Source organism: Vibrio sp. 10N.222.47.A9, assembly GCF_963872585.1.
GTDB classification, from domain to species: domain Bacteria; phylum Pseudomonadota; class Gammaproteobacteria; order Enterobacterales; family Vibrionaceae; genus Vibrio; species Vibrio splendidus.
In genome coordinates this window covers 1-47,019 of the sequence record NZ_CAWNBB010000058.1, presented here as the reverse complement: position 1 = coordinate 47,019, position 47,019 = coordinate 1, and the positions used below count along the sequence as shown (strand labels likewise).

General features: G+C 45.3%; 33 protein-coding genes and 2 pseudogenes. 15 read left to right on the top strand and 20 right to left on the bottom strand.

Annotated features, from left to right (window positions below):
* Positions 1-73: 73 nt before the first annotated feature.
* Genes AACT19_RS19620 through AACT19_RS19605 form a run of 4 tightly spaced genes read right to left on the bottom strand, consistent with a single transcriptional unit; the run spans position 74 to position 4,761 of the window.
* Complete coding sequence (locus tag AACT19_RS19620; RefSeq protein WP_017097879.1) at positions 74-694, bottom strand: imm11 family protein; 621 nt, start codon at positions 692-694, stop codon at positions 74-76.
* The gene (locus AACT19_RS19615) at positions 691-1,434 is read right to left on the bottom strand and encodes an AHH domain-containing protein (protein ID WP_076648322.1); all 744 of its coding nucleotides are present in this window, start codon (positions 1,432-1,434) and stop codon (positions 691-693) included. The genes AACT19_RS19620 and AACT19_RS19615 overlap by 4 nt, the downstream gene beginning before the upstream one ends.
* A gap of 12 nt (positions 1,435-1,446) precedes the next feature.
* Entirely contained in the window at positions 1,447-4,269 is a 2,823-nt protein-coding gene (locus tag AACT19_RS19610; RefSeq protein WP_076648319.1) for a PAAR-like domain-containing protein, read from the bottom strand.
* 27 nt (positions 4,270-4,296) lie between these two features.
* Entirely contained in the window at positions 4,297-4,761 is a 465-nt protein-coding gene (locus tag AACT19_RS19605; protein WP_017097876.1) for a hypothetical protein, read from the bottom strand.
* Positions 4,762-5,341: 580 nt separating this feature from the next.
* On the opposite strand from AACT19_RS19605, the pseudogene AACT19_RS19600 reads away from it, so the two are divergent.
* Together AACT19_RS19600 and AACT19_RS19595 are read left to right on the top strand one after the other, a co-directional pair.
* Positions 5,342-6,858, top strand: a pseudogene (locus AACT19_RS19600) (ISNCY family transposase).
* Positions 6,859-7,261: 403 nt separating this feature from the next.
* Complete coding sequence (locus AACT19_RS19595; protein ID WP_076648313.1) at positions 7,262-7,945, top strand: IS6 family transposase; 684 nt, start codon at positions 7,262-7,264, stop codon at positions 7,943-7,945.
* A gap of 72 nt (positions 7,946-8,017) precedes the next feature.
* Here the strand turns inward: AACT19_RS19595 and AACT19_RS19590 are convergent, their stop codons facing one another.
* The 12 genes from AACT19_RS19590 to AACT19_RS19535 all read right to left on the bottom strand — a co-directional run bounded on the left by AACT19_RS19590 (position 8,018) and on the right by AACT19_RS19535 (position 30,198).
* Positions 8,018-9,460 carry a sensor histidine kinase gene (locus AACT19_RS19590; protein ID WP_076648310.1) on the bottom strand — a complete coding sequence of 481 codons (1,443 nt, stop codon included), beginning with the start codon at positions 9,458-9,460 and terminating at the stop codon, positions 8,018-8,020.
* Position 9,461: 1 nt separating this feature from the next.
* Entirely contained in the window at positions 9,462-10,118 is a 657-nt protein-coding gene (locus tag AACT19_RS19585; RefSeq protein WP_076648307.1) for a response regulator transcription factor, read from the bottom strand.
* 328 nt (positions 10,119-10,446) lie between these two features.
* Positions 10,447-11,208, bottom strand: a complete 762-nt coding sequence (locus AACT19_RS19580) for a 4'-phosphopantetheinyl transferase family protein (RefSeq protein WP_076648304.1) — start codon at positions 11,206-11,208, stop codon at positions 10,447-10,449.
* A gap of 2 nt (positions 11,209-11,210) precedes the next feature.
* A complete protein-coding gene (locus tag AACT19_RS19575; RefSeq protein ID WP_076648301.1) occupies positions 11,211-12,215 on the bottom strand; it encodes an HlyD family secretion protein in 1,005 nt (334 codons plus the stop codon).
* A 15-nt stretch (positions 12,216-12,230) separates the two neighbouring features.
* A complete protein-coding gene (locus AACT19_RS19570; RefSeq protein ID WP_242658967.1) occupies positions 12,231-13,184 on the bottom strand; it encodes an MDR family NADP-dependent oxidoreductase in 954 nt (317 codons plus the stop codon).
* 69 nt (positions 13,185-13,253) lie between these two features.
* On the bottom strand, positions 13,254-13,871 hold the full coding sequence (locus tag AACT19_RS19565; RefSeq protein ID WP_076648298.1) for a hypothetical protein: 618 nt from the start codon (positions 13,869-13,871) through the stop codon (positions 13,254-13,256).
* A gap of 1 nt (position 13,872) precedes the next feature.
* Positions 13,873-15,456, bottom strand: coding sequence for an MDR family MFS transporter (locus AACT19_RS19560; protein WP_076648294.1), 1,584 nt, complete (start codon positions 15,454-15,456; stop codon positions 13,873-13,875).
* Positions 15,453-19,538 (bottom strand): non-ribosomal peptide synthetase, encoded by a 4,086-nt coding sequence (locus AACT19_RS19555; protein ID WP_076648331.1) that lies wholly within the window; start codon positions 19,536-19,538, stop codon positions 15,453-15,455. The genes AACT19_RS19560 and AACT19_RS19555 overlap by 4 nt, the downstream gene beginning before the upstream one ends.
* Positions 19,539-19,630: 92 nt before the next feature.
* Entirely contained in the window at positions 19,631-25,159 is a 5,529-nt protein-coding gene (locus AACT19_RS19550; RefSeq protein WP_076648291.1) for a type I polyketide synthase, read from the bottom strand.
* 139 nt (positions 25,160-25,298) lie between these two features.
* A complete protein-coding gene (locus AACT19_RS19545) occupies positions 25,299-25,574 on the bottom strand; it encodes a phosphopantetheine-binding protein (protein ID WP_076648288.1) in 276 nt (91 codons plus the stop codon).
* Between the two features lie 18 nt (positions 25,575-25,592).
* A complete protein-coding gene (locus tag AACT19_RS19540) occupies positions 25,593-27,080 on the bottom strand; it encodes a non-ribosomal peptide synthetase (RefSeq protein WP_076648328.1) in 1,488 nt (495 codons plus the stop codon).
* A gap of 67 nt (positions 27,081-27,147) precedes the next feature.
* On the bottom strand, positions 27,148-30,198 hold the full coding sequence (locus tag AACT19_RS19535) for a non-ribosomal peptide synthetase (RefSeq protein WP_076648285.1): 3,051 nt from the start codon (positions 30,196-30,198) through the stop codon (positions 27,148-27,150).
* A 627-nt stretch (positions 30,199-30,825) separates the two neighbouring features.
* On the opposite strand from AACT19_RS19535, the gene AACT19_RS19530 reads away from it, so the two are divergent.
* Together AACT19_RS19530 and AACT19_RS19525 are read left to right on the top strand one after the other, a co-directional pair.
* Positions 30,826-31,044 (top strand): hypothetical protein, encoded by a 219-nt coding sequence (locus AACT19_RS19530; protein ID WP_076648282.1) that lies wholly within the window; start codon positions 30,826-30,828, stop codon positions 31,042-31,044.
* Positions 31,045-31,081: 37 nt separating this feature from the next.
* Positions 31,082-31,600, top strand: a complete 519-nt coding sequence (locus tag AACT19_RS19525) for a DUF6622 family protein (RefSeq protein ID WP_076648279.1) — start codon at positions 31,082-31,084, stop codon at positions 31,598-31,600.
* A gap of 249 nt (positions 31,601-31,849) precedes the next feature.
* On the opposite strand, the gene AACT19_RS19520 is transcribed toward AACT19_RS19525, so the two are convergent.
* Positions 31,850-32,479, bottom strand: coding sequence for an IS6 family transposase (locus tag AACT19_RS19520; RefSeq protein WP_076648276.1), 630 nt, complete (start codon positions 32,477-32,479; stop codon positions 31,850-31,852).
* 247 nt (positions 32,480-32,726) lie between these two features.
* Here AACT19_RS19520 and AACT19_RS19515 point away from each other — a divergent pair.
* Positions 32,727-32,904 (top strand): annotated as a pseudogene (locus tag AACT19_RS19515) (helix-turn-helix domain-containing protein).
* A gap of 96 nt (positions 32,905-33,000) precedes the next feature.
* On the top strand, positions 33,001-33,069 hold the full coding sequence (locus AACT19_RS25530; RefSeq protein ID WP_241814490.1) for a DUF4113 domain-containing protein: 69 nt from the start codon (positions 33,001-33,003) through the stop codon (positions 33,067-33,069).
* 168 nt (positions 33,070-33,237) lie between these two features.
* Here AACT19_RS25530 and AACT19_RS19510 read toward each other — a convergent pair whose 3' ends face one another.
* Together AACT19_RS19510 and AACT19_RS19505 are read right to left on the bottom strand one after the other, a co-directional pair.
* Positions 33,238-34,257 carry a ParB family protein gene (locus tag AACT19_RS19510; RefSeq protein ID WP_016786994.1) on the bottom strand — a complete coding sequence of 340 codons (1,020 nt, stop codon included), beginning with the start codon at positions 34,255-34,257 and terminating at the stop codon, positions 33,238-33,240.
* 1 nt (position 34,258) lies between these two features.
* The gene (locus AACT19_RS19505) at positions 34,259-35,509 is read right to left on the bottom strand and encodes a ParA family protein (RefSeq protein ID WP_016786995.1); all 1,251 of its coding nucleotides are present in this window, start codon (positions 35,507-35,509) and stop codon (positions 34,259-34,261) included.
* Positions 35,510-35,988: 479 nt separating this feature from the next.
* Here AACT19_RS19505 and AACT19_RS19500 point away from each other — a divergent pair, with 479 nt between their 5' ends.
* From AACT19_RS19500 to AACT19_RS19460, 9 genes are all read left to right on the top strand, one after another.
* Complete coding sequence (locus tag AACT19_RS19500) at positions 35,989-36,891, top strand: RepB family plasmid replication initiator protein (protein WP_076648273.1); 903 nt, start codon at positions 35,989-35,991, stop codon at positions 36,889-36,891.
* A 908-nt stretch (positions 36,892-37,799) separates the two neighbouring features.
* The gene (locus AACT19_RS19495; protein WP_076648270.1) at positions 37,800-38,231 is read left to right on the top strand and encodes a hypothetical protein; all 432 of its coding nucleotides are present in this window, start codon (positions 37,800-37,802) and stop codon (positions 38,229-38,231) included.
* 51 nt (positions 38,232-38,282) lie between these two features.
* Positions 38,283-38,768 (top strand): RadC family protein, encoded by a 486-nt coding sequence (radC, locus tag AACT19_RS19490; RefSeq protein ID WP_076648267.1) that lies wholly within the window; start codon positions 38,283-38,285, stop codon positions 38,766-38,768.
* A 103-nt stretch (positions 38,769-38,871) separates the two neighbouring features.
* The gene (locus AACT19_RS19485) at positions 38,872-39,189 is read left to right on the top strand and encodes a DUF1640 domain-containing protein (RefSeq protein ID WP_076648264.1); all 318 of its coding nucleotides are present in this window, start codon (positions 38,872-38,874) and stop codon (positions 39,187-39,189) included.
* Positions 39,190-39,901: 712 nt separating this feature from the next.
* On the top strand, positions 39,902-40,285 hold the full coding sequence (locus AACT19_RS19480) for a hypothetical protein (protein ID WP_076648261.1): 384 nt from the start codon (positions 39,902-39,904) through the stop codon (positions 40,283-40,285).
* 40 nt (positions 40,286-40,325) lie between these two features.
* Positions 40,326-40,712 (top strand): DUF7659 family protein, encoded by a 387-nt coding sequence (locus tag AACT19_RS19475; protein ID WP_076648258.1) that lies wholly within the window; start codon positions 40,326-40,328, stop codon positions 40,710-40,712.
* 76 nt (positions 40,713-40,788) lie between these two features.
* On the top strand, positions 40,789-41,124 hold the full coding sequence (locus tag AACT19_RS19470; protein ID WP_076648255.1) for a type I restriction endonuclease subunit M: 336 nt from the start codon (positions 40,789-40,791) through the stop codon (positions 41,122-41,124).
* A gap of 55 nt (positions 41,125-41,179) precedes the next feature.
* Positions 41,180-41,623, top strand: coding sequence for a lytic transglycosylase domain-containing protein (locus tag AACT19_RS19465; RefSeq protein ID WP_076648325.1), 444 nt, complete (start codon positions 41,180-41,182; stop codon positions 41,621-41,623).
* Between the two features lie 590 nt (positions 41,624-42,213).
* Entirely contained in the window at positions 42,214-42,573 is a 360-nt protein-coding gene (locus AACT19_RS19460; protein WP_016790675.1) for a hypothetical protein, read from the top strand.
* Between the two features lie 18 nt (positions 42,574-42,591).
* Here AACT19_RS19460 and traI read toward each other — a convergent pair.
* A partial coding sequence (traI, locus tag AACT19_RS19455; protein ID WP_076648252.1) for a conjugative transfer relaxase/helicase TraI occupies positions 42,592-47,019 on the bottom strand: 4,428 nt, incomplete at its 5' end.

Here is a 47,019-nt window from a genome sequence, read left to right as displayed (position 1 = left end):
TTAAAACTTTGCGACAGAACCTTTTAAGCTATAAATGCAGATTTCCCCAATGCCTTCAGCAGCCACTGGTCCATTAAGACTCTACAAACTGGAGGCCCATTACCCAATCAGAGACTTTTACAAAGTTAAGCGTATCCACGTTTTGTTTCTTGAACGCTTTTACTACTTTCTCATGAACAATAATATGAGGGTAATCGCTGAATTTTGGCATAAAGACCAAGCGTTCTTTCTCTGGCATCGCAGACAACTTGTTATCATCCAAATAGTACTGCTCAATTGTGTGTCTAGTATCTTCCGGGTCATAATCATCAATCTGACACTTTTCTAGATTCAAAACATCCATTTTCTCAAATACATTAAACACCCAATAGCCCTCATGATATTTGTCATGATCATCTACGATCACGCTGGGGTAAACCTGACAACATGCATTGTCTATATTACCAAGAGATTGTTTAATTTCATCAGAAAATACTGGGTAGGTTGAGTCTAAGTGAGCCTTTTTAATTGGCCTAGAAACCCCTCGAACCAAATCTTCATCACGATAGCAGTTTTCAAAAAGCATTGGCTCATCACCACTTAGCTTGGTGTATTCGTAATCCCTCATGGCTGAATGTTTTTGAGGCTTTAGGTACAAAGTATTTTCATCATAATTTTCGAAAACAATATAGTATTGGTCGTTGTATTGGCTCATTGTCCTACCTTGGGTATCCATCTGGTGTTTTGGTACGTGATCGTTTTGGTGTTCCATGGGGAACTACTGGTTTGATAGCGCTTGTCTTTGCCATCTCTTTCGCCCAGTTGATAGTGAAGCCGGTCACTGTTGCAATAGTTATCAGGATTGGTTTGTGCGTTGATAATATCGAATTGGCAGGCGCAGCCGGGTCCTCCTGGAATAAAGTATTGGGAAATTTTGGTCAACGGTAATGAAAAAAATTGCCCTCTTTCAATTTTGTTGATTTTCTTTAGCACTTTACGACTAATCGGGTCGAGCAGCTTATGTATCTCTGACTCGGTTTCTGTTTTCTTAGTCTTTCCATAGCAGTCTTTAATCTTTTTTCTTATCTCTGGATCTCTCAACTCTCCAGAAACGTAACGATGATAAGGTTCTTCCCTAGGTCGGCTAAAGATATGATCGCCGCGGTGTAATTGGCAATGGAGTTGACATGCACCCGGCAAAGTAGCAGGAAAGCCGACCAAATTCGATAACTGGTTGATGTCGTAGCCTTTGTTGACTAGGTTTTCACCCAGCTCACTGTGTTTTACTGCTTCTGCCGAAATAATATGATGGGTATCCATATGGATACCATTATTATAAGGGTGCTCAGATAATTTTTTTACGTTGTTTACCCAGCGCTTACGATAGCCTTTTTTCTCAATCATACCATTGACGAAATCCGATTCTGCCGCCTCTTGACTCATCAGTGTGCCCATAGATAACTTATCCTATACATATTCGATTTCACCCCGGTACAACCGAGGCGTTTTATGTTCTTCACTCTTACACAGTCGACATTTACCCTTTCTAGGCTCATGTTTCTCTTCCACTTGAGCGGTACTATTAACCCGTTTGTCTGCTATGGCGGACTTACGGCGCAATGCCAAATGGCCCGCTAACTTGTCGTAATCTGGCAAGATGTCGACTAAACCATCGACGGTGCTGGTAAAGGTTTCTAGTGCTTGTGCGGCATGAGAGGCTGCACCAACCTTTTTAACGCCCATGGTAAACTTCGCTGTAACCGTCGCAATTCTGGCGGCTGCCCCTGCTGGCCCAGTTAGCAAACCAATCACTATGGTTAACACCACTTCAATGGCAATATACGCAGCTGCTTTACCCACGTGGTAGAAATAGAAGTTAGGTGGGACAGCTTCAATAATCAGGTTCAAGTATGTAAAGAAAGGCAAGATGCTGTTGTCATCATTAATCAACGCCAAGGCCTTAGGGAAAAACTCACTCTCCTTGATTTCCATTGCCCATTCAGGGTCAAACTCCATCACAACAGTGTCAACGAACTTTTCTACGCCTTTAACATCGTTGTTGGTAAAGAGCGTAGGCAAATTCCAAATCGCTTCTCTGTGTCTTGCAATACACTTAATCTTGCGCGCCATATCGTCTGAGCCTTCATTCCACCAAAGCTGCACATCATCAATGGCCTCATCAATGTTCTCGTACGCATCCACACTGGCCGCAATAAGCAAGTTAGGCGCCATACTGGAAATATAAGCCGCCTGTTTTACCCAGCTTGGTAAATCACTTTGAGCTAACTGAACTTCTGTTCCTTTCATCGCATCGGCGGTGTACTTTTCCAATGCATTGTATTTTTGATTGGCGTAAATATAGAGCTTATCAAAACCATCGGTGGTGGCATCTGCTAAGGTATGGCCCATCTCGCCCCAGACTTCGGGAGAGAAAAGTTCCACCACATCAGCCCCCCAAGCTTTAGTCCCTTCAAGCACACCATCACCTAAACAGAGTACGCCTTCTTCATTCCATTGTTTCTGGAAACCTGTCATATCTTTCGCGACAGTGTTTAAAAGGCCGTCCAAATAAGTCTCGATAGCTTCCTGTTGTTTTACAATCTTATCTTCAATACCTGATTCACCTTCATACTCGATAGTGACAGAATCTGTGTTGGGCTTGAGATCATCGACCACCACCACACCTCCCTCTGTCTTCTGGGTCTCCAACGCCAAATCCATAGTTTCTGAGGCCGTACTTCTTTGCGGTAATGGATTGAGATCCAATTTGTCTTTATGGGGAACCGAACCATTGGCTATCACTTTGAGGTTTTTAGCGTAAACAGGCGTTCCCCACAGGTCATCGTGAACGGCACGGATCTTAATCCACTTCTGCTCCTCTAAATCTATTTTCGGTATCGCATTCACGACTACTTCGATAGTCCCTGCTTCGGCAGAATAAACATGATCAGGCGCTTGAATGACTGAGACATCCGACACATCACTTATAAGTTGGTTAGCTTTCTTCTCCATACGCTTGAAAGCTTGGCTGAGGTTATCGGATAGCTTTTTAGCATAGGTATCAATGGAGCTTACATGCTTCTCATAGATATCAGACGACAAGTAAACGTAATTCAACCGACTGGCTTCGGACTTCAGGGATTCAACACGCCCCTTTATATTACTAAGTAGATCTTCAAGTTCAGAGTTGAGTGTATTCTTAGCCTTATCCCAAGGGTAGTTATTGATGAAAACCTGCGGGTTACCTTTGCCACGAGCACGCATGTAAGCCAGCATACGGTCTGCGGTTTCATGCTTGGGTAACCGAAATAGAACAGAGAGTATTTCTCCTTCATCTATCACCATCGGTAGGCCGTTCGCCAGTACACTGTCAAAGCTGGCATTGGAGAGACTATCAATCCCCGCGATTAGCGATTCTGCCAATATACCGAATTGAAAACTAGGGTGTCTAAACTCGAAGTGGGCTTTCGTTTCTGCTTTCACAATATCTGCAAAATACCGGTCAGCGGTGAGGCTAGGCCCCATGGTTCCCCAGCCTTCTACTGGCGGGGCAATACGATTCGGGTGCCAGAAGGTTTGCTGTCCCTGAGCAGACCTATCAAAGAAGTCATCATCATTGTAATCGGGTAGGTAGTGTGGGTTGGTTATACGAACCGGGGTAGCAATAAACTCATCCGTACTTTCTTTAACCAGAATCTTGATTTGACCCGGCTTTAAGCCTGATACTTTGCTTTTGCCAGAGTTATCAAAGTGACCAGGAGACAGAGCACCACCAGATACATCGGTAATGTCAAAATCTGCGTTCTTGAGAAGTACACCATCCGGGTATCGAGCCTTGACGTAGACAGTATAAGTGCCTTCTTCATCTTCAGTGACCGTGACGGCAGGGTTTTGAACCCCACCTAGGCACATGGTGTTGGCCTTGTTCATTGTCATTTGGTCTGACAACCTAGCCACGCCTTTCCCTTCGATGATGACACTCGGTGATGAGGAAATGAACTCGGCCTCGGCCTCTATCGTACCCGATGCTACGCCTTTCTTGTCCCCGCCCGCATCGCCTGTGCTCTTGGCAAACTTACTGCCCTTTAAAGCAATACTGTTTCCGCCATCTGCTGTGACTGTCGTAGTGCCTTCCACTAAATCTGCCGACTTCGCGTTATTTCCATAAGGGATTGGTACAACAGGTTTACCGACTGTAGTAAGGCACACATCAGGCAGGGTGGCATTCGCCTCTCCTCCCGAGCCTTTATGGACAACACTGAGTCCATTTGCACTTATTGTAACTGCCATTAATATGTCCTACTTAGATTAAGTGGATTAGTTGAGTTTTACCTTAGCGCCCTGGATCTTATGAATTTTTTCAGCGCTACTACTAAGATGCTTGGCTGTTGTAGTGATACGGCCATCCGTTCCACTATATTTGGTTTGTGTCGTCCCAGAGCCAATAAGCACTTCTTCCTCTGCATCAAGGGTTATCCTCTTTGCTTTAACAACAAGCTCTTGCTCTTCAAGCAAAGAAATATAAATATCAACCAATGTTGGAATGGTAAGATCTTCGGATAGAAAAGAGATTCGGCAATCGAGCTTATTATCGATGGCCATAAAAATTTCTGACTGAGTAAAAGCACGGCCTATTGACGCCCAGAGAGGTTGAGAAAATGGGTTATGCTCAAAATCTACTTTGACTCGATTCTTTTCTGGATGAACTTCCACTACCCAACCAATTCGAGAGCAGGGTTTTGAAGTAGGCTTGAGAATATCTCTTGGTGGCTCTTGATTCATGATGGGCCCAGTGATTATTTAGAGCCTATTATTTTATCTCTGGGCGATTTGAATAGGTAATGTGGAAATGAATGGTCACTACGATTGAATAATCGACTTTAAAGGCATGAAGGCCAATCAATGTAACTAGACTAGCAAATCAATTGGCTTTATCGCATGTGTTTTTCACTTTTCTATAGGTTTATCTCGCACTCAAATTTGTGATTAAAGTCACGCACATCACTATCATTTTAAAGTGGAGATTATTACATCACTTGAGTAATGATAGAAACGATATACCAAGCCAAAAAGCAACACGATGATGTCTTTTGTGTCGTATAACTTTGACAACTGCTAATGTCAGATAACTTTTATTAGGGGAAACACACATTAACAAGGTGTGGATGAGTAAAAGATCTACCTTATAATGGGGCATAAACGTGTTGGCGAAGAACGCCTAATATTGTGATCACCAAGCGATTCTGTCGTATCGTAACTACCAAGCGACTTTGTCATTCGCTTAATTACCGAGGGAAATTGACGGTCTCTATTTTTACGTAATCCTTTGACTAGTGCTACGAATTAGTCAGGGGTGTATAGGATGATCGTTATGAATACTCAATCTCAGCTTACCGTGGATATCATCGCAAAAGTTGCTCTCGGTAAAATCTCAATTACTAATGCCTCTAAGCTCCTCAATAAGTCTCGCAGAACCATTGAACGTTATCTCAGGCGATATCGCTCTGATGGTATCCGATTTGTGGTTCATGGCAACACAGGAAGGGCACCCGCTAATAAAATCCCCATTACCTTAAAGCAACAAGTTCAAGCTCTTATAAAGGCCAAGTATTACGACTTTAACATGCTTCATCTCGCCGATATGTTAGAGGTATTTGAAGGCATCAAAGTAAAACGGGAGACGCTTCGTACCTGGGCACATGAAATCCATCATGTAAAACGAGCCAAACATCGACGTTCTAAGGTAAGAAGACGACGTGAGCGTATGGAAGCCGAAGGCTTAATGCTGCAAATGGACGGCAGTCCGCACCTTTGGTTCGGTGATAAAAAATCCTGTCTTATCGCCATGATTGATGATGCAACCAGTGAGGTTCATGCGGAGTTTTTCCCTTCAGAAACCACCGAAGGGTGCCTCAAAGTAATGAAAACTTATATCGAGAAAAAAGGGCTTTTTAAGACTCTTTATGTCGATAGAGCGGGCATCTTCGGTGGGCCAAAACGTTGCCACTTCTCCCAGATGCAACGAGCCTGTGAAGAGCTGGGTATAGAAATTATTTTTGCCAATTCGCCTCAAGGCAAGGGTCGCATCGAACGTGCCTTTGATACGTTCCAAGATCGTCTAGTCCCTGAGTTAAGACTGGCTGGGGTTACTGATATGATCAGTGCAAATAACTACCTACAAAATACCTTCATCCCGGAGTATTGGGCAACGACCCTCACAGTCAACGCCAAATTAATGCGCTCTGAGCATACACCCGTTCCGAAGTACCTCAACATTGACGCGATATGTATTCAAAAAGAATATCGAAAAATCCGTCGAGATCATACCTTCAGTTACGCCAACGCAATGTATCAAATCACCTCCCCATTACGGCACTCTATCGTGAGTCAACAAGTCGAACTACGTAAGCAACTTGATGGTGGTTTACGGCTTATTTTGCCGACCGAGAGTTATCGATTAAAGAGCTTACTGAGCCTAGCTCTAGGAAAGAATACGGAGAAGAGGTTCAGAAAAAGATCGAGGCTATAGAGCTTGCCAATGAGTTAGGGAATGTTAGAGAAGCGGCTCGACAAAGCGGTTGTTCTGTCAAAAGCATTCACAACAACCGTCAATTACTTGAAGCCCATGGCCCACTTGCTTTGAAACGTCTGTATGGTCAATCACACAACAATAATCGCATCGATGAAAAGACTCGAAATATCGTCATCTCATTAACACTCAAATCGCCTCACCTAACCTCTATTAGGATAAGTGGTGAGATGAGAAAGCGTTTTAACATCTCGATTAGTCACTCAACAGTAAGGAACATCTGGCTTGAAGAAAAGCTGAATACAAGAGAGTTACGGGAGGCACGTGCCGAGGAATCAATTATCGAATAGAAACTAATCTGCAATAGTGGACTACTATGAATAAAGCAACGACAGAATCCTTCGGTATTTAGACCGTCAACCTCCCTCGGTAATCACAAAGTGCCCCGGGTGAAAATTCAACCTGAGAGGCTTTTGTCTAGTAGACGAAACAAACGTGCCTGCGATAGTCGCGTTGGCATACCTCTGGACATAAATGTGGTCAGTGACCTTACTAAATTAGCAGTTGACGGATAATCTGAGGTATTGCAAACCCTCTTATCTATTGGCCAAAGCAACTCACCCACTACAATCAAGACTCCTTCTGATCTTGATGATTATGTTCGAAGACCGACTAACTGAATACGGTTCTGTCGCAAACTTTGAAGCTTTAGGTTAAAATTTACTCAATACCCACTCAGCACTCTGAATTGTAATGTTTAAAGGCTGTCACTTTCCATCCGAAGTCATTCTCGAAACCGTTCGTTATTATCTCGCCTATAAGCTGAGTTATCGTGAAATCGAAGAGATACAATTAGAGCGTGGAGTCGTAGTAGACCACACTACTATTAATCGTTGGGTTATCAAATTTACACCAGTATTGGAGCATAGAGCCAGGCGTAGAAAGAAGCCGGTGTCTGACTCGTGGCGTATGGATGAAACCTACATCAAAGTAAAGGGTAAATGGGTCTACTATTACCGAGCCGTCGATAAATTTGGAAATGTGATTGATTATTATATTAGCCCTAACCGTGATGAGGCAGCTGCTAAAGCCTTTCTGAATGAGGCCATTTCACAAAATGGTTTACCAAGTAAAGTCGTCATAGATGGAAGTAAGAGTAACTACGCGGCCATTGATTCAATGAATGTTCAGCTTTGGTTGACGGGTTATTTCATGCTCTCATTGGTAGAGATTTTAGACATTAAATATCTGAACAATATCGTTGAGCAGAGTCACCGTTGGGTGAAGCAGAAAACGCGTCAAGCTCTAGGTTGGAAGTCAACGGAAGGAGCTTTGGCCAGTTTGCATGGGCGTGAAGTATGGACGATGTTGAAACAAGATCAGATAGATGTTGAAGGCCATACAGCCTTTGAGTTATTTCACGCCCTCGCAGCATAATTGTATCTGCCGGATGGGACTATCACGCCTCTAGCTAGATTTGCGACAGAACCTACACATCCCAATTTGAAGCTAAATTAAACGGAACTTTGGTAAAGTGATGATAAACGCCAGACCCGGTTCTTGAGATCTCACATCTATTTTCCCCTGATGGAGAGCGATGACGTGCTCAACAATCGCCATCCCTAGCCCTACCCCTTGGACTTTGTTCTGAGTTTCCCTACCACGGAAAAAACGTTCAAAGATCCGGTCAATATCAACCTGGCTCATTCCCCGACCGCTATCGGCAATCACAACCAGAACATGCTCTTCATTCTCAATCACTTCAGCCCAAACTCGAGTTCCCTCTCCAGAGTAGCGAATCGCGTTATCCATCAGATTTCGAAACAGACAGTTAAGGAAAATCTCATTGCCCTGAATGGAGTAGGTTTGCTCATCGGCTTCTAATGTAATTTTTTGTTGTTGCTTTAATGCAAGGGGCACCAGATCAGCAATTACACTGCGTAGTATCTGAGCAACATCGACTGTTTGGCTTAAATCTACAACCAGCTCGCTCTCTACTTTTGCCAATGTCAATAACTGCTCAATGGTTCGCTCAGAACGTGTGATGCTCTTTTCAATCTGTTTGAGGTCATGGTCTTTTTCCTCAGCATTTTGCGTTTCAAGTGCATTCTGCGCATTAAGCTTGATCACGGTCAGAGGTGTTCGCAGTTCATGGGCAGCGTCTTGATTAAATCGTTTTTCTCTTTGCCAAGTGGCATCGACTTGATCAAACAGGTAGTTCAAGCGTTTTACTAAACTATCCAACTCCGTTGGGACATCAGTAATATTAAGTGGTGAGAGGTTATAAATCGACTTCTCTGATACTTCCTTTTCTAAGCGGCTTATTGGTGCAAACAAATGATAGGTAAACAGCCCCAATAACAGGCATAGGAATGGTGTTGCCACCAGCATAGGGACAATAGCTGGAATCGCAATTTTGTTTTCGACTTCACTGCGCAGGTACTTGTTTTCACCCAGCCAGAGCCACATTGGCTCACCCGTTTTCGGCTGCGTTAATAGCATGGTTACGCCACGCCACATGTTGGATTGCTCCTGATCATGAATATCGTTCAGGCCAGGATGACGCATCATTTTTAAATCCACAGGTGGCGCATTCGGAGAGCTTGCCAATACAGCGCCCTTTGAATCGATCAATAAGTAGGCAAAATCATCTTCAAACAGCTTGGCTCGTGACCATTTTTCTAGGTTGTCTTTGGGAGACGTTTTACTGGTGATGTTAGCGAAAACGGTTTCTGGGTCTGAGTTTCGGTCTTCGCCAATCACAAAGGAATCATCGATCAATAACAACATCCTCAAGAAACTCTCACTGAAATACTGAAGCCGTGCATCATCAACGTTCGTAATAGCTTGACGAGTATCAAGATAGACCCAGATGGTAGAAGCAGTAATAACTGCGAGGCAAAGTAGCACGCTCGCCAATGCGACACGACGTTTAACAGAATTCAGTCTCATACTAGTGTTGGATGATGTATCCGACTCCTCGAATGTTTTCTATGGTGCCTTTCGGCATTTTTTTGCGCAGATTATGGATGTGTACTTCAATCGAATTGAGCCCAGCACTTTCATCCCAACCGTGCATGTTTTGCAATATCTGAGTTTTGCTTAGCACCCGACCAACATTCATCACCAGATAGAGGAGAATTTTAAATTCATTCGGCGTCAGATTAATGCACTCACCGGCAACCGCGACTTTATGCGAATTGACCGACACAGAGACATCACCCACCACGATGGTGTCATCTGTCATACCCGCCGATCGGCGAATCAACGCGCCCATACGCGCCAGCAGCTCTTCCAGTTGGAACGGCTTAACCAGATAATCGTCTGCGCCATAATTGAGCCCATAAACACGGTCATTGAGTTCGTCACGAGCGCTGAGAATCAAAACGGGCGTCTTGTCTCCTTTACTCCTGAGCTCTTTGAGTACTTTCAAACCACTAATACCCGGTAATGAAATATCAAGAATGACCAGCAGGAAACTGTCAGTTTGAAGTGCACTAAGGGCACTTTCACCCGACGTTACCCAGTCTGTGGTATAGTGATGTCTGACCAGGGAAGCAGTAATCGCATTGCCAAGCATAGGGTCATCTTCAACTAATAATACGCGCATGTTATCTATCTCTGTTCTATATCGAGACCTATTCATCAGTAATAAAAGGAAGGTCACAAGTGATGGTTTTATTTACTGAGTCTCACAGCTTTCAATCCATCTGTGTCGGCCTTTTGAGCTTTGGAGAGCACAGAAGCCAAACATGGAATTCATTCAAATTAACAAGCCAGACTTAAGAAACATGTAATAAACGGTTAAACATTTCATTTTTTGGCCTTACCAGCGCTAGCTTGGCATTCGAAAGGCTCGGATTATATTAATCTTGTTGAACATGCTAAGTACATCAGTTTATACAGATAGTTCCATTTTGTTTCGCCGCAGAGATCGACTAATGAAAGAGAAAGGTGATGACGTAGTCCGACTGCAAGGTGTAATGGCACTCCACTTCTCGAAAACCCGTCTTAGCCACCAGCGACGGCGATAAGTCCAGCCATATGCTCTGTTTGTATGGGGCAACACATTTAACCTGAGCACACTCAAAGCCGAAATACTCACCGATATAGGGATAAAACGCTTTGAACAGACTCTCTTTGGCAGAGAAGATGATTGTAGTGATGATATCGTTACTAAATGGAAGTGATGCCAGACGCTGCCACTCCCATACAGAACAAACGGAGCTGGATATCTCACGCACCACATTGGTCTCTAACACTTTCTCGATATCCATTCCGATGTAGCGCTTGATGTTCTGAATAGCAGGAAGCACCGCACATACAGCGATATCATTGCAGTGGGTGATGGTACCTAAAATTCCGTCTGGCCATGTTGGACAGCGATTTACCCCAACTCCGACCTGTACCTCGCCAGCAACCAGTTCACCGCAAGCAGATATCGCCTGTCTGGCCGCATAACGACCCGCCAGAAACTCGGCTCGTCTAGAGCTTACCGCGTTGCCAAGTCCATCAGGACATCGAATCCTTAACTGCTTGAACAAGGTGTCGTGATAGAGGCTTTGGTTAAACAGACACACAAAGACACTCGTGCCATTGATGAGAAACCTTTGCTCCTTGCTGATAAATCGACTGCTTGTTTGTTCAGATAAATCACACGCTCCCACTATAGCGTCAATGTCAGGAAATAATGTCGCCATAATTACTGCCTCGTATCCACAGTAACAACCGCAGATAACCCATTGTCGACCTGGACCGAATCATTGAACACAATCTTAACCGGTACACGTTGCACCACTTTAGTAAAGTTGCCCGTCGCATTATCTGGCGGCAGCAAAGCAAAGGTGGCGCCTGTAGCTGGTGATACGCTGTCGATTCGTGCCGAGAAGGTTTTCCCTGGATAGGCATCAATTGTGACATCAACAGGCTGTCCTTTGTGCATGCGAGACTTTTGCGTTTCTTTAAAGTTCGCCAGAATCCACGGGGTACAATCAGAGACTATGCTAACCACAGATTGCCCCGGTTGCACCATCATACCGACTTGCAGGTTACGATTGCTGATTACGCCATCTATTGGAGCCACAATTCGGGTGTACCCCAATTCAAGCTTTGCCTGCGACAAACTGGCTGTGGCTTGCTTAACCATAGCGTCGGCCTGTTCTATTTCACTTTCCAGTACAGATAGCTTGTCTTGCTGGGTTTTCAGGCTGGCCTTAGCCTCAAGATACGCCGCTTCATCAACTTTATAGGCAGACGCGCCATTGTCACGTTCACCTTTAGACACATAGTTTTGTTTCTCTAAGACCTGCAAACGCTTGTATTGCTGAAGTGAGTATTGATATTTGGCTTTCGCCGACGCCACCTTGCTCTGGTACTCTTCGATAGCACTTTTCTGCATCTTGTACGCCGCGTCCGCGTTCGACTGTTCCGCCTGACTTTGCGCCAAGGTTGCTTCAGCGAGCTGCTCTTTAATTACGAATTCACGGTCGTCCAGATGAGCCAGTAAATCGCCTTTTTTGACCTTCTGATTGTCCTTAATATTAATTTTTACCACTTCCGCATTGATGCGCGAACTGACGTTAGTAATGTCCGTTTGAACGTAAGCATTCTCGGTGGTCTGGAAAAAGCGCCCGTAGTAATACCAATAGGCACCGCCAGCCAGGACCAACAACATCAGTGGAATCAAAATCTTTATTATCTTTTTCATAGCACGGCCAACCAATCAAAAAAGGCGAAAAGCATTAAACTCGAACCAGTTGTTTACCGAAGTGCTTCCCTTCCAATAGATCGACAAAGGCCTGCGGTCTGCGGTCTGCGGTGCGTTTTCCAATCCTTCGGTCACCAGAAATAATCGATTTTCCGGCGCACTCGGCAGTGAGGAGTAGAAGCGCGATAGCGTCGAGGCATCCACATCTTTGCCTTTGTTGTATAACGCTGCATTGCCACAGATTGGCACTCTGGCGCCTTCGTTTAAATGGCGTGCAACTAAAGAAGAAATACGTCCGCCGACATTTTCAAAGTAGATGCCCACGCCGTTCGGACAGGCGGCTTCAATCTCCTCGCCCAGATTGTCAGACTTATAATTGACGCAGGCATCGAAACCCAGTTCATCGACCACATAATGACATTTTTCTTCACTGCCTGCGATACCGACTACTCGGCAACCCGCCATTTTGCCAAGTTGACCGGCAACCGAACCTACCGCACCTGACACCACCATGGTTTCACCCGCTTTAGGTTTGGCAATTTTATTCAATCCAAGGTACGCCGCTCGACCGGGAGTTCCAGCTACACTGAGAAAGATCGTTGGCGACAGTTCCGTATCCGGCAATCGATAGGTCATGAAATCTGCATCGTTACCGACACAATATTTTTGCCAACCTGAAAAAGTGAACACCCTATCGCCTACCTGATATTTAGGGCTGTTACTTTCGACGACCTTGCCAATGGTTTCTCCCTGAATCACCTCACCTAGTTTGATCGGCTCTACATACGCAGTGTTTTCATTGAGGCGAGGTCGCGTATATGGGTCCATCGAAAACCAAGTGTTTTCAATTAAAAACTCACTCGGCGTTAACTCACCAATTGGCTGGTTGGCGATACGAAAATTGCCCGTTGTCGTAGCACCCTGTGGGTGATTATTAAGCACAATTGATGGGTTAACTATTTGATTCATAAAGCACCTCATTGAGTTTATAGTGTTGTAATTTGATACCAAATAAATTGATGCCAAGTTGCTGGAAATTTATGCGTTTTCTTCCGATGACCAACGAAAGCCGGGCCAGTAAAAACTGAAAGCAATCATTGCTAGCGTCAGTGGCCAAGCTCCAATGAAAACAAAGTAGTCAGCGTAATCCGGCATATCACTGGAGAACTTAATCACGAGTAACGCTTTCACTGCGTAAGCGAGAATCCAAACCAGAGAAATCTCCCGCCATACTTGGGCGTATTTTGGCGATCCATAGACAGGCAACTGCATCAAACGAGGGATCGCATTTTCCGCCTGAGTACGAACCACTGGTCGGCCAATCATGGAGTAGAAGCCGAACACGACAATGACGGACAGTGATCCTCCTACCGAAAGAAAGACACTTTCTTGGTCAATTCCAAACAGGGTGTAACCATGCAGGTAAAGGTAATGAATGGTGCCCGAAACCAAAATCAAAGCGATGATGGACAGAGAACCATTCCGTTTGCTGAACAACTCCAGTAATGCGGAGTAACACGCGGTGACAATCAACGCCGCTCCTGCTCCTACTCCCCAGAATGTCAGGTTGTAGATCAGAATGGGCACTATGATGGTCATTCTTGCTTCTGAAGACAGCAGATAGCTCCAGATACTCATTGATGTTTTATCACTCATGCTATTTTCTCTTTTTTAGTTGAAGCTGGAAATCACGGTTTGAACACAATACCATGATGGCCGTGGAGAGCATCATGATCCCCATGACCATAAACAGGTCGTTAAAGGCCATGATTTGCGATTGAATTGCCATCCTTTCGCCAAGAATGCTCACCGCAGTTTGTTGAACATGGGTGCTATCTGACGGCAATCCCTGATTAACCAGTAAATTCTTTACCTTACCCAGATAGTGATAAAATTGCTGACTACCTGTCAGTAAGGTGGATTTGATGGAGTCGAGGTGAAAATCGATCCGAGTAGTGAAATAGGTCGACAGTACCGCGATACCCATTGAGCCACCCAGACTGCGAAATACATTGATTAACACTGCCGATGAGGCCGCATCCTCCGCTTTAATGTTCTGGGTCGCCAGCATGGAGAGTGGCACCATGATAAACGGCTGGCCTAACGCACGAACCAACATCGAGGCAATCATCTGCGGGCCAGCAAAGTCAGCATTCATGTGGCAATCCATAAACGCACTGATGGCTAAACCAACGAAACCGATGAAGATAAGATACTTAGGGTTATAGCGGCGGATGAGAAATGGAATCATCGGCAAAATCACCAACTGCGGCAGTCCCATCCAGATAACAACCTGACCAATTTCTGTCGCGTTGTAATCATGAATCATCGTCAGATAATACGGCACTAGAAACAATGTGCCGTAGATAGCCGAGCCCAACATGGCAAAGATGAGCAAAGCATAGGAATACTGATATTCCTTAAACAGGCGAATGTTAATCAGCGGGTTACGATGTACGATCTGGTCATAGATAAAAATGACAAAGCTGATGGCAGAGAGCACCGCCAGTACGCAAATCATACGCGAATCGAACCAATTTTCATCACCGCCTTTTTCCAGAATGACTTCCAGCGTACCGAGAAACATCATCACCGACACAACGCCAACAAAGTCACCCTGACGAATGATTTGCCAGTTAATGATGGGATGCTTCATTGAACGTTGAATCAGTGCCCATGCCACGACTGACGGTAAAACATTGACGTAAAAGATCGCATGCCATGAAAAGTGTTCAGTGAGCCAACCGCCGATCGCCGGACCTATCGCTGGGGCGAATGTGGCAATAATACTGAATAACGACATTCCCATTGGGCGCTTTTCTAGCGGCAGGATTTCAATGATCAAACGGAAAGACAGCGGGATCAATGCGCCACCACAGAAGCCCTGCAAAGCGCGGAAGACAATCATCGAATCCAGATTCCACGCCATCGAACAAAGCAAAGATGAGCCGAGAAAACCGCCGATACACCATAAAGCGTAACGGCCTGTTCCCAGCGCGTTTGATAGCCAGCCACAAAGTGGGATCGCAACAATCTCAGCCGTAAAGTACGACGTCATCAGCCAAGAGGCGTCATCCAGGGACGCAGACAGCGCCCCCTGAATGACTTTCATCGAGGAGTTAGTGATCTGGATGTCCAGAATTGCCATAAAGCCACCGATGAGGCCGCCGATGATGGCCCACCATTCCTTCTTTGAAACGACGACTTCGTTTTTTGGTTTTGAAGGTGCGATCGTACTCAAAGCAGCCCTTCCTGTAGACGACTCGCCAAGTCACCAATGTGAGGCGCGTTCATCATGGAGATGTGATCGCCCTTCGCAGGTAATACGGTCAGCGGCTGTTGGCTGTATGCCTGCCAACCCAGCCCAGATTCTTTCAATTGCGTACGGCCAGTTAAGATCTCTTCTGCTTCCGCCACGACAACAGGACCAGAATATCGCTGTCCCTGATATTCATCTGTCGCATTCATGTGAGCCTGAAGAATGGAGAGAAAATGCTGGAAGTCCTCAGCGCTGATGTTATCCGGAACCAAATTCGCTTTACGAAAGCCCGCCAGGAATACCTGTGTTCTATCCGCTTGTGACATCTTGGCCAGTTGCGAGCCCGAGGTATCAAAAGACGTTCCGGTAAACAGCTCTACCTTGTGAGCAAAGTAAGCAAGACGCTCATGCTCAGTCATACTGGCGCTGTTATCGACGTTCACTTGAGGGGCAGGTTGATCAAAAATCAAAACCTTCGGCTGATTTCCGGTCAAGGCCTGAACCTGACACGCCATCTCAAAAGCGATGGTGCCTCCCAGTGACCAACCACCGATGGTCAACTCTGGACGCTCTGCTAATTCCCCGAGCTGCTTCACGTAGTGCTCAGCTAAAGCCGACACTTGGCGGTTGTACTCAGCTAGCCCCTGAAAATCAGCCACCTGAACACCGTAGACTGGATACTTTTTGCTCAGCCCCTTCACTAATTCGTCGTAACAAAGCACATTGCCACCCGCAGGGTGAATCAGCAGTAAGGTCGGCTTCTGCTGTGGGTTACCTTGATTGAGCATCACAATCGAAGAACCGTATTCAGCGTTATCGGATACCTGTTCAATCAGTTTGCCAAGTCGAGCGACACTGCTGTTTTTCAGTATCTGGCCTAGGGTCAATGTAATAGAGAACGCTTTATTCACTTCAATCAGCAGTTTCAGTGCACTGATAGAGTTTCCCCCAAGATTGAAAAACTCGTCATCAATACCGACCTGTTGAGTGTTCAAGGCTTGTTGAAACAGCGTCAGCAAACGAGCTTGCATCTGATTGTTCGGAAGGGCAGAAGCCGATGTCTGTGCATTCCGATTAGCCGCAGATAACGCCTGATAATTGACTTTTCCACTTGCGGTGATTGGCATAGCGTCGAGCCACACCCACACTTCTGGTTGCATGTAAGCGGGTAATTGCTGTCTCAGCTCCGCCTTAATCCCTTCTTGCTCGCCAGCTTCACCAGCAACGACATAAGCGACCAAACGGCTAGAGTCAGCGGTTTGTTGCTGAACTACTGCAGAGCGCTCAACATTAGCAATCTGACCTAAAGCCTGCTCAATCTCGGCCAGCTCAACTCGATAGCCACGTACTTTGACCTGACGATCCAAGCGACCAAGATATTCAAGGGTGCCATCCGCTAACAGGCGGCCTTTGTCACCAGTACGGTACAGACGCTCACCCGGTAAGTACGGGTGGGGAAGAAAGTGACGCTGTGTTTGCTCATCGAGGCCAAGGTACCCTGAAGCCAGCTGTGCTCCACCGATACAAATTTCACCGGGTACGCCCGCAGGAAGCAGTTGTTGGTGAGCATCGAGAACCAATACATGACTTCCGTCGAGGGCCTGACCAATAGGCGCAACCTGATAACCCAAATCCGCAATATTTTCGGGAATCGTCAATGTCGTCACGCCCACCGTGCACTCAGTTGGGCCATAGTGATTAACGATCTGGCAGCTTGGTCTAAGCGCTTTGACTTTCTCAATAAGAGAAACAGGTAAACACTCACCGCCAAGTACCAGTGTGCGCTCTGGAAGCAGATGCTGCGCATTCGGGGTATTCAACAGCGCAGACAAATGTGTCGGCGTGATCTTCATACAATCAAGAGGCTTATCTTTTAGATAATTGGCGAGTTGTTCAGGGCTTTCCAGCAGGCCATTGGTCACTATCTCCAACTCGCCTTGCCCGACCAACGCTGGGAATAGCATGGTATGAGCCAGATCTGTTGAGAAGGACGACATTAAGCCATAGCGTGCTCTGTGAGTTTGTTTGAGTACTGGAGCAATCGCTCGGCAATAATGGCTGAGTTGAGAATGGTGAACACACACACCCTTTGGTGCCCCTGTACTGCCTGAGGTATAAATGATGTACGCTGGTCCATCGCCAAAATCATCTGGCGGATTAGTGCGTGTTGGTGAGGTGTTACTCGTTTCTGTGTTTAGAATGTCTACCCAATTTAGTGAAGATTGTGTAGCCAGTGCTTTTAAAGCAATGGGTACTTCACCTACGAGTAAAACACGCTTAACTTTAGCATCGTTTAAGATGAAGCCGATTTTAGATTCCGGCAGATTGATGTCGATAGGAAGGTAGCAACCACCCGCTTTCAGGATGGCTAATATCGCTACCACACTATGCTCACTTTTTTCCATCAGTATCGCGACGGGCTCACCGTGACTCATACCTTGCGAGGCCAGTTGTGCTGCCAGCTGATTGGCACGCTCATTGAGATCGGCATAACTCAGTGTACAGCCTTTACAACGCACTGCCACGTCTTCAGGGCAAGCTAGCGCCTGTTGCTCAAATTGGTGATGAACCGGCAACGTTTGACTTACCTCTGTCGGTAAACACGTTTTAAGCAGAGACTGGCGCTCATCTTCAATCACCAATGACAAGGCTTGAGTCGACTGCTGTGGGTGCTCAACCAATGCCGTCAATATGGTGTGTAAATCACGCAGCATTCGCTGCACGGTGGCGCGTTCAAACAGCGCTGTACTGTAGTTGAATGTGCACAACAAACCGTCGCCGTCTTCCTCAATCCATAGATTGAGATCCAACTTAGACACACCGTAATCCACTTTGAGTGGCGAATAGCTAAACAAGGTATTGGTTCGCGAGTGCGGATAAACCTGATAAGTCAGCACAGCCTGATAAAGCGGGTTAACACGTGCATCTCGCGAATAGTCGACAACATCGAGAATGCGATTAAACGGCACGTTCTGATAGGCAATCGCCTCTTTGCTCTCGGTTTTCGCTGCTTCTATCACAGCCGAAAGAGGCAAATCATCATTGAGATTAAAGCGCAATGGTAGCGTGTTCATGAACAGCCCCATCATTTCCTGAGTCTGGGAGTCACTACGATTGGCAAAAGGCACACCAATTACAATATCGTTCTGACTGCTGTATTTATGTAGGAGTAACTGGTAGGCTGCCAGCATCAGGTGAAAGGTAGTTGCCCCCTGTTTTGCTGCGCAAGACTGAAGTCGATGACAGAAGTCAGCATCAAGTGGATGGCTGACATAACTTCCCTCAAAATTGAGCGTATCCGGGCGAGGGTGATCGATTGCCAGTTCCAGCATACCTTGAACGCCACTGAGCTTATCGCGCCAGTAATTCAGCCCCTGTTCGTACTCACCGTCTTCAAGCCAGCGGCTTTCCTTTAAGGCGTAATCGGTAAATTGCGCTGCATGATCTATCGTCTGGCCAAAATAGGTGCTAATGAATTCTTTGAGGCACAAGCTGGTAGTCCAACCATCTGAAATAATATGATGGAAGGTCAGCATGATGATGTATTCACCCGGCTGAGTTTTTGCCATTCGCCAGCGAAACAGTGGTCCGTTAGTCAGGTCAAAATTCTTTCTGCCTTCTTCACGAGCGACTCGCATGACCCACTGATTTTTATCCGCTTCTGGCATGGCAGTTATATCATCAAAACCAAAATCAAAACTGGGCTGGTTGTCAATGCACTGGCAAGGCTCGCCATCGACCACTCGGATCGTGGTGCGGAATATGTCGTGATTATTGACCACTTTCGTCAGAGCGCGTTCGACTCTGTCTGGCTCGAACTCGTGATCAATGTGACAGGTGATCGCCAATGGGGTGTTATAGGCTTTATTGTCTTCGAGGAACTGCTCCAGTGTCCAAATGCTCTTTTGCGCATTGGTGAGAGGGAATATTCTGCGTTTTGGTTCCGTTGTTGAAGAGCGGCTCTCTTCCATGAGCTGCGCCTTTTTCTGTTTTTTCTCTCTGGCGAGCCTTTTCAGCTCTTCGAGTCCCATTGAGTTCAAAATCTGATTCGTTTTAGTTGTCATAGCCATGCCCTTTTACCATTTGGAAGATTTGGCCGCCGTTGCGGCAGCCTGTAGGTGATGAACTTCCCGGGCTAATGCCCGGGAGATGAGCGCTATTCACTCTGAAGAACAGATTCAAACGCTTCGATGATCTGGCCGGACAGCCCTCTTACGGTTTGATCCTGATAGAAGAGATCCACTCGAATATCGACTTCAAACTTGGCAGACACTTTTGACACAATTTGCACCGCCAACAGTGAGTTACCGCCAAGCTCGACGAAATTGTCATCAACACCAATACCTGAAATGCCTAGAATCGACTGCCAGACTGCAATGATCTCTTTTTCGATATCGTTTTCAGGTGCCACATACTCAACAGAGAGTTCTGGACGGGCGTGCCCTTGGCTGACTTCCGCTTCCAGCTCTGCCAGCTGTTCATCTTCCTGTTCAGGAATCGCTTCATAGATAAGCTGACCCAGATCACTGGTCACCACGACGAGTTGCTCAAACTCTAGGTGTGCAAGCTGTCGCTTCAGTGCATCCAGACCTTCGTAGAACAGAATGTCCTTGTCGGAGACATCGACGGTAACCTGAGCTACAGCAGACGCTGGCGCAGAAGCAGCAACCTGATTCTCAGCTTTCATACGTACTAGCGTGTAGTTCTCCAAAACCATCAACGGCTTGCTATCAGCGGATAGGAAGACCACATCCAAGATGATGGTGCTGTCTTCCGCCTGGTAAGGCTGTTTGAGTTTGATGTGCGCGTAGCAATCTCCGTCAAGCGGCGCTAGATAGCTGATCTTGCCGTAGCTGATTGGCAGGTAGTTGTCTGTCGTGATCAGGTTGATACAGCGAATGGATACCGAATCAATCAGTGCTGGGTGATACGGATACTGTTCAAAATCACTCTGGAACTGAGCATCGAGATCTTTATGAATCAGCCACTCATCCTCACCTTGCCATGCACACTTAGGACCATTCCAACGCTCACTGAGCGACAGGAAGGTTTCACCCGTTACGGCATTGGCGTAATCTTTGCCGGTTAAGTCATCAGGCAGTTTGTTAATGCAGCGAGACTGAATCGCTTCAAGTGAATCTACAGCCGCAAGGCTCTCCTTACTCTCAACACCACGGCCAAGGTTGCCCAGCGCATGTTCGTCCCATTCGATGTCACGGATGCCACGGCTGCGAAGGCTGAAGCTGTAGCCAGCGCCTTCACTGCGTACATACAGACGCATTTCACGTGGCCATGCGTTGTGGTAAATGGCCGGCTTGGTCAACAGCAAGTTCTTAACCTGAAGCGCTTCCTGAGGCTTGAAGTGATTCATCAGAGTATGCAGCATCGACAGTATGGTGGTACCAACCAAGGTCGGTTGATTCGACAAGCTATGCTCGTTGAGTACCCAGTCACTCTGCACATCCAGATTGACTCGATATTCTTCTTCCATACCTTTACGGTCGAGCAGCGTAAGCAGTCCTGTTTGTTCAAGGGGCGCTTCGTTGGCTTTGTTTTTCTCATCCAACTCACGAGCCCACTGAACTGCCATGCCGACATCACCCCATTTGCCCCAGTTGATTGCAATAGTGCGACCGTTTCGATTCTGATTGCGGTAGCTGGCAAACACATCCATAAAGGCATTACCGGAACAGTAATCAATTCGAGCTTCATCACCGACAATCGAGCTGATGGAAGAGAACAGCACCATGAAATCAGGCTGGCTGTCTCTAGTCAGATCATCGAGAATCAGGCTGCCGAGGATTTTCGGCTCCAGAACGCTGGCACAATCTTCATCTGACTTAAGCGGAATGATGCCACCACCCGCAATACCAGCCGTGTGGAAAATGCCATCAAAGCGATCATAGCGTTCAAACACTTCCGATATAGCCACATAATCACAGATGTCCACATTGACTAAATCAATGGTGTTACCTTGCTCCTCAAGACGCAGGATGCCCGCCAGTTTTTCACTCATTGGGTTATCGACTGGGTGATTCTGAATCCAGTCATTCCATTGCTCGCGTTCAGGCAGACGACTGCGATAAATCAGAACAAGCGTCGCATTACTCATTTCCGAGATGTGACCGGCTACCAGCATGCCAAGGCCACCCAATCCACCAGTGATGAGGTAAACGCCATCATCTTTGAATTGCGCCGGTAAACCTGGTTCTTGCTGTTTTAAGTTAACCGCCTGATAATCTTCCTCCCAGCGGCACCCCCCTCGATACGCCACCAGTTGGCCGTCTGTGCTAATACTACTCTCTGCAATCAGGCAGCATGCTGCTTGCTCTGCCGTCCAGTGGCCGGATTCATTCGCTAAGTCCGCAGGCCAGTCGATATCGACTAAATGACACTGAACATCAGGGTACTCGTGATAGAATACACGCGCAGGCCCGACTAACAGTGCTTTCTCCGGTGCGCAAACTCGCTCCCCAGAGACACTGAAGATATTATTAGTCACCAACAACAGATGAAGATTATCCAACAAGTTCTCATTCACCAGCGCCTGTTGCAGATACAACGGACTGTAGAAGGAGTCCAACTGGTGTTCACGGCACAGTTCAAGGTCGATATCACCTTGCTCAGGAGAGAGGTTCCACAGATCAACAATACGAACCGGATTCATCTCTTGAGCTTTGATTGCCTTAAGCACTCGGATGTAATCTTCACGAGAGGCAGGGTCAATGACAAAACTCTTCGCGCTGTCACTGGTGACGACATTCTCCTGATAGCAGACGCCTTTGAACACAGTCACCACTTGTTGGCCTGATGCCAGAAGCTGAGCATGCAACCGATCAGCGATACCATACTCGTCAGCTAAAACCACCCAACAATCATTTTCATCTTGAGTTTGTTTGCTCGGCATGAAGTCAGCAGGAATGGTTCGCTTCCACGCTGGCATATAGAACCAGTCACCAACATCGGTTTTCTTGCGTTTTAAACTGGCTTCCGCACTGCTGCTTGATAGGCTTTCAGCATTACCTGTTTTCAGCTCAGGCAGTTTGAATTCATTTCGCTCGAACGGGTAGCCCGGCAAAGGCAGGCGACGTCGGCGCTCATCACCATAGTAAGATGACCAGTCAATCTCGACGCCGTGCGCCCATAAAGCACCAAGCATTGAGATGAAATACTCACCGGAAATCTCTACTTCTTTGGCCGTAGGTAAAGAGGAGAAGATATCGGCATTCGAACCATCTTCTTCACGGAAGTGTTGCTTAGCCGCAGACTCCAGAGAACGGCCCGGCCCCACTTCTAAAGCCACAAAACCATCCTGATGATCGGCCATCAAGGTTTTGAATGCATGCGAGAACAGCACAGGATTTCTGACGTGGCACACCCAGTAGTCGCTATCTTGTGCTAACTCATCGCTGATCCATTCACCATTTACCGAAGAGACGAACGGAATCTGCGGCGCATTCAGTTCAATACCATCGATCACGTCTTTGAACGCTGGCAACATAGGATCCATCATGCTTGAGTGGAAACCGTGAGACGTATCCAAGTGCTTGCAGAAGATGCCTTCTTCTTCCAGCTCATATTGGAATGCTTTTATCGCTTCAAGCTCACCCGCCACCACACAGAGCTCTGGGTAATTGACCGCCGCGATATCCAGTTCACTGTTTGATAAGCGCTCAGTAAGTTCAGCTTCTTCCATCAGAACCGCTAGCATTGCGCCCGCTGGCAGAGCCTGAACCAGCTTGCCACGAATCGCAACAGCTTTGAGCGCATCTCCCAGCGAGAACACGCCCGATAAGCAAGCCGCCACGTACTCACCGACACTGTGACCAATCATCACATCTGGCTGAATGCCCCATGACATCCAAAGCTGAGCAAGGCTGTACTCAACAACGAACAACGCAGGCTGAGTGAATTGAGTTTCGTTGATACGAGCCGCGGTTTGATCATCTTGTGGGAAGATAATCTCACGCAGATCCTGTTCTAGAATTGGCATCAGAAACTCGCAGCACTGATCCATCTCCTGCTTAAACACCGGATACGTCTGGTAGAGATCGCGAGACATATTCGGATATTGGTTGCCCTGCCCCGGGAACATAAACACCATTGGTCGCTTTGATTTGCTTCCAGACACAATCTGAGAAGGCTTAGCCAGCGCTTCAATGATGGCTTGACGATCATTGCCAATCACCGAGGTGAAAAATTCAAACTGTTTGCGGCCCACCTGCATGGTGTACGCCACGTCCGCAACATCTGCATCTGGGTTATCGGTCAGGTAACTCGCCAGACGCTGTTTCATCTCATTCAATGTTTTACAAGTGCGGGCTGAGAACGGAATCATGAGTGGTGAGTTGTGTGCATCACCCGGTTGAGTCTCTGGCGCCGTTTCGAGAATCACACAAGCATTGGTACCTCCGACACCAAAGGCGTTAACCAACGCATTGTTTGGCTTGTCCTGCTGTTTAAACGCTGTCAGCTCGGTGTTCATCACAAACGGGCTAGTTTCAAACTCAATGTTTGGATTTGGCTCAGCATAATGCAGCGAAGCTGGAAGCTGTCCAGATTCCAATGCCATTGAGGCTTTAATCAGACTGGCAACACCCGAGGCAGCATCAGTATGGCCGATGTTAGTTTTAACCGAACCTAAACGGCAGAACTGCTCTTTATCCGTGAAGTGGCGGAAGGTTTGCGACAATGACGAAAATTCAATTGGGTCGCCCAACGCTGTCGCTGTGCCATGCGCTTCAACAAAGCGGATGTTTTCGACATCAATATCAGCGTTGGAAATCGCCTGCTTTGCGACTTCAACCTGCCCTTCAATACCCGGAGCCGTGAATCCAGCTTTGAGGCTGCCATCATTGTTGATTGCCCCACCTTTGATCACTGCGTAGATGTGGTCGCCATCTTTGACTGCGTCTTTAACACGTTTGAGCAGCACAGCACCAACACCGCGGCTAAACACCGTGCCATTAGCACGAGAATCAAACGCGTAACAGCGTCCATTCGCTGACTCCATACCGCCTTGCATGTATTTGTAGCCGCGGCGCTCCGGTGTATCGATGGATACACCACCAGCAACTACGAGGTCACTTTCACGGCTTAACAAGCTGTTAATTCCCATCACCACGGCCACCATTGCAGTTGAACAGGCCGTCTGCACATTCACACTTGGCCCTTTTAAGTCCAGCTTGTAGGAGACTCGCGTTGTGACATAGTCTTTATCGTTATTGGTCACAACGGATGCGCCACTGGCAAACTGGCTGACACCCGGATGGGAATGGACTTTGTTCAAATGCCACGCTGTGCCTGTACCGCCAAAAACACCCACTTTGCCCGGATAACTCGAAGGCACGTACCCCGCATCTTCAAAAGCATGCCAACTGCTTTCTAGAAACGCACGGTGTTGAGGATCCATGATTTCCGCGTCACGAGGAGTAATATCAAAGAAGTGCGCATCGAAATGTTGCGCGTTGCCGAGAATACCTCGGCGAGGAATGTAGTTGGGTGAGGCAATCAATTCTTCATCGACACCCGACTCGCGAAGCTCTTGTTCGCTAAATGTTGTGATGGTTTCCAGCCCTTCAGTGAGGTTCGTCCAGAACGTCGTGATGTCTTCTGCACCAGGGAATCGGCCTGACATGCCAATAATAGCTATATCTTTATCGCGCAGTGTTGCTTGGTCTTTCATATGCTACCTCACGGGTTGTATGTCGTATTTATTTGTACTTATTTCGGGAAAAACGGCCTCTCTCCTTTGAAAAGAAAGGAGTGTTTCAATCAGCGAATAAAATGAATTTGTCTTCTAGGTAAAACTATTTAGCGAAGTTTTAATTCGACTTTTCTAATAACACCTGAGGGTATTTTTTAGATATATTCTTACTTAGCGAATCCACTGTAGGACATTGAAATAGCTCGATAATATTAATCGGAATTCCAAGCTGTTTTTTTATTTCCCTGTGTACTTTACTCATTAATAATGAGTTGCCTCCTGCATCAAAGAAGTTCTCATTTCGGGCAATTTTTTTAACCTCTAAAACCGATTGCCAGATTGAGAGAACACGGTTTTCAATTTCAGGTGTCATATTTGGTTTGTTATTCGACATAGTGCTAGAACCTTCTTGTTAGTGAGCGTTTAAAGCTGACTTGCTGACTTTCCCATTAGGGAGCGTGGGTAGGCTATCAACGGAGTAATATCGGGAGGGTTGCATGTAGTAAGGCAATACTTTTGCCAGTTGTTCTTTGATCACTTGCACATCAACGTTGGACTGCTGAGATGGCACATAGAAAGCGGTCAGATAAGACGCCTTACTATCATCGCTGCTATCCACAATCACTGCAGCGTGAGAAATGCTGGGCATCGCTTGTAGCTGAGCTTCAATTTCGGCCAGCTCAATTCGGTGACCGCGCAGTTTGATTTGTGAATCGGTTCGGCCATGGAACAGTAACGCACCATCTTCTCTGATACTCACCAAATCGCCTGTGCGATACATTTTTTCTCCACTCAGGGGATGATCTACAAAGCACTCTTGAGTAAGGTCGGGACGTTTTAGGTAACCTTTCGCCAGAATATCTCCGGCTAAATACAGTTCACCGCACAGCCCTTGCTTTACAGGCTGTAGGGCTTCATCAAGGACAAGCACTTCTGCGTGCGGAATCGGACGGCCAATCGGCACAACTTTTTCTACGCACTGTGGCTGACAGTACCAGTGACAGGCAAAAATGGTGGCCTCTGTCGGCCCGTAGAGGTTGTGGATATGACCCGGATACTGCACAGACAAGTCATCCACCAAGCGTTGCGGCAGCGCTTCTCCACCAGAGAATATATGCTCTAGAGAGGTACATTGTTTCAGTACATCCGCATCAACAATGATACGTAGTGCGGTTGGCACAAACTGGGCAACAGTGATCTGATGCTGCTCAACGAAGTCAGCCAACAGCACGGGGTCATACTTAGCATCTTCAGCAATCAGTGCGCAGCTTGCTCCAGTCATCAGAGGCCAGAACATTTCCCAGACTGAAATATCAAAGCTGAATGTAGTCTGATTCAGTACCCGGCTGTTTGTCGTCAGTTGAAAAGCATCTTGCATCCAGTTGAGGTAATTCACCACCGTATGATGCGTGATCATCACGCCCTTAGGCTTACCGGTTGAGCCCGAAGTGTACATGATGTAACACAAGCTCTGTTCGTCTATCTGTGGTAAGTCTGGGGTTGTCGCGCTGGAAAAGTCGATGCTACTCACATCCAACGTTGGAAGATCATTGCTAAGCCAATCCATGCCATTCAAATTGTCAGTGATCACCAGTTTGGCTTCCGAGTGCTCTGCCATATAAGTAAGGCGATCGCTGGGGTAATAAGGATCGAGCGGCAAGTAACAAGACCCTGATTTCAATATACCCAATATGGTCGCAACGAGGTTATTACAGCGATTCATGTAGATGCCGACGACATCGCCTGATTTAATGCCAGAACGGATTAATGACTGAGCAATATTATTGGCACGCAATTCCAGTTGACGGTATGTGATGTTTTCGCTGTCACTTCGCAGAGCGATATTATCCGGTGTTTTGGTACACTGATGAGTAAACTGACGGTGGATCAATTTTGACATTGTATTCATCTCCCCATATTCAATCGTTATTCATCTCCGGCTCCCTGCGAGCCGGAGATACTCTGCATTATAGAGATAATGTGTCTGAAATCAGAGCCAAGTATTGTTCTACCAGCAAGGTGATCTGCTGCTTGGTAAACGCCGTACTTTCATAGTCAAAATTGAGGGTCAACTGCTCGCTGTCGTCGACAGTTAAGGTCAAGTCACATCGAGCAGATTGCTCAGCGATGTGTTGAACTTTCATGTGACAGCCTTGCACCTCTGTAGCTTCCGGCATCGTAGAAAGATAATTAAACGTGACAGGGAAACGCAGTTTCTCGAGCCAGCCTTTACTTCGCATTTCATCAGCAAGTTCTAGATAGGATACGGACTGATTTTCTATCAATGAGTAGATCGCTTTGCTGCTGGCTTCAATCAAGCCCACAACGCTATCTACTTGATCAACCTGCTCATGGTAGGTGACCATGTTGACGAAACAGCCGAGCTGACCATCGTGCTGACAAAGGGCTCGATTGGAGACAGGCAAGCCAATCGTTATGTTGTGATAACGAGTTTCGTGGTTTAACACTAGATTAAACAGCGTGAGTAACACGACATAAGTCGTTGTATTGTGTGCGTGGGCAAAGTCTTTTATCGCTTGGCTGAGAGGCTGGGAAAGTTCCACAGCGTAGCCTTGTGGTGATGGGTAATCCGCTTTTGGGTACAACGAACTGTCTGCACCTTTTGTCAGATAGCGATTCAATGTCGACAACCAAAATTGCATCTGGCTTTCTTCATCCACCATCGCACCGCGATGCTGTTTCAAGCTCAAGTAGTGTTGGTGATGCTGCGCAAAACCAAAATCTCCTGCCATATAAGCGCGGTAAGCCTGAACAAATTGCTCAAAGAATATGCCAATGGAATCATGGTCAAACACAGCGTGGTGGACACGTACAACGACCACATGTTCATCGTCATTTTTGCTCAATAATGCCAGGCGAATCGGTGGTTCTCTGTCAATATAGATATCCGGCATGTCTGCGATATCCAGCAAATCACAATACGACATTTCACTGAGTTTGCCCGACACATGCTCAATCTTGCGGTGCGGAATCTCTACTTTTCTCGCATCATAGCCACCTTCTTTAGCGGTAAAGTTATCGAGATCGAATTGAGTAGTCAGGATTGGGTTGCTGGCCAACACCCGATTGAGGCACCATTCCACACTCTCCGAACTTGCCTTTCCTTCAAGGTAAATACAAAACGCAGGCTGGTAGGCTCTCGGGTTAGCGCTTGTTTGTTCTAACGTCAGGAAGTAAGCCTGTTGCGATGTGAGCGGTTCGAATTGCGCTTCTTGATTCTTCTTATTTGGAGTGGATGTCGCGTCATCCAAGTCATCCGCTAAGTAATAAGGTACGACTGCAGCCAATTTACGCGGCGTCGCATTGCTGAAAAAGAGCTTGAAATCTATCTCGCTGTAGAGGCGGCGTCGAATCAGGGTTCTGGCACGCATCGCCTGCAAGGAGTTCCCGCCTAAGTCAAAGAAGTCATCATCAACGCCTAGGCCACTAAAACCGAGCACTTCTTGCCAGATGTCCACAAGGTCCTGTTCAAGGTCATTAGTGGGTACGCTGCAATCATAATTCAGTTTTGGCCTTACTGGCGCTGGCTCGGGCAGACGAGCGCTATCGAGTTTTCCATTCGGTAGTTTTGGAAAACTTTCAAGGTAAACAAATTGAGCGGGCATCATCGCGCTCGGGCAGCGCTCGCTAAGGAAAGCACGTAGATCCCAAGCACTTGGTTTTTTGTCCGTCAGCAAGTAAGCCACCAGCCCACCATTGACCATTTTCACCGCAGCGTCGGCTACTTCACTATACTGACGAAGATTGGCTTCTATTTCGCCTAACTCAACTCGCACACCGTGAATTTTCACCTGACGATCTTTGCGACCAAGGCACACCATGTCTCCGTTTGCGTTGAACTGACCTAAATCTCCGGTGCGATGTGCGCTATGGCCGCGATGAGAGAAGAAACGCTCTGCGCTCAATTCAGGTCGATGACTGTATCCGCGAGCCACGCCCGGGCCGCATATGCAGATTTCACCCACACTGCCGTCTGTCACTAATGCGCCCTTTTCATCGAGCAGAAACAACTCACTTCCCGACAACGCTTTGCCTATAGTCACGGGCTGGTCTTGCTCTAACTCAGTAAACGCACAGTTTGCTACTGTTTCAGTCGGGCCATATAGGTTAAACAAACGCACATTCTCGATGCTGTCGAACGTACGTTGCTTAATGTCTTCACCGATAGGTTCTCCGGATAGAAAAACGGTTTCAGGCAGTGACAGCTCGCTATCGACTAAGCAGCGGTAATTCAGTAACTCATTCCATATTGTAGGGACACAGTAGATCGCCGTGTTAGTTCGGTTCTGAAACCAATCAAAGAGTCGTTGCGGGTTATTCAAAGTACCTTCAGAAAGAATATGAAGGGTGTCGCCACGTAGCAATGGAGCAAACAATTGAGTCACCGCAGCCGCAAAGCTTAGAGAGGAGGTGAGCGGAAGAGTTGTCTGAGTTTCAGGCCATAAATCGTGATTAAACCAATCGAGATAATACGCCATGCTACCATGTTCAACTTCTACCCCTTTTGGCACACCCGTCGAGCCTGATGTGTAAAGGGTATAAGCCAAATCAGAATGGCTTACCTTCGGCAATGATTGGCAGTGTAGAGTGCCAGCTAGATCAAGCGCTGCAACATTAAGTTTCTCTGTATCGCACTCAGCCATGCTCGGTTTTTTGCTCAGTAGCTCATCGGTGATGATGACGAATGCATCGGAATCATCCAAGATTTGCTGAATGCGTTTTGTCGGCTGGAACGAAGAGAGAGGCACATAACTGAACCCAGCTTTCATCACCCCCAGTATCACCACAGGCAACATCAGGCTAGGCTCAAGATAAACCGCCACTTTGCCTTTATCGCCATCAGGATATTGATTAACTAAGTAGCTCGCTAATTGGTTTGATTGCAGCTCAAGATCAGAATAGGTCAGCGACTTGTCTTTGTAGATAACCGCTATCGCCTCGGGGGAAATCGACGATTGCATTGAAATAGTTTCAAATACAGGATTGTTATTTTCCACAATATTTACCTCGCTGGTTAAGGTATTCCTGAAGTCGAGTGAGAATATTTTCTTACTGACCAGTTTCTACACATGAAGCTAGACATGAAAACTTAGGATTTAATTAAGGAAACTAATTTAGGGAGGGATTAGGCTTTGATGTGATGGACGCACCTCCCTTCTAGCAGGTTCTGTCGCAAATATAGTTAGAGGCGTGACAGACCCATATTGTTATGGCTGAAAATTCGATTGCGGCACTCCAAAAACGAATAGAAAAGCTTGATAGTATCAAGCAACTGAATAAATACTTAAAATCCTTGTCCTTTCGCCCTTCATATCAATGATATTAGAGTGTATAGGTAGATAGAAAAACTTAATTCCCATACCAATCAAATGACTCACATTCTTACAATCCTATGTCGGAAATTTTGGCGGTTCCGGCGTAGACCCCCTATATGAAATGATTTAGCAAAATTTTGGCGGGTTCCGGCTTACAACCCCATTTCGGGGGTTGGGCAAAAACAGCCCAATGAATCAGAACAATTGTATTGGAAAAACTCTAAAGTCATGACTAACTTTGCTTGACCACTTAAAGTCTAATATGTAGACTTATTTCCCTATTAAGGTCTATTTTTAGGACTTGCAAATATGACACTTAATGAGTTTACTAAGAAGAAACACATTAAAATAAGCGATGTTGTCGCAATGAGTGGCTTTGGCCGTAGCACCTTGTTTAACTGGTGGAGCGATCCTAAAACACGCACTAGAGCTATAGTGGTAATTTTAGGTTGTGTTGAAGCAAAAAAATACACACTTTTCCTAAATAATGCCGAAGTTAGAGAGCTTATTATTTCGTTAGATATGTAGTTTAAGTAAAGATTTCGCCTGTAAAAGAGATTAAAAGATGTTTATTGAAATAGTTAGGAATACACCTGTTTGGGTATGGTTTCTTTTTGCCTATTTAGTCCGTCGCGGGATTACATCATTAAGACCAAGGGAAGTGTCTGTTGGAAGATTATTGATTATACCTATGCTTTTCTTTATATGGGGTATTTATGGCATCACAACAACTGTACCGTTGACTAGCTTAACCTTAACCATAGTTGTCGCTTCTCTTGTGGTAGGAGTATTAGGTCTTCTATTAGTTAATAGAGTCTTCATTAGTCAGGCTAAATATAACCCCAATACGATGATGTTAACACTACCGGGACAACCCATTTCTCTATTACTGATACTCTTTGCTTTTATTTCACATTATGTATTTTCTGCTTTTATTGCAGTTGATCCCCAAATCGTGAGCTCTGCTTCTTTTATCACAGTTTTCTGTGTTTTATCAGGAGTTAGCATCGGTTCTTTTTGGGGCAATACGTTAGGAAACCTTAATGTTGTAGTAAAAACGAGAAAATCAACTACTGCAGTTTAAGATGTATCGCCGATTCATTCGTATTAGCGATACATAGTTGTTCTTATGGCAATATAAGAACTCTCGCCTGTGACAGCGTAGCTGCTTAGGGCAGGAAGAGGTCAGAGAAGTATCTTCGAAAAACTAATAGACGAGCTAAAACGGTTCTGTCGCAAATCTAATTAGAGGCGTGGCAGACCAACCCTACAGATACAATTATACTGCGAGTGCGTAGAATCGCTCAAAGGCCGTCTGCCCTTCAATATCTATCTACTCTTGTTTTAACATCGTCCACACTTCTCGACCATGCAAACTGGCCAAGGCTCCTTCCGTTGACTTCCAACCCAGCGCTTGACGTGTTTTTTGCTTCAACCAACGGTGACTCTGCTCAACGATATTGTTCAGATATTTAATGTCCAAAATCTCTACCAAGGAGAGCATAAAATACCCCGTCAACCAGAGCTGTACATTCATCGAATCAATGGCCGCATAGTTACTCTTACTTCCGTCTATGACGACTTTCCTTGGTAAACCATTTTGTGCAATCGCCTTATTCAGAAAGGCTTTAGCGGCAGCTTCATCACGGTTAGGGCTAAGATAATAATCGATTACTTTCCCAAATTTATCGACGGCTCGGTAGTAGTAGACCCACTGGCCTTTTACTTTGATGTAGGTTTCATCCATTCGCCACGAGTCAGACACGGGCTTCTTTCTACACCTCGCTTTGTGCTCTAATATTGGCGTAAATTTGATAACCCAACGATTAATCGTGGCGTGATCTACAACGACACCGCGCTCTAATTGAATCTCTTCAATTTCACGATAACTGAGTTTATAGGCGAGGTAATAACGTACGGTTTCGAGAATAACTTCAGAGGGGAAGTGGCAACCTTTAAACATTAAGAATCAGTCTCATGGATAGAAATTAAGCAAATCTTAACTTAAAGGCTCAAAGTTTGCGACAGAACCACATAAACCGTTTTAGCTAAACTCTACATGAACCAGATCCTTAAGCGACTCCAAGTCACAGCATGAATAACATCAATTTTCGTTGCTGGCAGATTTTAAGGTGGTTTCATGATAAATTTGGCAGAATTATTACGTCTCTTAACGATCCCCAGCCTTTATGAATGACTAACTAACACCCATCAACAAAGACCACTTAAAAAATCTTATTCGAGCAGAATTGGAACCGACATGGTTTGATAACTCATACTCGCGGTAATCAGTCAAAGTCAGCAAGGATTTTAGGTATCAATAGAGGTAGTTTCAGCAAAAAATTAGACCTGGCCACAACTCGTAAATTTGGGTTGTATGTCCCCTGAAAATCCAGCACTGATGCAAGCTTTGGATGCTGTCAGTACTAAATTTGGCCGTGATGCCGTTTTCTAGCCGCTCAAGGTACAACACAATATTGGCAGATGAGTCGTCAATTTTTATCGCCTCAATATACGACAAAACTTAAAGATCTCCCTCAGATCATGTGTTGAATCGACCTTCTTGCAAAAATATATGATGAGGAAAACAACCCCATTGTTTTTGGTTAAATAATTTTGGATATGGCTTTAGAAACAGTAAGTTAAATAAACAACGGCCTTTGGCACAAAAATTAAAAAAAACCATGACAGGTGCCATGGTTTAGGTAGGGAATTTAATCGCTATGATTTAAGTTTTTCACGTATGAAATTCTCAATTTCATCAACAACGGATTTCTCAATCCGACTAAACTCAAAGGTGTGCTTACGACCATTCGGAGAAACTTTCAATATTGCTGACTTAAAGCGATCTGAGTAAGATGCAAGTTCAATGGTTTCTGCTTTTTTAACTGGAGTTTTGCTGCTCGTTTTTTTGCTCAGTGCTTGAATAATATCAAGTACCCTTTTTTGAGCTTCGCCAATTGATTCGATCTCTAAAGCTTGTTGATAGCCAGCGTTATCTTTTACTTGCTTCACAAAGACATGCATATCCAACTGCGTTTTATCAATAGCCTTTTCAACCTTAGCTAATTCAGGATAAATGCTATTTGAAACCCCCTCGTAATCTGGGATCGCTTCTAATAAAAGAGAGTTCAGCTTGTACGCCTGCATTGCCTTTCTAACAGTCTCACGCCCTATCCCAATAAGTTTAGCCAGTTCATCAATTGTTAAGCTCTCAGCCTCCTTGTCTAGCTCCAATGCTTCTTTAATATAAGATGCCCCTTTTTCTCTGAGTGAATGAGGCTTCTTACTATCTGCATCGCTAATCAAACGACGAATGTCGTTGTTGCTAGCACTACCAGCTGGAAGAACCCAAATTGGGTAATCATTATTGGTTTCGATAGCACAAAAACGACGAACACTACCCTCAATGACCAAAATTTCTTTATTATCATCTGACCATATACCAATACAATCAGTATCAATACCGTTGGCCTTGATCGATGCTAGTGTTTCCGCTACTGATGTAACATTCAAGGCCCTTTGGTTGCGAGGGTTTAAAGGATGAATATCGGTCTTAAATTGTACGTCTGTCGCGTGAATAATTCGGTGTGATGCTGAAACAACACCACCCTCAAAGTTATAGTTTTTTGTCTTGTTTACGTTTTGTGTCGATAATTTATTGCCTTGCGAAACATGACCTAAACTAGACTTACCCAATAATTGTTTTTTGCTGACCTTTCGATCCCAGCTGTTAGTCATACTATTTCCCTTTTACTGAGATTGAGGTTATTTCGCGAATGAATTGTTTATAAACAGAGTTAATTGATGTCATTGCTTCATCATGTTTTTTAGGCGCTACGCGTTTCTCTGATTTAGCCACATCTAAGGCGGTTCGGTTAAGCTCTGCTGCAGTAGCAATTAGCTCAGAATGCACAATATAGGTCGATAGTAAACGGTCCTGAACTGTACGACTTAATTTGTCGATTACGTCTAACTCGGACGGACTTTTTTCATCATGGTTAACGATAAGCACGCGTGTCCAAAGTAGGTTCTCACCTTTAGAAGGTAATCCTTCGAAACGAGCATGCGTGGTCATTAAATAGTTGGTTGTCGCTGCAAAGTCGTATTCGCGCGGGGAAATAGGCACCAACAAACAATCTAACGCTTCATTAACCATCCAGATTAATGGTGATTCTTGCGGTGGTGTATCAATAAAAATTAAATCGTACTTCTCTTTGAGTACCGGAATAACTTCATGCGCAAAACGGCTGATAAGCTTAGTTTTATCTTCGTTACTTTGAGCTTGCCAGAATAGATCATGGAAGCGTTCATCTGTATTAAATGCTGGCATAACATCGAGGTTTGGTAGATGTGTGCTGAAAGGTGCATTCAAAATTATTTCGCGATCAGTGTAACCTGCTTCAACTAGGCTGGCGTAGTCGCCTGTCCGTTCCATTTTTCCCAACGCAATATCAACCGCTGTGAGATAGATAGCTTCGTCTTCTACATTAGTAGAAATCATGCTTTGTCCTAGCGTTCCTTGAGAGTCCAGATCTATCAACAGTACTTTGGCATTCATATTGAGGTCTAAAGCTGATGCTGTAGCTAGTATTGCAGCAGTTGAAGATTTACCAGTACCACCTTTTTGGTTCTCTACAGCAACTGATCTTGGTTTGTACTTATCGCTATATTTTTGCATTCCCCAATGATCCATTAATGTGTGGATATGCATGCGCGTAAATAAGTGCTGTTTATTTTGGTAGATCGGCTCCGGTATCACGCCCTCATCAATTGCCTTTCGGATTCGATTTTGAAATGTAATAGGAGCGAGTTTTGTAAACTCACGAAATCCTTTTTTATTGAGAGAATGGTTATAGATTAGTCTATCCATACCATCAATCTCTTCGTCAGAAACGTTGATGTGAGTACGTTGAGCAATTAACTCTTTGTGACTTAATTGTTCAGTTTTCATATTTTCAGCAATTTGTTGTAATCGATCTAGTTCATGCATTGGGGAGCCTTTATTTAGCTGAGTACCTGAACAATATATACCTCTCCTGAAACGATTACAATTGAAAATATACAAAATCGTTTCATTTTATTTTATTGTCATATTGCTGTGGGTATCTTTAAGGTGTTCCGTGGTTTATCCCATTTATCCACATTGATTATTATAGTAATTTTTATATCTTCTTATAATCTTATTAAGATCTTATTAGTAATATAAATACATTATAAATCAATGGCTTATCTTGCTTTTTCGTGACAGATCTACCTTGTTTTGTGACGAATGTACCGTAATGTCTAGTTTTTCGTGACAGATATACCTTGATGCGTGACAGATATACCTTTATTTCGTGACAGATGTACCGGATTGATCTCTATAATGTCTGTGTTTATCCTCCCATTAATCGCAATTAATAGTTGTTTTGTTTCTAAATACTTACTACCGTGACAGGTAAATGATTTGTCACGGGTCTTAAGGTGGAAATGTCACAGATAACAAAACAGAATGTTCTTCGGCAATCTAACGCGTTGACTACTGCAGCTTATAGTCTTGGCCGAAATGAAAAACGGATCCTTTATTTGGCATTAAGGCACTTCTTAGACAATCCTATCGATTACAAGGCAACTGAGTTTGGTCATGTGAGCGTAGATGTTCATACCCACCGCTACGCTTCCTTGTTCAAAAGTGAGAACGCTAGCAAAGAAATTGCTGCTGCAGCGAATGCAATGAAAGGGAAAGAAGTTGTGTTTTACTTGCCAGATGAAGACTCCAAAGAAGATAAAGCTTATGACAGCTTTACTTGGATGGTGAAGCGCTCTCATCGGCCTAAGCGTGGTGTGACAACGTTTTTCTTCAATGCTGAGCTGATAAGTATCATCACAGCAGTGAAGTCTGATTTTACAAAGTTCCTGATTGGTGATGCTGGGGAACTAAGCTCAGGGCACTCTATGAGGCTTTATGAGTCGATTAAACAATGGTCCAACCGTCGCAATAGCGTTTCGTTCTCTGTTCAGTGGATGATTGACCGTTATTGCTTACCTAAGTCTTACGAACGTATGAGTGACTTTAGGCGCCGGTTCCTAAAGCCATCTGTTGAGGATATTGCAAAGAAAACAGATATAAATCTCAGATATACTGAAGAAAAGCGCAATAGTGAGATGTTTATTAATTTTGAGTGGGATAGCGTCATTCGTGACAAATCTACCCAAGTTATCGAAGAAGAACTATCACCATTAGAACAAGCCATAGTTATTCATAGTAAACTAGTGGCCAAAGAGAACGTCACACAAAAAGAACTCCAAGTTTTGAAAGTCAACCTTACGGCATTTTCCTTATCTGGCGGTATGTTATGTGAAGAAGCAATCAAAGCATTAACGGCTCTTTAAGCCTTTATTATTTAGCCTGTGCATACAAAGGCTATGGCTTCGTGACAGTTCTACCTGTTATTACTTCACATTTATATGAACTGTTCGTGACAATTTTACCTTTTAAATATGCAGGCGTGACACATTTACCGTTAGGTTGAGTCTTTAAAAGTGTATGAGAGAGAGTTATGTGCCAATCTGAAAGGATTCTTAAGGTGCTGATTTAGTATGAAAGAAAGGGAAATCTCGATAAAAACAACCCCCTTGTGTGCCAGGGCGAAAGCTGAATTAATATTTCCATCGTGAATTTTTTAGGTTAAGAACGTTGAAGTTTTATAGTTAATGAAGATATTGATTCAAAAAATCAACCTATGAGAATGGATAAAAATTTATCGGTGTTACTAACTGTTTTTTTTGTGGCTTGCAACACTTTATAGGCTGTATTTTTTATTATGAATGCTCAAGGCCGCTTTGAAGCTCTGTGTTATTAAGGGTTATCCTGGGCGTTACCCTTCGGGCAAGGCTTTTCGCTTGTATCTTTCACCTATGGCCTAAGAGTGGCATCACCCTGATGAGTCACTCCGTGCCGCCCCAGAATGTGCCTCTCTACAGTCCCTATCTAAAAGGATATCGCTGCAATCCTGAACGCCAGCTCCTCGTCATTCTTCCTCGTTGCCGCTTGTCGTGCCTCCTCACTCCTTTTACTGACATCCATTAAGTTCGAGTAAGGGCTTGTTGCCTTATGTGCCGGTTTTCCTTTCGACTCGCATCATTTGATGGGGCTCGTAGGCTGTTAACCCTCCTCAATCAGAACCTTTTCTGCAAGGGTAAATGAACGCTTCGCGCCCCTGCAGAGAAGAACCCTGTTTGAGGTAGGGACAGCCAAGCGGCTCCATAAAAGTGATACTCAAACAGAAAGGAAACTCCTCATGGCACAACGACACTCAAGCCCAACTCTCTCTAAATCGATGTTCAGCGACCAGCGTTTCGCCGCTGGGCACGAAAGCTCACCAAAAAATGATATCTCCTGTCAGGTCGTTGAACGTGCAGTTCGTTCGACTGTTTCAGCTACGGTTTCAAAAGGACTTATCTGGGTAAATTCCACTGACTTTAATTCGACTGTTCGAGCGGTCAAAGTGCATGAGATTTTACTTAAGGAGTTTGGTTATACCGATTCTTTGATCTTGGAGGAAAGCCAGAAAGGAAAAGGGGTGAGCATTAGCGTATGTGACCGAGTGACGACTGTGAAACAGATGCGAGAAGATTATGCCTACGCGAAAAAAGAAGAGAGAAACGTTGAAACGACCGCTAAGCATCAAGCAATAGCGAAAGACCTTCTGACTAGCTTGTATGGCCAATAACACGGACTGAGCGCCGCCCATCACGACTTTAAATATTAAAAGGGATCTATTATGTCTGTACTTGCTAACTACTCTAATCACAGCCTTTTCTCAGTCGAAGAAAAAGATATCTTGAACCATGCCGCGAGCATTTTAAAATCTAAGTTGTTTGTGTCAGAGCAGACGCCACTCAATTCCCCTGAATTGGTGAAGTCATTTTGTCAGACTTCACTCGCTTCCAATGAAAGCGAAGTGTTTGGGGTGATATTTCTTGATAGTCAGCATCGAGTTTTACGCATAAAAGAGATGTTTAACGGCACCATTAATGCGGCCTCCGTTTACCCGCGTGAAGTGGTCAAAGAGTCACTGGCCACAAATGCAAGCGCGGTCATTTTTTATCATAACCATCCCAGCGGTGATGCCACACCCAGCCAAGCCGATCGACGTATTACTCGACGATTGACCGACGCGTTAGCCTTGGTTGATATTCGAGTACTCGATCACTTCGTTGTGTCTTTTGAAGATGTGGTGTCGTTTGCGGAGCGTGGTTGGATATAACCATTAGTTAGTGAAAAATGTCTCTCATTCACGCCTATTCTGGCGTGAATGACTTCGGTAACGTAATGCAGTAAACTAAAGACAATTAAATAAGGTTTCTATTATGTCTGAATCAAGCAAAGTCACATTAAGCGTTGAAGAGCTGATCAACCTAACCGCTCATGCTGCCACTCAAGAGCAGTTAAATGATACGCGTAAAGAACTCGATCAGAAGATCGAAGCGGTTCGTCATGATCTTTCAGATAAAATTGAAGCGGTTCGTAATGAGCTGAAATCTGATATTCAAGGCGTTCGGAATGAGGTCCAGGGGGTTCGTAATGAAGTGAGTTCCCTTAAAAAACTCATTATTGCAACAGCCTTCGCGATGATTGCGACGGTAGCCGGTGCCGCGTTTTGGGTTGGTACTCATATCAACGTTTAATGTTCAAATATGTTTTCTGAAATGCCTCTTATTCTAGAGGCATTTTTTTTACCTCGTGATTGCTGTGTACGCTTGGGTTTCTGCGCAAAAGAGGTTGAGCCAAAGGCTCGACCGCAAGCGGTCGTCAAGCTGGCTCTCAGGAGGACTGTAGGCCCATTGACTCGATGCTTGATTGTATTGCTGTGTATTGATGTCAATTTGTGGTTGCGTGGCTGATAGGGCTCAATTGACGAGTTTTTTATGATGATCGTTTAAAGCGGATTTGAAGCACAGCGTCGTGATAAGGGCTTAACTTGGGCGTTACCCTTCGGGCAAGGCTTTTCGCTTGTATCTTTTATCTATGGCCTAAGAGTGACATCACCCTGGTGAGTCACTGCGTGCCGCCCCAGGATGTGCCTCTCTACAGCCCCTATCTAAAAGGATATCGCTGCAATCCTGAACGCACTCCTCTCACTGCGTTCGCTACGCCTCGTCGTACCTCCTCGTTGCTTTCCCTACCTTTGAATAAGTTCGAGTAAGGCTTGTTTTCTTATGCGCCGATTTCCTTTCTCTCGCATCATTTACGGGCTCGCAGGCTGTTAACCGTCTCTCCCCACAACCTGATTTGCAAGGGTAAATGAACGCTGCGCGCCCTTGCAAAGCAGAACGATGGTGAGAGAGCGGACAGCCAAGCGGCTCCGAAAAGTGATACTCAAACAAAAGGAAAATCCTCATGGCGCAACAAAATTCAAACCTAACTCTCTCTAATTCAAATTCAGTGACCAGCGTTTCGCCGCTGGAGCACGAAAGCTCACCAAAAAATGATATCTCTAAGCGTCTGCAACCAGTAGAGCCAAGTCGTGATGTTGCCCTATCAGGATCAACCTCTGTGGAAAATATTGTCGTGATTGCCGCTCATGTAAAAGCAAGAGCCAGGCATTCCAGTGTTTGGCTAGAACTGACGGTTTTATTCCCAGAAACAGAACTCAATAAGCCGTATTGGGGGCAAGGCATCGCGAGAGGTCATGTGATTACTGAAACAAATAAGGTAGGGCTGAATAGTCGTGCTGTCGTCATGGGGTGGGTGACAGATAGCCATCAATATATCGAAGTATAAAGAGTTGATACCCCTTAGTTATAAAATGGAGACTTAAATAATGAAATATCTCTCACACTATATTCAAGACAAACAAACTCAGGCTTTTAATGATGCTGGGGCGTTCTTTGCTTTTTCTAATCAACAGTCCGATGAGGCAAAAAAAGATAGCGTGAAATACGCATCACTAGGTATGGGGTTAATTTGCCCAGTTGATAATGCCAAGCAATTAATGATCCGTTTGGATTCTATCGCTCAAGAAGGGATCGCTGAAGATATCAAAGAGAATGGTAAAAAGGCGATCATTCGCCGTGAGTTATTTAATCATGAGTGTTTCTACACCAATGATATTTGTGATTGTGTGGAAAAGCTCGAAGGGTATGGCATCACTTACGATGAAATTTATGAATTGTTTAATCATATTCGTAAAACGGAAGACGTTTATTAGGCGTTAACATTAAAGCGCCTTGATATTTGTTCCATCAAATATCAAGGCATGTTCAATCACATCGGAGTTAGATTTAATGAACATTCTGAATGCTACACAAGATAGAGAAGAAACAAAAGCAAAATGTTACATGTGTACGGCCGTACCGTTCTCGCTGGGTAAAGTGGTCTATACGCAAGGTATCCAATTATTACTAGAGAATAATGTCGGTGTTAACTTGTCGATTTATTTTCAGCGTCACCAAAATGGGGATTGGGGAGAGACTTGCATTGAAGATAAAATGACCAATGACGAAGCAACCAAAACAGGCGAGCGAGTGATATCGAGTTATACTATTTGTAAACAGTCTGTTTGGATAATAACCGAACGTGACCGTAGCGTGACCACAATTTTATTACCTTGTGAATATTGATATCTCAATGGGGTGGCATAAAATGAGAGTCCTATTATCAGGGCTCTTTTTTATGATGAAACCATTACTTTATCTTTCGTTGTTATCGCCGTGTTTCAGTTGGGCTTTTTGCTTTGATGAGGCAGGGCGATTTTATAATGTCGATCCACAGCTTTTAAAATCCATTGCCACGGTAGAAAGTAGCCTAAAGCCGAACGCGTACAATGAAAATAAAAACCAATCCGGTCAAGTCGTCAGCCGTGATTTTGGATTGATGCAAATTAATTCCCATTGGTTTGATCGACTATCCGAATTTAATGTGAATGAAACAAACATCTATCATCCTTGCTTTAATGTTCATCTTGGCGCGTGGGTATTAAGTTCTAATTTTTCTAGTCATGGTTATAACTGGAACAGCGTCGGCGCGTATAATGCGGGTTTTTCCAAACGCACCGAGAACGCCAGAAAAATATACATCCAAAAAGTCCAATCGGTTTATTTTAAGATGAACGTTCAATAAAAGGCCTCGCACCATAACGGTGCAAGGCCTTCAGCTTTTCCTCTCGCTTTCTTCCTTCAATTTCCAAATCCCCCGCATCCCTCGTTCGTCAGATTCATTCGCCACCTGGTCGGCTTTTGTCTTTCGCTGTCAGTTTTTCCCGTCGTTTTGATTAAGGAACTCAGATCCTTCGTTCTGAGTTGTTGGTTAGTTGAGTTGGTGACCACACACCACGGCACATTGATTTCAATGTGAATGGTTGTCTGTGAGAAATATAAAGACAATAAAAACAATAACTTACAGTTGGTATTGGAGGCAAGGTAGAGCGTGAAAAAATTTTCAAAATCTCAACTAATTAGCCGCTGAAATCCCAGTGTAAAAATATGTAATCACATTGAATTATCATTGACGCCTTTCTGTGTAAGGGGTTGTGGTGATTTAAATCTAAATTCAATGGGATTTAATTGAATTGTTATTTATCCCTTTATGGGTAAGGTTGTAGCGGTTTTTTTGAAACTAAGTACAATGGGTTTACATTGAGAATTTATTGGATTTCATTGGGGCTTAAAGGTGGGCTTCATTGACATTCATTGAGGAGGAAAAGCTAAATTATGTCACGTTCTTACCCTTTACAAAGCTCCCTTCGAGGGAAGCTAGAGCAAGATTTTAAGAAATTCAGAGACAGAGAAAAGTTAAGTGATGCCGAGGCAACTCGTCAGCTTTTTACCTTGGCGTTGCGCATCAAACTGAATGACAGTGACGATGAGCGGCCGTCGAACCGTGAGTTGATGGAAGAAACGTATCGTAGGGTTAGGCAGGTACAAGGCGTGCTAAATTTAAATTTGGCGCATAGCTTTGATGGGGAGGGATATTATAAGAATAAAGCGGATTCGATTGAGCAAAGAAAATCCAACACCGCTTTGGTTGATAAAAGCGTCGACGAGTATCTTGAAGGCGAAAAAAAAGGGTAGCCACTGGCTACCCTTATATTATCGCTCTAACTCTCTGTCGATTTCTCTGTCTTCCCAATGGCTCTCTTTCTCTGAGTGATTCAATGCCATCTCTTGTTGAGGTGAATATTCTTTTGGCTCAAAGTGGTCGAGTGATTGGCTGTCGGTTTCTTTTTTCTCATTATAGTTGAGGGTGTCTAATTCGCTCTCTTGATGAGAAGTGTACGTCTCACTTAATTCAAGGCTATGTGCGCTGTTATCTCGCTCTAGTTTATCAATACACGATTTAATGTCCTCTTTAAGATTATCATCTGACATGAATTGAATGTCTCGACCATTAAAGTTCTCGACGATTTTTTCAATGTTGTTCGGGTTTAAATCGTGGTTGCCGTGATTTAATACAATAATGATGTTCTGTCTCAGTTCATCGGTAGAGATGTTTTGAATATCGTTCTTATGATTGACATTGATAATGTCAATCTGTCCTTGGGTTTGGTCTCGAATTAAGAAAGAGTTCTCAATCGAGGTACTGATGATGGTGGTGTTTAAATTCTCTCCTTGATGGAATTGGGTTAATTGTTTGGACTTTGTGCCTAGGGTTCTTGGATTAATATCTAAGGAGGTGTCTTTATTGCCTTGAGTGTCTAAATAGATCACTTCAATGGCTTTGGTTTCACCTTCTTTATTGTGGATGTTGGTTAACATCGCAGGATGAAGAGATCTATCTTCGGATGAATAGACCGCAGGGTGGAACTTAACCTGGTTATTTTCAATGTTATTGACGCCGAGCTTGTTTAAGTACGTTTGGGCCAGCGTGTTATCCACCGGTAAGCTTTGATTGATATAATCCTTAGCCCGCTCTTCAAACTGCGCAATATGCCTTGGGGTGGTGCTCAGTAATTTGTCGTGTTTATTGTTTTCCTCCAATTGATATTTATCTGGCTCATTGAGCATCTTGTGCGCTTCATTCATCGCGGCTTTATAATTCATTTCCTTATGACTCATAATTAGGTTAATCAATGCGCCTTTTTCGCCTGTGGTGTAGTCTTTAAAATACCCTCGATGCTCTCCGGTTAAGGTCACTTTAATGGCTGATTTACCAATGCCAAAGGTTAAGTAATCCCGGTCTGATTTGGATTGATTCGGCTGGCCTAATAACTGAATGGCGAGGCTTTCGGTGTATTTGGGTAGCTGTGTGTTGATGTGCTCCCTAAATGTGTTGTAGTCAAAGTCACCGCTTTTATTTTGGAATCGGACGTCCTCATGAGGGAGGGCATTACGGTTAAAGTAAGTGGTGTCTTTGGGTGGGATTTGGTTAAGGGTTTCTATCGCACTGGCTTTATGGCTCTCTTTAGAAAGCCAGCTTTTGACCAGTTGTTTGGTGTTGTCGGTATAGAGCCGAATGTGCTGACTGGCACGAGTCACATCGATACCGGCGCGTCTTAAGTTGGTCAGTGCGCCTTTGCTTTGTATCGCGCTAATGACGTGTTGATAGGTGGACCCTTGCGCCATGTCTGCGGTTCGACTGTAGGCGTAGTCCCAGTGCCCGTCTTTAAGCGCATTAGGGTTAAGGTTGAGTGTTTGTCCTGTCTTAGATTGAGCGATAACACGGTCTGTATTCGCTTGCGTGATGCGGTACTCCACGTTGGCTTTAATGCCGCGCTCTTTATCGGTAAAACGGGTGATGATTTTATCACCGGTTGAAAGTGGCTTTTCTGACGTAGAGAACAGGGTGGTGAAACGGTGATCACGGTTACGCGGTAAGAACGGCCTTGTCTTACCTGTACTTGCGTCTTGAAGTGTTACTACGCCATGCTCAGAATCCACGTGAGTGATGGTGGTGTACTCACCGGGCTTGGTGCTCAGTATCAAGCCTTTTTGATACGGCATCATGGTGGTGAGCTCTTCCCCCGTCGCGCCGATTGAGCGTAGCCTCGTTGCGATGACGTTCTCTTTGCCTAATTCACTCTTTTTCATCAAGCCGACACGGATGTGTTCGGTGATGGTGTCTCGCTCCTGGTTGGTGTACGCGATAATCAGTGTGTTGTCTCGCGTTTCGGGGGTGCGCTCTAAATAGTCTTTGGCGACCACATAGGGCAGTTTTTCTGTGGCGGTGAGCTGCGCTCTGCGTCGGTCTTTGTCGTTTTCATTCAGCGTAGAAATGACATGTTGACTGTTACCTTGAGTATCAGGGGCTTGCTGCTGGAGTTTATCCAGGGCGCTCTGTGGCTGCTTATCAATGGTGTTTTGCGCCGCATTAAGTAAGGTGTCGTTTTGCTGACGGATGATGTCGGTCATGTAAGCGGTATCGATGCGGCCTTGGCTTATGGCCAGTTCAAAGGGTTTGCCGGCACTGAGCGATAAAAGCTGCTCTTTATCGCCCAACTTGGCTGTTTTGGATTGACTGTCATTGACCAGCTTTGTGAACTCATCGGCTTGCTTGTTGCTGACCATGGAGCTTTCATCAAGAAAGAATAAGGTGTGTTGATAGTCACTGGCTTCTCGATTGCCTTGCCTGATGTCAGAAAGCAAGCTTTCCAGTGTCTGCGCTTTCACACCTTTGCTTTCGAGCTCTGCCACGGCTGCGTGCGTGGGCGCAAGACCGATGACACTTTGCTCTGGTTGCTGGCTGGCTTCTTTCACTAACTGGATAAGTTCAATATTGGATTCAAGCATGGTGGACTTACCTGTACCGGCTAACCCTTGGATGGCCACAAAGCTGTCTTTGGTGGTTGAGATAAGGGTGATGGCGTCCTTTTGCCCTTGGGTTAGGCGAGGCTTGGTGTCGAGAAAGTCTTGCACCTGCTTAGGCGTTGCAAAAGGTTGATGTTGGTCTTTACCATCATCGATGTTTTGCAAGATGCGCTTTTCAGTTTCTAGCGCGGCTTGCGTCGTCCAGCGTGTGCCGTCACTGTACTCTGCAGAGAGGGTGTCGCTGCGTTTAGTCAGCTCTGTTTCAACCTGCTCTTTGGTAATAGAGCCTCCGGCTTCTTCAAAGGCGTAACGCACCGCTTCCACCACTAAGGCTTTTTGGCTAAACGCCGCTTCTCGCTCTGAGAGGTGGTTCAGGGCAAAGCTGACCGCTTTTTCGATGAGCGGGGCGTTTTGCGCTTGCGCGAGTGCTGACAGCGCTTGACTGACATCCTGCTTTAGCCAATCTTGGGTGGCATCGTTTAGGTAGCGGTCGTTGACGTTTTGCGTCTGTAATACACGCTCAATGGCCGAAGGGGAGACCTGTTCTTTTTCGAGTGCGCTTTGGGCTTTGTCTGGTTTGTCGGTGAAGATATCAAGGCGCTCTGTTTTTTCAGTCAGGTCGTTTATCAGGGGCTTAGATAGGGTAAACGCTTTGCCAGACAGTAAAGTATGGGCTTTTGGCTCAATATGGTGGGCGCTATGAACGTAGTCGTATTGCAGCGGCGCGTCTTTTAAGCTCTCTAAGTTGACGCGCTGCGTTTCCCCTTTGCTCTCAAGCGTGAGGCTTTCTTTGTCAATGTGAGTGACAAGGTAGCTTTGGTTCGCGTCCAAGCCAGCAGGGAAGTGTTTGCCTAGCGTTTGAAGGCGTTCGCCTTGGGCGATATTGAGACTTTGCGGTTTATTGATTTGCATCTTCATGTGCTTAAAGGCGCGACTGGACGGGTCAAAGGTGTGTGACTGTCCATCGTGTTTGCTGAGTGCGGTCATGGTGTTGCTCTCTTTATCGATACTGGCGATGACAAAACTCTGAGGTTTGTTTTTCTCCCAATGGGTGAGTGTCATGCCAGGTTTGTAGTGTTGGACGAGGGGTTGCTGCGCTTTAGAGAGGTGGTGAGGGGTTTGAGTGAATAGGGTGGTTTCGTGTCTGGTGAGGGCGCCGGTATTTTTCAGTTGGCCCCGTATCGCTTCGGTTAACCGCCGCTGCTCGACGCTGGAGGTGGCAATCACTTGCGTGTTGGCTTTATCGGGGAGGTCTGAGTACACCCGCGCTATCCTATCGGTGTCATTGTCATGCAGTTTCACGTTGGTGTTGTTGGCTCGCTTGCCGACCCAAGAATGACTCTCCACATTGCCTTTTTGATACAGCGAGATAGCGTTATTGGCTTTAAATCCCTGACGGCTTGATACACGATTAAGCATCACCACTTTACTGCTCGATTGTTTGGCTTTGTCGGTGAGGGCTAACAACTCATTGGCACTCATCTTATTGGCGTCATCGATGAGCAAGACGTCTTTATTGGTCAGCGGCGTATCGCTTTGCAGTAAGCTGTGGGTGGTGTGTCTCTGCTCTGGTGAAAAGAGCTGGCCGACCCAGGCGCTGAGTGTCTGACTCTTGCGCTGTACGCTCTCCATGCCCTCTGTCTTGGCTTTCACGCTTTGGGAGACCAACTGGACGCGTTTACCACTGTGATTGCCTACATTGAGTAGCTGCTGCGCAATATCTTGTGATGAGCCGTGTACATTGACCACGTGGAACTGTTTGGTGGAGTGGTA

What these genes read in the sequence shown, in the direction of transcription:
- AACT19_RS19590 (WP_076648310.1), bottom strand. Translation starts at nt 9,460, where the DNA reads ATGAGACTGAATTCTGTTAAACGTCGTGTCGCATTGGCGAGCGTGCTA.
- AACT19_RS19615 (WP_076648322.1), bottom strand. Translation starts at nt 1,434, where the DNA reads ATGGGCACACTGATGAGTCAAGAGGCGGCAGAATCGGATTTCGTCAAT.
- AACT19_RS19570 (WP_242658967.1), bottom strand. Translation starts at nt 13,184, where the DNA reads ATGAATCAAATAGTTAACCCATCAATTGTGCTTAATAATCACCCACAG.
- AACT19_RS19540 (WP_076648328.1), bottom strand. Translation starts at nt 27,080, where the DNA reads ATGTCAAAATTGATCCACCGTCAGTTTACTCATCAGTGTACCAAAACA.
- AACT19_RS19470 (WP_076648255.1), top strand. Translation starts at nt 40,789, where the DNA reads ATGAACATTCTGAATGCTACACAAGATAGAGAAGAAACAAAAGCAAAA.
- AACT19_RS19545 (WP_076648288.1), bottom strand. Translation starts at nt 25,574, where the DNA reads ATGTCGAATAACAAACCAAATATGACACCTGAAATTGAAAACCGTGTT.
- AACT19_RS19565 (WP_076648298.1), bottom strand. Translation starts at nt 13,871, where the DNA reads ATGAGTGATAAAACATCAATGAGTATCTGGAGCTATCTGCTGTCTTCA.
- AACT19_RS19610 (WP_076648319.1), bottom strand. Translation starts at nt 4,269, where the DNA reads ATGGCAGTTACAATAAGTGCAAATGGACTCAGTGTTGTCCATAAAGGC.
- AACT19_RS19580 (WP_076648304.1), bottom strand. Translation starts at nt 11,208, where the DNA reads ATGGCGACATTATTTCCTGACATTGACGCTATAGTGGGAGCGTGTGAT.
- AACT19_RS19525 (WP_076648279.1), top strand. Translation starts at nt 31,082, where the DNA reads ATGTTTATTGAAATAGTTAGGAATACACCTGTTTGGGTATGGTTTCTT.
- AACT19_RS19520 (WP_076648276.1), bottom strand. Translation starts at nt 32,479, where the DNA reads ATGTTTAAAGGTTGCCACTTCCCCTCTGAAGTTATTCTCGAAACCGTA.
- AACT19_RS19605 (WP_017097876.1), bottom strand. Translation starts at nt 4,761, where the DNA reads ATGAATCAAGAGCCACCAAGAGATATTCTCAAGCCTACTTCAAAACCC.
- AACT19_RS19480 (WP_076648261.1), top strand. Translation starts at nt 39,902, where the DNA reads ATGGCGCAACAAAATTCAAACCTAACTCTCTCTAATTCAAATTCAGTG.
- radC (WP_076648267.1), top strand. Translation starts at nt 38,283, where the DNA reads ATGTCTGTACTTGCTAACTACTCTAATCACAGCCTTTTCTCAGTCGAA.
- AACT19_RS19505 (WP_016786995.1), bottom strand. Translation starts at nt 35,509, where the DNA reads ATGCATGAACTAGATCGATTACAACAAATTGCTGAAAATATGAAAACT.
- AACT19_RS19510 (WP_016786994.1), bottom strand. Translation starts at nt 34,257, where the DNA reads ATGACTAACAGCTGGGATCGAAAGGTCAGCAAAAAACAATTATTGGGT.
- AACT19_RS19595 (WP_076648313.1), top strand. Translation starts at nt 7,262, where the DNA reads ATGTTTAAAGGCTGTCACTTTCCATCCGAAGTCATTCTCGAAACCGTT.
- AACT19_RS19460 (WP_016790675.1), top strand. Translation starts at nt 42,214, where the DNA reads ATGTCACGTTCTTACCCTTTACAAAGCTCCCTTCGAGGGAAGCTAGAG.
- AACT19_RS19500 (WP_076648273.1), top strand. Translation starts at nt 35,989, where the DNA reads ATGTCACAGATAACAAAACAGAATGTTCTTCGGCAATCTAACGCGTTG.
- AACT19_RS19530 (WP_076648282.1), top strand. Translation starts at nt 30,826, where the DNA reads ATGACACTTAATGAGTTTACTAAGAAGAAACACATTAAAATAAGCGAT.
- AACT19_RS19620 (WP_017097879.1), bottom strand. Translation starts at nt 694, where the DNA reads ATGAGCCAATACAACGACCAATACTATATTGTTTTCGAAAATTATGAT.
- AACT19_RS19550 (WP_076648291.1), bottom strand. Translation starts at nt 25,159, where the DNA reads ATGAAAGACCAAGCAACACTGCGCGATAAAGATATAGCTATTATTGGC.
- AACT19_RS19475 (WP_076648258.1), top strand. Translation starts at nt 40,326, where the DNA reads ATGAAATATCTCTCACACTATATTCAAGACAAACAAACTCAGGCTTTT.
- AACT19_RS19555 (WP_076648331.1), bottom strand. Translation starts at nt 19,538, where the DNA reads ATGACAACTAAAACGAATCAGATTTTGAACTCAATGGGACTCGAAGAG.
- AACT19_RS19465 (WP_076648325.1), top strand. Translation starts at nt 41,180, where the DNA reads ATGAAACCATTACTTTATCTTTCGTTGTTATCGCCGTGTTTCAGTTGG.
- AACT19_RS19495 (WP_076648270.1), top strand. Translation starts at nt 37,800, where the DNA reads ATGGCACAACGACACTCAAGCCCAACTCTCTCTAAATCGATGTTCAGC.
- AACT19_RS19575 (WP_076648301.1), bottom strand. Translation starts at nt 12,215, where the DNA reads ATGAAAAAGATAATAAAGATTTTGATTCCACTGATGTTGTTGGTCCTG.
- AACT19_RS19485 (WP_076648264.1), top strand. Translation starts at nt 38,872, where the DNA reads ATGTCTGAATCAAGCAAAGTCACATTAAGCGTTGAAGAGCTGATCAAC.
- AACT19_RS19585 (WP_076648307.1), bottom strand. Translation starts at nt 10,118, where the DNA reads ATGCGCGTATTATTAGTTGAAGATGACCCTATGCTTGGCAATGCGATT.